Source organism: Pseudomonas sp. IPO3774 (assembly GCF_013386835.1).
Lineage (GTDB): Bacteria > Pseudomonadota > Gammaproteobacteria > Pseudomonadales > Pseudomonadaceae > Aquipseudomonas.
In genome coordinates this window covers 1-42,656 of the sequence record NZ_JACAQY010000011.1, presented here as the reverse complement: position 1 = coordinate 42,656, position 42,656 = coordinate 1, and the positions used below count along the sequence as shown (strand labels likewise).

Below are 42,656 nucleotides of genomic sequence, written 5' to 3'. Positions count from 1 at the left end.
GAGCGGGTTACTCCAGGTTACGGGCCGAATTGCTCAACGCCCTTGAGCACTGCAACAACGCCGGCGCCAACTGCTTCTCTGCATCCGCCCGGCTCCAGCGACTGGTCGGCGCCACCACATGCACCGCCGCCACCGGCCGGCCGTTCGCCCCCAGCACCGGCGCGCCGATGGTCATGTCCCCCAGGAACAGTTCCTGGCCATTCACCGCATAGCCCTGCTCGCGCACCTGCTGCAACGACTCCATGATCCTGTCGACCTCAGTCAACGTCTGGCTGGTGTGCGCCACCCGCTGGCTGTGCTCGATCAATGCCAGCGCCTCATCCTGCGGCAACGCACTCAGATACGCGCGCCCCGACGCCGTGCAATACATCGGCACCCGCGAGCCAATCGGCATGTGTACCGGCACGAAGCCCGAGCTGACAAACCGCGCGATATACGTCATGTCGTAACCCGCAGGCTCGGTCAGGCACGAGGTTTCTCCCGTCAGGCGGGTCAATTCCGAGAGGAACGGGTTGGCCACTTCAATCAGCGAATGCGCATCCAGATAACTGAAGCCCAACTCCAGCACCCGTGGTGTGAGTTGGTAATGACGGGTGCGCGAGTGTTTCCGAAGGTAACCCAGGCTCTCGAGGGTAAACACCATGCGCTGGGCCGAGCTTTTGGTCATGCCGGCGGCCTCGGCCACCTCTGCAAGGCTCATGCTGCGGCGCTGGGCGCTGAATGCCTTGAGCACCGACAGGCCTTTTTCCAGGGATTGGTTGTGCAAGCTGTTGCGTTCTTCGGACATGGCGAACTCGCGGTCAGGTCGATCAAGCGTGGCGATATTTCTACACGAAATCGCGAAATTCGACCACTAAAAATCGCATACCGATACGAACGGTTCATTTTATCTATTTTCTATAGCTTAAAACGATTTTATTTAATCGAAATGGCACAGAGCTTGCGGTTTGCTCGGTAACCGCTCGCGGTACTGACGATCCGTTTTCCTTCTGGAGTAACCCGATGAACAGTCTTTCGCCCTTGTTTCGCCGCCTCGCCTTCGGTCTTTGCGCCACCTTTTGCGTGGCCACCGTGCACGCCGCCGGTGCAGCCTCGTACAAAGTCGGTGCAACGGCCAGCGGTTCGCCGTTCACCTTCCTCGACATCAAGAGCAACAGCATCCAGGGCGTGATGGTCGACGTCGCCAACGCAGTGGGCAAGGCCGGTGGTTTCACCAGCGAAATCGAGCAGACCAACTTTGCCGCGCTGATCCCGTCCCTCACCTCGGGCAAGCTCGACTTCATCGCCGCCGGCATGCTCAAGACCCCGGAGCGTGCCCAGGTGGTGGACTTCAGCGCGCCGGTGTACGCCTACGGTGAAGGGCTGATCGTGAGTGCCGACGACAACGCGACCTATACCGACCTCAGTTCCTTGAAGGACCAGGTAGTGGGCGTACAAGCCGGCACGATCTTCTACGACATGCTCAACAAGCTGGGGATCTTCAAGGAAATCCGCACCTACGACTCCATCGGCGAAATGGTCCGCGACCTGAGCCTGGGCCGCATCAAGGCCGCCGTGGGTGACCAGCCGGTGGTGGCGTACCAGATCCGCCAGAAGCTGTTCAAGGGCGTGAAGCTCGCCGCCGACTACAAGCCGGTGAACGTCGGCGAGGTGTGCCTGGTGGTGCGCAAAGGCGACAGCGAAACCCTCGAACGCCTGAACCAGGCCATCGCCAGCATCAAGGCCGACGGCACCCTGGACGCGATCCTGAAGAAGTGGGGGCTTGATGCCCAGGTGCAGCCATGAACCCGGCTGAATTCCTGCAAAACGCCCAGGACTTCCTGCCGATCCTGCTGCAAGGCGCCTGGGTGACGATCCAGATCACCGTGCTGTCGTTCCTGCTCAGCAGCGCGATCGGCCTGGTGCTGGCGCTGCTCAAACTGTCGCCGATCAAGGCGCTGTCGTGGGCAGCGAGCACCGTGATCAATGTGATTCGCGGCCTGCCGATCATCGTGCAGCTGTTCTACATCTACTTCGTGCTGCCGGACATGGGCGTGCACCTCAGTGCATTCCAGGCGGGTGTGATCGGCATGGGCATCGCCTACTCGGCGTATCAGGCGGAGAACTTCCGTACCGGCATCATCGCCGTCGAACAGGGCCAGCGTGAAGCCGCCGAAGCCCTGGGCATGCGCTCGGTGCTGATGATGCGCCGGGTGATCCTACCCCAGGCGTTTCGCATCGCCTTGCCGCCCTACGGCAACACCCTGGTGATGATGCTCAAGGACTCATCGCTGGTGTCGACCATCACCGTGGCCGAGATGACGCGCCAGGGCCAACTGATCGCCTCGTCCACCTTCCAGAACATGACCGTCTACACCCTGGTCGCCCTGCTCTACCTGCTGATGAGCCTGCCGCTGGTGTATGGCCTGCGCCGCATGGAACAGCACCTGGGCCGGAGGAAAAAAGCATGATCGAGATTCGCCAACTGCAAAAACACTACGGCACCCATCGCGTGCTGCACGGCGTCGACCTGGACGTGGCCAAGGGCGAAGTGGTGTGCCTGATCGGCCCGTCCGGCTCGGGCAAATCCACCCTGCTGCGCTGCATCAACGCCCTGGAAGCCTACGACGGCGGCACCATCAACGTGTTCGGCGAAACCGTGCAACGTGGCAGCAAGACCGTACACGCCCTGCGCAGCCGCATGGGCATGGTGTTCCAGCGCTTCAACCTGTTCCCCCATCGCACCGTGCTGGAAAACGTGATGGAAGGCCCGGTGTACGTCAAGGGCGAACCGCTGCAACAGGCCCGGGAAGAAGCCTTGGCGCTGCTGGATAAAGTCGGCCTGTCGGCCAAGGCCGATGCCTACCCGGAACAACTCTCCGGCGGCCAGCAACAGCGGGTGGCCATCGCCCGCGCACTGGCGATGAAACCCGACGCCATGCTGTTCGACGAACCCACTTCGGCCCTCGACCCGGAACTGGTGGGCGATGTGCTGGAGGTGATGCGCACCCTCGCGGACGAAGGCATGACCATGATCGTGGTGACCCACGAAATGGGCTTTGCCCGGGAAGTGGCCGACCGCGTGTGCTTCCTGCACGGCGGCTACATCGTGGAGAGCGGGCCGGCCGAGCAGGTGCTGGGCAACCCGCAACAACCGCGCACCCAGGACTTCCTGCGCCGCGTGCTGCACCCGACGGCCAACACCCGGAGCCTGCCATGAAGTCACTCTGGGCCGCGACGGCGCCCGCTGCACCGCAAACACCCGCGTTGGCTGAGTCATTGAAGGTGGACGTGGCCATCGTCGGCGCCGGGTATACCGGCTTGTCCACGGCGCTGCACCTGGCGGAGCGCGGCGTCAGCGTGTGCGTGCTGGAGGCCAACGAACCTGGCTGGGGCGCGTCGGGGCGCAATGGCGGGCAGGTCAACCCGACACTCAAATACGACCCGGATCAACTGGTGCAGATGTACGGTGCCGAGCGCGCCGAGCCACTGATCAACACCGTGTCCAACTCTGCCGACCTGGTGTTCAACCTTATCGAGCGCCATGGCATTGACTGTGCGCCCACACGCAAGGGCTGGATGCAGGTTTCCTATTCCGAAAAAGGCGTGGCGGGCCTGCACGCCCGGGCCGAACAGTGGGCACGTCGCGGGGTGCCGGTGCAGCGCCTGGATGCTGGCGCGGTGTCCGCCCGCATGGGCAGCCAGGCGTTTGCCGGTGGGTGGCTGGACGGTCGCGCGGGCGCCATCCAACCCTTGGCCTATGCTCGGGGCCTGGTGCGTGCAGCCCAGGCGGCGGGCGTGCGCATTCATGGGCAGAGCGCAGTGACCGCGATGCAACAGGCGGGCGCGGGCTGGAAGTTGCAGACCGCGAGCGGCGCGCAGGTGTCGGCCGGCCAGGTGGTACTGGCCACCAACGGCTACAGCGGCGACTTGTGGCCCGGCATGGCCCAGAGTGTGCTGGCGGCCAACAGTTTTATCGTCGCCACCCGGCCCTTGACCGGGCCTGGGGCCGAGAGCATTTTGCCGGGGCAGGAAACCGTCTCAACCGCCCAACGGCTGCTGCTGTACTTTCGCAAGGACGCCCACGGTCGCCTGCTGATGGGCGGGCGCGGGTTGTTCGAAGATCCCACCGGGCCCGCAGATTTTGCGCACCTGGAGCGCTCGCTGGCACTGTTGTTTCCCCAGCTGGGCAAGCTGGACTTCGAGTACCGCTGGGCGGGCCGGATCGCGATCACCCGGGACTTTATGCCCCACGTCCACGAGCCTGCACCGGGGCTGACCCTGGCACTGGGCTGCAACGGGCGCGGGATTGCCTTGTGCACCAGCCTCGGCCAGCAACTGGCCGGGCGCTTGTGTGACAGCCGCTCCGACTTCGCTTACCCGGTAACGCCTTTGCAGCGGTTGCCACTGCATGGCTTGCAACGCTTCTACATCGGCGCGGGTGTGGCGTGGTACAGCCTGCTGGATCGCCTCTCCCTGTAAACAATTCGAAGACGCCGCGTTTCGTCAGGAGACCGGCGCCCTCATCTGGGCAACATGGACCGTCTCTGACTGAGGGAGACGTGCTCGGATTTTTCCGACAACCGTTTCAGGTTGTCGGTCGGACTCGGGCTGACTAACCTCCCGCAGTCGCTGCCAATTCAGCGACCGGATTTGACCGTCCGACCAATCGACGACTGCAACGCCCACACCTATTCCAGGCGTTTTTTTAATGCCTGAGGTATCGTGTCGCGGCGGCTGTACGCGGGATACCTTCGGGTATGCCGGGTTCGTTGATAACCGGTCGGTCAACCCGCGTACAGCTGCCACCCTCCTCGTTTGACCGCGAACGGTGGTGGCTCCACTTATCGACGGAGCTACACCATGATTAAAGACAGCCCAAATCCCCCAAATCATGCCGACCGGCTTCAAGAAGCCGCTTACCGCGCCATCCACCACTATCTGAAACCTGACGCCCAACCCCAAACACTGGAACCCGCCGAGCTACCGTTCGATGGATTATTTACCGTGCGTACGGACCTGGACACGGAAACCTTGCTGGCCAATGCCTCGCAGGACCTGGCGTCGATCAACGTCATCGCAGCTCACCTGGCCTTCGAAGTCGACGGAACTCAACGTAACGTGGCGCTGGGCATCTGCCGGATGCTGGAAGGTGCCCAGATGCTGGTCGACAAAGCGCTGGATAGATGCGCGGAAAATAGCCCGCGCTGAGCTCGTTCCCACGCTCCGCGTGGGAATGCAGACTGTGACGCTCCGCGTCACAAAGGCAGACGCAGAGCGTCCAGGGCTGCGCTCCCACGCAGAGCGTGGGAGCGATCAATAGCCGGAGCACCGACTTGGCGGGGCCTGGACGACACGATTGGGCAACATGGACCGTCTCTGACTGAGGGAGACATGCTCGGATTTTTCCGACAACTGTTTCAGGTTGTCGGTCGGACCCGGGCTGACTAACCTCCCGCAGTCGCTGCCAATTCAGCGACCGGATTTGACCGTCCGCAACCATAGAATAACTGCGCCAAAACCGATCTTGGGCGTTTTTTTTACGCCTGATGTATTGTGTCGCGGCAGCTGTACGCGGGATACCTTCGGGTATGCCGGTTTTGTTCTTTGGGCCGGTCGGTCAACCCGCGTATAGCTGCCACCCTAATCGTTTGACCGCGAATCGTGGCAGCTCCATTCACAAAGGAGCTTCACCATGATTAAAGACAGCCCAAATCCCCCACCGCACACCGACCGGCTTCAAGAAGCCGCTTACCGCGCCATTCACCACTATCTGAAACCTGACGCCCAATCCCAACCGCCTGAACCCAGCGAGCTACCGTTCGATGGATTATTTACCGTGCGTACGGACCTGGACACGGAAACCTTGCTGGCCAATGCCTCGCAAGACCTGGCGTCGATCAATGTCATCGCCGCTCACCTGGCCTTCGAAGTCGATGGTACCCAGCGCAACGTGGCGCTGGGCATTTGCCGGATGCTGGAAGGTGTGCAGATGCTGGTCGACAAAGCGCTGGATCGATGCGCGCAAACCAGCCCGCGCTGAGCTCGTTCCCACGCTCCGCGTGGGAATGCAGACCGTGACGCTCCGCGTCACAAAGGCAGACGCAGAGCGTCCAGGGCAGCGCTCCCACGCAGAGCGTGGGAGCGATCAAGTCTCTTCAAAAAACCGACCATCCGATACGCTCGCTCAACAACTCCAACGCCTTCATCCCCGCCAGCGAATTGCCTGCCGCATTCAACTCCGGCGACCACACGCACACCGTAAACTGCCCCGGCACCACCGCGAGAATCCCGCCGCCTACCCCGCTCTTGCCCGGCAACCCGACGCGATACGCAAAATTCCCCGCCTCGTCATACAGCCCGCTGGTGGCCATGATCGAGTTCACTTGCTTGGTCTGGCGCGCCGTCAGAATCTGCTCGCCGCTGTGGGTGCACACCCCCTCATTCGCCAGGAAGCAAAATGCCTTGGCCAGGTCCAGGCAGCTCATCTGCAACGCGCAGTAGTTGAAGTAGCTGTGCAGCACTGCATCCACGTCATTGTGGAAGTTGCCGAAGGACTTCATCAGGTACGCCATGGCCGCATTGCGCGCACCGTGCTGGGCTTCGGATTCGGCCACCACGCTGTTGACCAGGATCTGCGGGTTGCCCGACAGCCGCCGCACAAAATCACGCATGGACAAAATAGGCACGGCAAAGCGCGATTGGTTGATGTCGCAGATCACCAGCGCACCGGCGTTGATAAACGGGTTGCGTGGCCGCCCACGCTCGAACTCCAGCTGCACCATGGAGTTGAACGGCTGCCCCGAAGGTTCGTGGCCCAGGCGTTCCCAGATGCTTTCGCCGCCATGGTCGATGGCCTGCACCAGGCTGAATACCTTGGAGATGCTCTGTACGGAGAACAACGTGTGAGCATCGCCCGCGCAGTAGGACGAGCCGTCATTGCCATACACGGCAATGCCCAGTTGCTGGGCCGGCACGTCGGCGAGCGCGGGGATGTAGTCGGCGACCTTGCCGAGGCCGATCAGTGGACGGACTTCGTCGAGGATCGACTCCAACAGGGCCTGCATGTTGTGTTCTGGCATGGTTTGGAAAATAGTGATTGGCGGGCGCGGAGGATACCTGAAACCCAGGGGGTAGAAACGCGCAGGCGCGCACAACGAGGCCTTCGTTTATTCAGACTTTAACTGTTGGTCGATCCATGAAGAGTCGGGCATTCGGTCGCAGCGTTTCTTATGGTCTCTACTGGCAGTGGCGTCAACGTGTCCACACCACATATTCGTGTGCACGATGCGCCGTAATGCCTCGGCATTGCTCAAACGACAGCGGATGGTTACTCGCGATCAGCGTCACCTTTGGCCGGTTGGCCGGGTCAGTCAGGTTCAGCATGGCGGGGAGCCCACATGTTGCAGGCAGACCCGGGATGTCATTGGCAATCGTCACCGAAAACGGTGGTTCGCTTGATTGCTGCGGGTCATCCCAGAGTTCGTAAACCCGCTCAAAATCCAACTGCTCGATCCTGACCCAAATACCGATGTGAAAAACCTCCTCGCGACCCAGCACCGGCAATGGCAGCAACGCACGAATGAAAAATTGCTTACCGCCGATGATGGCCAGGTCATTGTTCTCCTGGACCCCACTCTCTCTGTCGTCTTGCGATAGCGCCATAACGGCATCAGGACGTCGAAACGCCAGCTCCATCTCGTCAATCCGGTGTTCTTCTTCGCACTGGTTGCACAGCAATTAGCGTCTCCTTCAAACATTCTGGCCGCACAGTCGACTCGCTGCGCCGGGCCATTCTAGCGCGATACCAACGCTGCGCAACGCCGCTTTGCGGGCGCCATGCATCAATCAGCCGGCTCTGCTGCCACCCGCTCCCGCCCGTTGAACGCCAGCGAAAAACAAAAAAAGATCACCAGCGCAAACCCCGCCGGAAACAACCAGATGCTGCGCCAGTCATGGCTGCCACCCGCCGCCACATAGTGGTCGGTCACCTGCCCTGCCACCCAGAACCCAATCAACATGCCCACACCGTACGTAGCCAGGGTAATCAGCCCCTGCGCCGAACTCCTGAAGCGCTCCGGGGCCTTGGCGTCGGTGTAGATCTGCCCCGAGACAAAGAAGAAGTCATAGCAGATGCCATGCAGCGCAATCCCGGTAAACAGCATGAAGGCCAGCTCGCCATTATTGCCGTAGGCGAACAGCGCATAGCGCAGCGCCCACGCCAGCATGCCCACCAACAGCGCGACCTTGATGCCAAAACGCTGGATGAACAGCGGCAATAGCAGCATGAACAGCACCTCGGACACTTGCCCAATGGCCATTTTTGCCGTGGGGTTGGTCACGCCGATTTCCGCGAGAAACGGGTTGGCGTTCTGGTAGTAGAACGCCAGGGGAATGCAGATCAGGATCGAGGCGATGAAGAACACCAGGTAGCTGCGATCCTTGAGCAACCCCAGCGCATCCAGCCCGAGCAGTTGCTTGATATCACCCTTGCCCGCCTCGGCTTTCAAGGGCGCGGTACGCGGCAAGGTGAAGCTGTAGAAACCCAGCACCACTGACGCGATGGCAGACATCAGGAAGGTGTTGCGCAACGCGCCCGTGGTGATCGACTGCTGCGAATCCCAGGCGAACACAAAGCTGATCACCAGCCCCGCAACAATCCAGCCCAGGGTGCCCCACACACGGATGCGCGAAAACTCCTGGGCCGGGTCGCTCATTTGCCGGAAGGCCACCGAGTTCACCAGTGCCAGGGTCGGCATGTAGATGACCATGTATGCCAGCACGTAGGGATAAAAGCCGACGAAGTCCGGCGCGCGGTACAGCTGGTACAGCAGCACCGCGCCGATCAGGTGCAGCACCGCCAGGATGCGCTCGGCGTTGAAGTAGCGGTCGGCGATCAGGCCGATGATAAACGGGGCGATGATCGCCCCCCACGACTGGGTGGAAAACGCCATGCCGATCTGCCCGCCGCTGGCCCCCAGGTTGCTGGCGAGGAAGGTGCCGAGGGTGACGAACCAGCCGCCCCAGATGAAGAATTGCAGGAACATCATGACGCTCAGTCGCGCTTTCATTGTGGTCACCGTTTTATTGTTATTTTGGGGCAGAAGCGCTGTTCAGGCGTCGGGCAGGCCCAGCAGCCGTCGGTTGGATTGCTCGTCGGATGTCACGCCGGCGAAGTCATCGAATGCCTTGCTGGTCTTGCGGATCATGTGCTGGCGGATGAACTCCGCCCCTTCTGCCGCGCCTTGTTGCGCGTCCTTCAGGCAGCACTCCCACTCCAGCACGGCCCAACCGTGGAAGTCGTACTGGGTGAGCTTGCTGAAGATCGATTTGAAGTCGATCTGGCCATCGCCCAATGAGCGAAAACGGCCAGGGCGGTCGACCCATCCTTGGTAGCCGCCATACACGCCGGAGCGCGCGTCGGGGCGAAACTCGGCGTCCTTGACGTGGAACATGCGGATGCGCGCGTGGTAGCGGTCGATGAAGCCCAGGTAATCCATTTGCTGCAGCAGCAGGTGGCTGGGGTCGTAGAGAATGTTGGCCCGGGGATGGTGGTCGACGGCTTCGAGGAAGCGCTCGAAAGAGGCGCCGTCGTGAAGGTCTTCGCCGGGGTGGATTTCGTAGCACAGGTCGACGCCGGCCGCCTCGAAGCAATCGAGAATCGGCAGCCAGCGCTTGGCCAACTCGGCAAAGCCTTGCTCCACCAGGCCGCTGGGGCGTTGTGGCCAGGGGTAGATGTACGGCCAGAGCAGCGCGCCGGAGAAGGTCGCGTGGGCCGTCAAGCCAAGGCGCTGGCTGGCGCGGGCGGCGAGTTTCAATTGGTCGATGGCCCACTCGGTCCGTGCCTGGGGCTGGCCGCGCAGATGGGCCGGGGCGAAGTCGTCGAACAGCGTGTCGAATGCCGGGTGCACGGCCACAAGTTGGCCCTGCAGGTGGGTCGATAGCTCGCTGATTTCGACGCCCGCATGGGCGCAGGTCGCCTTGAGTTCATCGCAGTAGGCCTGGCTTTCTGCAGCGCGGGCCAGGTCAATGTAGCGGGTGCCGAGTGTGGGCAACTGGATCGCCTTGTAGCCCTGGGACGCCGCCCATTGGGCGATGTTGGCCAGGGTGTCGAAAGGCGCTTCGTCCGAGATGAACTGGGCGAGAAAAATGCCTGGGCCGCGCATGTCTGTAGTCTCCTTCATGGGTGGTTCGCCAGGGTGGTCCACTTCGCCTCGCCGCGATGGTTGGCGATCACGGCTTCGATAAAGGCCATGCCGCGCACGCCGACTTCGATGCCGGGTACACCTTCGGCCTCGGTGCCCTGGCGAATGGCCTTGGCGAAATCGCGGTAGAGGTTGGCCATGGCTTCCAGGTAACCCTCGGGATGCCCGGCGGGCAGGCGCATGCGCTGCAATGCCGCGTCGCACAGCCAGGGCTGGCCGACGCCGGAACGCAGGATGCGCAGCGGTTGGTCGAGGGAACGATGGATCAGACTGGCGGGTTCTTCCTGGCGCCATTCCAGGCCGCGCTTGTCGCCATAGAGGCGGATCTTCAGCGGGTTCTCTTCACCGGCACACACTTGGCTGGCGATCAGCACGCCGCTGGCGCCGGAGGCCATCTTGAACAGCATGGCGGCATCGTCATCCAGTTGCCGACCGGGTACATGGATGCCCAGGCTCGCGCAAAGCTGTTTGATCGGTTGGTCGGCGATGAACTCGGCCAGGGAAAAGGCGTGGGTGCCGATGTCGCCGATGCAGCCGCCCAGTCCCGACAGCTCGGGCCGGCTGCGCCAGTCCGCCTGTTTGTTGCCCTGCCCTGCCACGTCCTGGCTGAGCCAGCCTTGTGGGTACTCGACGATCACTTTGCGCAACGCGCCGATCACGCCATTGCGCACCATGTCGCGGGCCTGCCACACCATCGGGTAACCCAGGTAGGTGTGTGCCAGCCCATAAAGCCCGGAACTGTTCTTGACAACGTCTGCCAGCGCCTGCACTTCAGCAAGATTGAGCGCGGCCGGCTTCTCGCTGAACACGTGGAAGCCCGCCTGCAGCGCCTGGGTCGCAATCGGTGCATGCAGATGATTGGGGGTGACGATCACCAGCAGCTGCATGCGCTGCTCGGCCGGGAGTGCCTGTTCGGCGGCGAGCATCTGCTGCCATTCGCTGTAACAGCGGGACGCGGGCAGGCCCAGCGCATTGCCGGTGCTCCGGTTGTTCTCGGGCTCACGGCTGAAGGCACCGCACACCAGTTCATAACACCCATCCAGCCCCGCCGCCTGGCGGTGAGCCTGGCCGATGAAGGCGCCTTCGCCGCCGCCAACAAAGCCCATTCTTATTTTTTGCACAGCAACCGTCATCGCAAGTCTTCTCTTTATGGGCAATTACCGATCATGATGTAACCGGTTACATCGTGCCGGAAATTTAGGCCTGGTTGCTCGCGGTGTCAAACCCCAACTGCGGTAAACTTGCAGGCTGCTGTTCTGATAACGAGGTGGTCTTGTCCAATATTCGTGAAGTCGCCCGGCTGGCCGGGGTCTCGGTGGCTACCGTGTCCAGGACCCTGGCCAGCCCTGAACGCGTGTTGCCCGAGACCCGCGACAAGGTCAACGCCGCCGTGGAACAGACCGGCTACCGGCCGAACCGCATGGCGGTGCAATTCCGTTCGCGGCGCACCGGCAACCTGGTGATCCTGGTGCCGGCGATTGCCAACACGTTTTTCGCTCGGGTCATCAGCGGTGCACAGCAAGCGGCGCAGGCATCGGGTTATCGGTTGCTGTTGTGCGACACCCGGGGCCAGGCAGAAATCGAAAAACAGTTCGCCGAACTGGTCCACGCCCATCAGGCCGACGGTGTGATTCAGTTGCGGGCCTCAGACCCATTCAGCGACTGCAGCGACTCACCGCCACTGGTGAACGCCTGCGAGGTGATCCAGGACGGTCGCCACCCCACCATCAGCCTCGACAACCGTGGCGCCGCCCGGGCCATGACCCAGCACTTGATCGACCTCGGCCACCGCCGCATCGGCTTGATCAAAGGCCCGAAAAGCAGCCCACTGACCCGTGACCGCGTGGCCGGTTATGAAGATGCCTTGCTCGCGGCGGGCATCCCCCGCGACCCGGCGCTTATCTGCCACGGCGACTTCACCCTGCACGCCGGTTTCGAGGGCGCAGGCAACATGCTCGCCCTGCCCAAGCGGCCCACTGCGCTGTTCTGCGAGAACGACGAAATGGCCATCGGCGCCTTGAAGCGCATCAAGCAACAGGGCCTGCGCGTGCCCCAGGATATTTCCCTGGTGGGCTTTGATGACATCCCCTTCGCCGCCTACTGCGACCCGCCGCTGACCACCATTGCCCAGCCTGCCGAAATCTTCGGCCGCAAGGCGGTCGAGATGCTCATCGCACTGATCGAGAAAACGCCGCTGTCGGAGCGTCAGGTTGTAGTGCCGTTCGAACTCACAGTACGCGGCAGCACGGCAGCGCCCCACACTCAATAGTGCGCCACATCCGACACCTGGGTATCCAGCACGTCCCGCGCCAATGCCCAGGCCTGATCCGTGGATTCCACCACCAGCAACGGGTAGCCCCACGCCTTGCCGAACATCACGGCAAACGGCTTGAGCGCCAGGCGCTTGGCTGCGCTGGGCTCCACCTGGATCATGCCTTTGACGAAAGTACGCAGGGCCACCTTGTGCTTCTTCATCCAGATCGAGGCCTGTTTGCGTTCTTCGTGTGAATGCTCGTGAGTGCTTTCATCCACGGCTTTCTCGTGCAGCAGGACGAAGGGTTCCTCGCGCTGCAACAAGGCTTCGAATGCGCCAAAGGTATCTTGCGGGGGAGTGTCGCTGGGGGCGTCAAACACGATTTTCACCACGGGGAATGTTGAACTGTCGAGTTGCATGGGAAGCTCCTTTAACGAGAATGTTTCTCATGATAGCCATGCCATCACTGGACGCCATTGCACAGAATGGCCAGAATGTTTCGCATTCCAGCCAAGACGCCGCGCCGCCATGTACAACCACCGCCTCGAAACCCGTGACCCCTTGCGCCCGGCCCTCGCCGATGCAATTCCCCGTGCGGTGGTTGCAGTGAGCGCTTCAAGCACCTCTGCGAGTTGGGAGCACGCACCGCACCAGCACCGCAAGGGCCAGTTGATGTACACATTGCGCGGGGTGATTCATTGCGTCATCGAAGAAGGTATCTGGATCGTGCCCCCCCAGTGCGCGTTGTGGATTCCGGGCGGCCTTTCCCATGCCGCGCGCGGGTCGGGGGCAGCGGATGTCTACTGTCTGTTGGTCGACCCCGACGCCGCCGGCGCCCTGCCCCGGCAATGCTGCACCCTGGCGGTATCGCCGTTGTTACACGAATTGATCAGCAAGGCCGTCAGCTTCCCACCGCTGTACGACACCGAGGGCGCCCAGGGCCGGTTGGTGGCCACGCTGCTGGACGAACTGGCACTGGCACCGGTGGAGGCCCTGCACCTGCCCATGCCCCGGGACACTCGGCTGCGGCGCCTGGCCGACAGTTTGCTGGCCAACCCCAGCGACAAGGCCACCCTGGGCGAATGGGCCGTACGCATCGGCATGAGCGAACGCAGCATGACGCGCTTGTTGCTGGAGGAGATCGGCCTGAGTTTCGGCCGCTGGCGCAGGCAACTGCATGTGATCCTGTCACTGCAGCGCCTGGCGAAAGGCGAAAGTGTGCAGACGGTGGCGCTGGACCTCGGCTATGAAAACGCCAGCGGCTTTATCACCATGTTCCGCAAGGCCATCGGCCAACCGCCGGCGCGCTACCTGGCCGACCGCGCGAGCATCCCCCAGCACACGACGCCCGCTATCGCCTTGCTGGATTATTATAAATAGTCACGTATAAGCATTTTTAGAGCTAAGGGACTAGAAGGCTTAAATCATTCCAGCCAAAAAAAATCAACCCGCCTAAAATACTTATCGCACACTAAAAAATTTGCACTAGCATATGAGTACTCCGGTCCACAAACCCGCTCTCAACACCCGCCTGAAATCCGCCTTACCCCCCGCAAATAAAGTGCCGAATGTTAAAATTTGTCACGTTTTGGCGTATTCAATTCGATTAACATCTAAACGCCTGCAGCGATTGAATTGACGGCCTCGCATGCCGGAAAAGGGAGCAACGTGATGCATTTTTCCAACGTCCTCGCTATTGCACGGACCCCATCGAAATCCGAGGACTTCAGCGAGCTTATAGTTCGTACTGTACCGAAAAATCTAAAAGTCGATACACGCTCCTACGGCCAACTAATCGGTCCCTATGCAAGCCATGGACATTACCGTGCCATCATCATAGAGATCGACACCCCCTCTGCCAGCACCCAAACGCTGGACATCATTAAAAAAACCAGATCGGAAAATCCTGGCAGCACCATTTTCCTGGTTGTCACCTTCGCCACTACACTAAGCAAAACCAAATATTATCTCGCAGGCGCCGATTACTGCATAAAGGTCGTCGAGAGCTCGCCCGAGAAAAAACTTGCCCTGTTTGCCGCGTTCCTCAGCGAGACATACTGGCTAAGTAATACTGATTTGCTACTCGATCAGGACCGCATGTGCATCTACGGGGGTGGCAAAAAGCTCGAAGTGTCCTTTGTCGAAATGAAAGTACTGGAAGCGCTCATTCATAATCGATTGCTCAGCCATGATGAAATCGCCGTGGTAATGGGGCTGAATCCCCGATTTTATGATTCAAGGGCCCTCGAAAAATCGATTAGCCGGTTACGTGGCAAAATAAAATCACATTACGGAAGCAATATAATTCAGAGCATTCGCGGTTATGGCTACAAACTAAGCAGAGGGCTGGCTTCGGTTAATCATATCCACCCCGTCAGGGAGCGGTCGAACCGTGAATAGCGGAACCTTATTACGTGAGGCGTCAGCCTGCTTCACCTTTTCGCGGCAAGCGATACTTGAACGAAGTTGCACGCTGTGGGGCAGTGAGATCCGCGTCCACGCCGAGCCTGCGCTCGACAGCCCGCGTGATGACGCCTGCCCGTTTTATTCCGAACAACTTAAAGACGCCTACAGCGAAGCCCTGCAACATGCCAGGCCGAGTTCATTTGCCCGCACAAGTAAACGTTTGCGCGCGGACAAAAGCCCGGGCCTCCACAAGTTTTTCCGAGTTGAGCAATCGCTGTTGATGAATGAGGACCTGCTCAAGGAAATTATCGATACTTCACACACGCTGGAAAAAAACAGACAACAACTCATTGTCAGCGTTGAAAACACACTGGACACCCTTCCGGGCCCGCTGGAACGCCGGAGCATGATCCGTCAACTGTATAGCCTGAAAGACCGGAGCAACCTGAAGCTTGCCTATAACAATTACACATTAAATACAAAAGACACCGACCTGCTGATCGACTTGAGTCTTTATGACTATATAAAAATGCCTTTTCCAGACTCGGCCCTCAGGCTCAGTCTGAACACCCGCTCGGGCCTGTTCGACCGGCTTTACGACCAGATGCTGGGGCTGATGAGCACCACCCGGGTCTCCTTCATCGCCGACAACGTCGAGCACGCCGACAGCGCACTTCTCGCCAGACGCTTGCCTTTTGACTATTTTCAGGGCCCCTACTTCTCCCCTGCTGATAGTTTATGAACCCCCGTACTTTCCTGGAATCGGTGAATGCCATGAGTTCTCTCAAGAAACACACATTTACATCGACGTACCCGTCAATCGCACTGCACGATTTCACGCCAAATGTGGCATTTTTACATTACGACGTCGACAGCGGGCCGCTGATCGAAACCGTGGAAAAAACATCGGACGCTTCGACCAGTTCCTACGCCGTTACCAAAGAGCAGAATTTCAATCTGTGGCTCAGTAACTATGTCGCCGCCAAAAGACTTTACGAAGCCAGTAATCGGCTGACCCGACAACTTTACGACGCATCAAAAAAACCTAACATCACGGTTCTAAAATCAGACGTCACACACACGGACCTGAATAACACCACCGCGGAAACAGTTAACTCATCCTCTGCATTACGCGGCCCCGATGTCTGGCTACTTACCCAGCAAGATCGTGCGCTGGTGAAAGGTGGGCTACGCATTTCCTTGACCACTATTGAGTCGGCATTGATCAAGAAAATGTTGAACCATGAAGAACGTGTGGTCAGCAAGGAAGAACTTATCCGCAACATCGGACGTGAGCCCGACCTCTATCGCGGGCTTGAAATGTGCCTTAGCCGATTGCAGGACAAGTTCAAACGCGTGAATGATGGCGAACGCCTGTTCCGCGCGGTGCGTAACCGTGGCTACTGCCTGACACAAAAAATAAAAAGCCCGCTGAGCAGTCGCGCGAACGTCACAGAACAATAATTATTTCATAAAAATTACAATTCACCCTGCCTATTAGAACGCCTTTCTATCTGCCATTTTATAACAACATGACCGCGTTATAAGTCGTCAGCCATTGCTCCCTGCCATTTATTACTATCAATACGCACGCCTACGCGTGCGCCTGCCATTTGATAGTCATTAAAACCACGCCTCGCTTTAACCTGCCAGCACGTGAGTGGATACCACAGGGAGCAGAAGTATGCTTAACAACAGAAGAATGCATCGTAACCTTACACCCAAAGGCCTGACCTTTTGGGGACAGTGGGCAATTGCCCTGAGTGTGGTCGTTGTACTTTTGTTTTCACTGGTACTTTTCAAGACCGGGCAATTGGAATCCCACTACCGGATATTGGCAGCCATTACAATACTGGCCTCTATACCGGCCTACATGTTATGTGACGTCTATAGCAAAAAAGATGACTTTTTTGTTGGGCTGGGACGATTATTCACCGGCTGGTTATTGACCCTGGGCATATTGTTCGCGGTCGGCATAGCCTGTAATGCCAGTTCGCTGTTTCCCTTCGAGATCCTGCTACTGTGGGCCGCTGTCAGCTATCCAATACTAGCCCTTTGCTACATTCCCATTCACAGTCTATCCAGGTACTACCACCGGCAACTACATGAGCGCCAGAAATCGCTGATTATTGGTACGGGAAAACTTGCAACCGACTTGGCCAATACTCTCGCCAGGCAAAAACGCTCCCCTCTGGTCGGTCTCGTAGGTCCCCGCACCACCTCCCCCCAGGCCGGCACCCAGCCTCAGATCCTCGGTGACTTGCCCGATCTTCCCGCGCTGATCCGCCAGCACGGTATCCGCCGCCTGTACATCACTCATTCTCTCCAGGAAGCGACCCACATCGAGGCGCTGTACCTCAACCTGCTGGAGATCAGCGTGGACGTGATCTGGGTGCCCGACCTCAACAACATGCTGCTGCTCAACCACAGCGTGGCCGAGGTGGATGGATTGCCCGCGATCTTCCTCAATGAAAGCCCGCTGACCAGCCGGCCGACCGCAGCACTGAGCAAGTCGCTGCTGGACAAGAGCCTGGCCCTGTTGGCGATCATCCTGCTCAGCCCGTTGCTGCTGCTGTTCGCCCTGCTGATCAAACTTACCTCTCCCGGCCCGGTAATTTTCAAGCAGGATCGTCACGGCTGGAACGGCGAGGTGATCAAGGTCTGGAAGTTCCGCTCGATGCGCGTGCATGACGACCACGAAGTGCGCCAGGCGAGCCGCAACGACTCACGCATTACCCCCGTAGGGCGCTTTATCCGCCGCACCTCCATCGACGAGCTGCCCCAGCTGTTCAACGTGCTGCAAGGGCATATGGCACTGGTCGGCCCACGCCCGCATGCCGTCGCCCACAATGACTACTACTCGGGCAAGATTCGCGCGTACATGGCGCGGCATCGCATCAAGCCCGGCATCACCGGCCTGGCGCAGGTCAATGGCTGCCGGGGTGAAACCGAGACCCTGGAGAAGATGCAGCAACGCGTCGATATCGACCTGCGCTATATCAACAACTGGTCGCTGTGGCTGGACATCAAGATCCTGTTCAAGACGCCGTTTACCCTGCTGTCCAAAGACATCTACTGACCCCGCCCTTCCCCGTGCCGCTGCATCGGCGGCGCGGGGCACCAGGCGCGCTTTGCGCCCTCCCCGCCACCACTCCCCGCAAGGCGCAACGATAGCGCCCACAGCGACGCCCGGGCCCGGGCCATTCGCATAGTCATCAAAGAGGAAAGTCAGGCAAGTGTTGCGCGCCGGCATTGCACCTGGCGCTGTAGCGTTCGGCGTGGCGACTGCCCGGCGCATTCAACGCCGGGCAGTCGACAACCTGGTCGGCAGATGCCGCACCGTCACTCCGTGATCTTCTCGAAGTTGTTGTAGAACAACTCGCTGTCACGCCCGTCGGTCATGGTCTGCAGCGAATAGCCGCGGTTCAGGCGTGCGCCGCCGTCACGGGTCAGTGGCGCCCATACGACGTTGGCCCGACGCATCGTCGAGGTGCTCATCAATTCGTCGAAGGGGACGGAAATATAGATACCCTTGTCGAAGCTGCCTTCGCCATATTCTTCCTTCGAGGCGGTGGTCAGCGTCACCCAGCCACCAAACTTCACGCCGTTCTTGAACTGGCGCGAGATGTCGACGGTGGTGCCCCAGTCCCGCGCCAGGTAACGCCCCACACTGACGGCGGCCAGGGTGTCATAGGGCAGCTCGGTATAGCTGGTGACATGGCCGGTGATGGTCTGGTAATCCCGCAGGCCGAAGCCCTGGTTGAAATCACGCTGGCGCACGAAGTTCAGGTCTGCGCCCACTGACCAGTGCTTGCCCGCCGGCCGGAACAACACCTCGCCGCCCACCCCGGCGTACATGGACTCCAGGTAGCCGCCGTAGACCATGCCATACAGGTCGCGGTCCAGGCGCTGCGCATGGTTGACCTGGAAGTTCGGCATCGTCACATCGGACGTGGTCATGTATTGGCGCAGGTCGGTGCGTACTCGCGGCAACCCGCTGGGTGCGTCGTAGGTGAACTTGTCGTAGTTGTTCAGCAGGTTGGCGCTGAGCAAGCCGCTCCACCAGGTATTGCGGGTAAAACGGTACTCCGCGTCGGCGTCGGCAGTGAACTGATAAAGCAGGCCGTCGGGGCCACCGATGTTCTGTTTGTAACCCAGGCCGAGGCCATAGTTGAACGGCTCGGATTTTCCGCTGTAGAGCGTGGTTTCCCGATGGGCAACCGCCGGATTGACCTCGGTATTACGGTGCAGGTCCGTCAACGGCTGCTGGTTGTTCACCACGGCGCGGAAGGTCGCACGGGGCACGCTGGTTTCTTCGATGGGCATGTCATAGCGCTTGTTCACCAGGGTGAACCAGTCGATATCCTGATTGGCGCTGTTGTCGAGAATCCGGCTGGCGCGTCCCACGGCCTTGGCTGAATAGAAGTAGCGTTGCTGCTCGCCATACACCATCAATTCCGAGCCGCGCCGGGCAATGCGCTCCACCTTGTAGCCGGCATTCTGCTGCAGCCTGTCGGCGACGTTGGCCCAGTTGACCTGGTCGGCCGGGGTGGTGGGCATGCGCGCCGGCAACGGTTCGGCGGGCGGGTCATAGGTCTTGACCGGTGCCTTGCGGCTGACAAAGTTGGTGTGCAGGGTGATGCCGAACATCGCGGTATTCCCGCGCTCCCAGGCCGCACTCAGGTCGACGCTGTCAGCCAGCTTATAGACCACGCCAATGTTTACCGGCGAGTCCTGCTTGATCGGGTTGTCCAACGGCTCGTGCTTGTAGTCATTGCCCTCGTATTCGAGTTTCAGGCTCAGGGGTTCCCAGGGCGTTTGATAGGCGATCCCGCCGAACAACGAAGGGCGGCCCCTGAAATAGGCGTTGGAGTTCACATCCCCTGCCCTGGCGACGACCGCAGTGCTCTTGGGCCGGTCGTTGAATTTGCTGCCGAACACCGACAGCGGGTTGCCGAAGTCGCCTCGGTTTCCCAGGTAGCCCCAGGCGATGCCTAGGCTGAAATCCAGGTTGCCGTGGCGCTTGTTGGCGACAAAGTATTCGCTGGAAAACAGCCCGGTACCGCCGATGTCCCGGGCACCGAAAGCCACCTGCGGTGCCCACCGGCTTTCCTCCCAGAGCCGCGCCTTGAAGTCGATGGCCTTGTCCTTGAAGCTCTGGCTTCCGCTCAACGCCTCGGCGCCGTACCTGCGGTTGCTGATGGCGGTATAACGAAACGAACCCTCCAGCCAATCAAACGGTTGCAGGGAAAAACTGTAGCGCGAGTAGGGATCGGTGCGGTTGGCGTTGGCGCTCAACTCTCCCGCCGGGGCCATGCGTGCGGTGGGGGTCTGTAGCAGGCCCACGCCGCCGAAGTCATTTTGGGTGTAACGGGGGTCACCGTGAGCCAACCCGCAAGGCAACAGCAGTACAGCCGCAAAACGTAAATTCAAGGGTTCACCTCAGCCAACGGTTGAGTGGCGAAAAACTCGGCCAGTTGTTGGTTGAGATCAGGGGTCGGCGTCTCAAGGTCGTCGCTGCGGATCGGCACCAGGATCCTGCTGCCGGGGGCCGCCACCACGCCGTCCTCGCGATTCCACGCCGCCACGCCCACGCGCCGTACCTGGCCGTCGGGCTGGATCAGCCACAGATCATCGCGCTCGGCGTCATCGAGGACCGTGCAGTCGCCAACATAATCCCGCACCTCGCGCATGGCCCGGTACGGCACATCACAGGACTGCGCGACCGCGCCGAGCACGTGCACGGTGGACGGCCTCACGGGGTAGACCAGCCGGTCCCCGTCATCCAGCAATGCGTTGCGCGCGAACCCCGTCTCCACGGCGATCGGGTCCAGCACTTGCACCTGGCGGCCGGTGACCGGCAACTGTTCGACCTGTCGATACAAACGCGCACTCAAGTCCGCCCGGGAGCCACGGTCATCCAGCAAGGCCCCTCGTTGCAGCAGTTTCAGATCGAACAAAACCCCTGCCTTCAAGCGTTCCTGCGTGCTCACCAACGACTGGTGCAGCCATGCGGCGCCCAACCAGTAGCTTTCTGCATTGGGTTGGGCCACACGAATAACGTCCAGCAAACGCGCCCCCGGCTTGACCTCGAAGGCGCCGGGGCTGCGCACATCGCCACTGACTGTAACGGCCGCCTGGCCAGTGCCGGGGCCGATCAGCAACAGGCCCAGCCATAAAAGCTTCGAACACTTCATCGGGCTGCCTCCCGGTCGGGACGCAACTGCAAGATTTTCAGGGCCAACCGGGGCGTCAAATGCTGCTCGCTGCGCCAGATGAAACCATCCTGCGGGTCGACCCAATAATGGTTGGTGGCGCGGAAATTCAAGGTGGGAGCGTCCACCTGCTCGTCGATGCGCAGCAAGGCGTAATCCTTGTCCAGAATGCGGAGGGTCTCGATACCGTGGCTGCTGAAACGGCTGTTGACCGCGATACCGATTCGGTTGCCGTCGTAGAGGTCGATCCAGCGTGTGCCGGTGTAGCCGTCGGGCAGATGCTGGAGGCCGCGCTTGAACGGCGATTCGCCACTGAAACGCGTGCCATCCAGGGAAACACCCAGCCCGACAGTGCGTACCACCAGGCCGTCACGCATCATCACCACTTGCTTGCCGGAAGCGACCCAGAACTGCAGGTCGCCCCGGCGCCGGGCCATGGCCATCACGCCCTCGCTGACGGCGGTGGTCACCAGGATCTGCGGGTATGGCACCGCGTCGACCTGGGCGCGGGTCACGTTGATCGGGGCCGGGCCCGTCACAGAGGTTTCGAGGGTGTACCACGACGCCCTCATCAACGGGTTACACCCGCACAACAAGAGCGCCATCGACAGGCAGGCGCTGGTAGGCAACATTTTCACCACGGGATAACGCCTTATCTGCTGTTGACTTCACTGAGGTCATTGGCCGATCGGGCACCAATCCCAATGGCACTGGCGGTCGGCAGCAACTGGCTGATCAGGCGGTTCCAGCGCGTCACGCCGGCCGGCCCGACGTACACGATGTCCTGGGGTTGCAAGTCGAACCGGGTGGCCAGCACCAGCGCGGACGGTGACTGGGCATCGAGCTGGAACACCTTGGCCGGTTCGGCTTCCAGGTTGTCCACGCCGCGAATCACATAGACCGCATTGCCATTGGAAGTGGTCTGGTTCAAGCCGCCTACGGTACCCAGGGCATCGGTCAGGTTGATCGACTTGCCCTTGAAGCTCAGGGCCCGGGGCTGATTGACTTCGCCCATCAGGTAGACACGTTTCTGGTCGTTATAGGGCAGGTACAACCGGTCGCCGCCCTTGAGGTAGATGCCCTGCAGTTGCGAGCCCTGGCGATTGAGGCTGTCCAGGTCAAGCGTGTACTCACGGCCGTCGCGCGTCAGGGTCAGGCTCGAGAGGTCGGCATTCGTGGGGTCGACACCGGCGGCGCCAATGGCCTCGACGGCGCTCAATGGCGTGGTGGTGATCGGCTGTTGCCCGGCCTTGATCACCGCCCCGGTCACCACCACTGTCTGGCTGGCAAACCGCAGGACACTGACGTCAACCTGTGGGCTTTCAATAAATTGCGACAAGCGCCCGGCGATAAAGGCCCTCAGCTCTTCAATGGTCTTGCCGGCCACCGGGACGTTGCCGATATACGGATAAAACAACGTGCCATCGGGGCGAACCAGGCGCCCGTTGGCGTCGATCTGCTGTTGCGGCCCGGACGGTGCCGTCAACTCGGGATGGTCCCAAACCGTGATAAACAACAGGTCATTGGCACCGACGCGATAGCCACCGGGTATATAAGACAACAGTTCTGCCGGCACCGATTCACGAACATGCGTGGCGGCATCCATGGCAATCAATTTGGGGGTGATGGGAATCAACTCTACCCGAGTACTTTCGGAAGAACCCTCACTGGACATTTGACTGGTGTCCATATGTTGACCAGGCGAAAACATGCAGCCGTGCAAGCTGAAACTTGCCAGCAAAAGAACAGGTAACCTACGAATCATAATGGCACTACGCTAGTCGAGGGCGAGTCTAAAAAAGATCACCCAGAAGTTCCGGGTGATCTTGAACAACACACATTGCGGGTTATTAGTTGGTACCGGTGGTACCGCCTGTACCGGTGGTGCCGCCGGTGCCGGAAGTACCGCCATTGGAACTGCCGCCCGAGTTGGAAGCCGCCGCCGCAGCGCCGACTACCGCGGTACCGACCCCGACGGTTTCACCGAGCGTCACGCCGCCCACGAGCGGGGTGCTCAACGACAGGGGCTCGCTCGCGCCGGCCGCATCGCTCAAGGCCTCGCTCGCGACTTCACCTGCCGCCAATGCCGCAGTACTGCTAAAGGCCAGCACGCCGGCCAACAGTATTTTCCTCATATCAGACTCCTTCTCGATATTTACCCCTTATCAAATAATGCAATAAGGGCGTAGTGATGGAACGGAGATAAACAGGCTATGCAAACTGCGCAAAGATCCTGTTGGATCACGCACTTAACCTCCTCGAAATCATCTCACTTGTGGATAGCTCAAACCACCAATGTTAATAATCGTCAGGATTAAACAACGGGGCGTACCGATAACCCGCGACCAATACCGTAATACTCGAAACCATTGGCTTTCATACGCTGCGGATCAAATATATTGCGGCCGTCAAAGATCACCGGCGTGCTCAGTTTTTCTTTTATCAAGTCCAGGTCCGGGGCCTTGAACTCCCGCCATTCGGTCACGATCACCAGCGCATCGGCACCTTGCAACGCCGCTTCCTTGGTGCCCATCAGCAACAGGTCTTCGTTCATCCCGTAAATGCGCTGGGTCTCGGCCATCGCTTCGGGGTCGAATGCCTGGACCCGGGCACCCACGCTGCGCAGTTGTTCGATCAACACGCGGCTCGAGGCTTCGCGCATGTCATCCGTATTGGGCTTGAAGGCCAGGCCCCAGATGGCGAAGGTCTTGCCCTCCAGCTGGCCGCCGAAGTGGTGGTGAATATGCCCGAACAGGTGCTGCTTCTGGCGCTTGTTGACTTCCTCGACGGCAGACAACAGCGTTGCCTGATAGCCGATCGACGACGCGGTGCGCTCCAGCGCCTGCACATCTTTCGGGAAGCACGAGCCGCCATAACCGCAGCCTGGGTAGATAAAGTCGTAGCCGATCCGTGGATCGGAGCCAATGCCTTTACGAACCGCCTCAATGTCGGCGCCCAAGCGTTCGGCGAAATTGGCCATTTCATTCATGAAGGAAATCTTGGTGGCCAGCAGGCAGTTGGCCGCGTACTTGGTCAGCTCGGCACTCCTGATGTCCATCGTGATGATCTTTTCGTGGTTGCGGTTGAAGGGTTCATACAGCTCCCGCATGCGGTCCACGGCGTAACTGCTGTCGCTGCCGATGATGATCCGGTCGGGCCGGGTGCAGTCGGCGACCGCCGAACCTTCCTTGAGGAACTCGGGGTTCGAGATCACGTGGAACTCCACCTCGAGCCCCCGCGACGTCAACACCTCGGACACCTTCGCCCGGACCTTGTCCGCCGTCCCCACCGGCACCGTGGACTTGTTAACGATAATCTTCGGCTCGGTCATGTTGAGCGCAATAGTCGCGGCAACGGAGAGCACGTACTTGATGTCGGCGCTGCCATCGTCATCAGGCGGGGTGCCCACGGCGATGAACTGCACCTCTCCATGCCGCACGCCTTGCGCGGCGTCGGTGGTGAAGTGCAAGCGTCCGGCATCATGGTTCTTCTGGACGAGCGCACTCAGCCCGGGCTCAAAGATCGGAATAATGCCGGCCTTGAGGTTCTCGACTTTAGTCGCGTCCACGTCGACACAACACACCTCATGCCCCGCGTCGGCCAGCACCGCTGCCTGCACCAGACCCACATAGCCGATTCCAAATACAGTTACATTCATTTCAATCTTCCTTTAAACAAGCTCGAGACGGCCATAGCGGTCTTCAAAGCGGATGATGTCGTCCTCGCCCAGGTACGAACCCGATTGGACTTCAATCAGCTCCAGCGGGATTCGCCCCGGGTTTTCGAGGGAGTGCACAACGCCAATGGGGATGTAGGTGGACTGGTTCTCGGTCAGCAGCACTTGCTTGTCGGCGATTTGCACATTCGCGGTGCCGGACACCACGATCCAGTGCTCGGCCCGGTGGTGGTGCAGTTGCACCGACAGCTTGTGCCCCGGCTTCACCGTGATCCGCTTCACCTGGTACCGATAGCCCTGGTCCACCGAGTCATATTTGCCCCACGGCCGATAGACTTCGCGGTGGCTGGTGCTCTCGATCCGGTGCTTTTCAGTCAGCTGCGCGACTATTTTCTTGACGTCTTGCGCGTGATCCTTGGTGGTCACCAGGATCGCGTCGGCGGTCTCGACGACCACCACATCATTGATCCCTGCAACCGTGACCAGGCGGTGGCTGGCATGCACATAGCTGTTGGTGACGTCCTGCAGCAGCACGTCGCCCTGGGTGCAGTTCTGGTTCTGATCCTTGAGGCCCGCTTCCCACACTGAGTCCCAGGCACCCAGGTCGCTCCACGGCGAATCGAGGATGACCACCGACGCGATGTCGGTCTTTTCCATCACCGCGTAATCGATCGACACGTTGGGTGCGTTCACAAAATCCACCTGGCTGAGCCGGGTGAAATCCTGGTCATGGGCCGCGTTGGAGAGGGACAGTTCCGCGGCCACCATGATCTCCGGGCTCAGGCGCTCCAGCTCGGCCTTCATCACCGAGGCGCGGAACATGAACATGCCGCTGTTCCAGAAGTAGTTGCCTTGTTCCAGGTAGCCTTGCGCGGTCGCCAGGTCGGGCTTTTCCACGAAGGCATCGACATGCGCGGCGCCGTCCACCGCAGCCGCTTGAGTACGGATATAGCCGTAGCCGGTCTCCGGCTTGGTGGGCACAACCCCGAAGGTGACGATCTTGCCTTTGTTGACTTCCACCTTGGCCAGTGTCAAGGCCGCATTAAACGCTTGGGTATCGCCGATCACATGGTCCGCCGCCAGCACCAGCAGGATCGGATCGTCCCCATCCACCAGCGCCGACAGGGTTGCCGCCGCAATCGCCGGGGCGGTGTTGCGGGCGGTCGGCTCAAGGAGGATTTTCTGCGGGATCACGTCCAGTGATCGACTTTGCTCGGCCACGATGAAACGGTGTTCTTCGTTGCACACAATGATCGGCGGGCTGACGGTCTCGCCCTCTATCGACAGGTTCTTGATGCGATCCAAGGTGGCTTGAAACAAACTCAAGTCACCGTGCAAAGCTATAAACTGCTTTGGTTTAAGCGCTCTTGAAAGCGGCCACAGGCGCGTGCCTGAACCGCCAGACAATATAACTGGGATCATAACGATTACTCGATGATTAAAGGCAATAAGAGCGGATTGACAAACAGCCGAAACTTAAGAAGTAAATGACTTCACATAACTGATCAAGCGGTCCCTTTCGGTAAAGTCCAGTGAACTTTCGGCACTGCTGTAGTTAAGCGCCGAATCAATCGCCGAAAAGAACGCATCTTTATCATGGGCGATAAACACAGAGGGAAGGTCTGCAAAGTTTTCGGCGGTGTCGTACTGGTGATTATTGATGTGTTCACCGCGCCGACTGTCGCGCGGGACAATAACAATCGGTTTGCCCAGTTCAAGGGAGCGAATGATATTGCCCATGCCCGCATGGGAAACAATCACCTTTGACGCATTGAAGTTCTTGGAAAACAGCGGCTCGGCGATGGTCTTGTAAGCCGTAATACGCCCCAGGTCATTTTCGTTATTGCCCACCTGGGCAACAATCGGGACCTGCGGGTTTGCATGACTCCACTCATGCAAGTAGCCGAGCATTCTTTCAAAGGGTGCTTGAGTGCCAACGCTGCAAAATATCATTTATACAATCCTCCCTTTATATTGGGCGCGGCTGTTTTGCGACAGCGTGGGCCACTGGGTCAGCAACTCATCGACAAAATACACAGCGATCCTGCCGGACAACGAGAGCTTCTTGGGATTGGCAATGCTGTCGATCCACAGGGTCTTTTTGCCCATGAGTTTTCCCGCGACCAGCCCCAGCAACCCCGGTGCCGCCCCGGTGGAGATCACGTACCTGGCCTTGCTGCGGTAAACGATCGCAAAGATCTGGCAAAAGCCCTTGATGATCTTCAACGGTTCACTGCGATTAAAGTCCGGGACTTGCGCGAAGGCATGGGTTGGATACTGCGAGCCAATGCTGATATCCACGGTGGCGATGGTAACTTTTTGACCGTCGAAGGCAGGCAGCAACTTGCTCATTTGTACCCAGTGCCCACCTCCAGAACAAATCAATAAAACATCACTTGATTGACTCATGACGGTTCCCTTCCTGTCAGGTGTAATAGACATCATTAAATAGTGGCGGCAGTTCTTAACAGTTGGGCCTGGCCTTTCCAGCGGGTTATTCGCTTGGCTTTGAGCAAGGCCGATTTCTCTTTATAGGTTTCTTGATTGGCGATGAGCTGCGCGACGCCGGCCTTGATGGACAGCGGGTCCAGGGTGTCGACAAACACCGCCGCCTCGGAAAACAACGAGCGCAGTACCGTGGTATTCGAAAGCGCCATCGGCCTGCCGGCGCTGACCGCTTCGTTGGCCACGCTCAGCTGAACGTTGTCGCGGGTGGTCAGGCCGAGCACCACATTCGCGTGGCACAGCAGCTGTTCAAAGGTCGCCTTGCTGAGGAAGCCGGTCAGCTTGATGTTCTCGGGGAGTGACGCCACGAGCTCCTCGGAGAGCTTGCCCTGATGCTTGCCGGTGATCAGGAAGTCGACACCGGGCATTTCGCGGGCGGCGTTGATCACGATCTCGATCGGTTCATCGATATCAAACGAGCACGGAAACAGTACATAGGGTGTCTCGCGCTCACTGGCGGGCGCCGCGTGAAAGTCACACGGCAAGTCTTCCAGGATAAAGATATTGGTGTCATTGACGCCCAGGCCGGCCAACTCTTCTTTGACTTTAAAATTATGAACGACGACGGCATCGATTCTATTCAACAGCGCTACCGTGCCCGGAAAGCCTATCCATTGCTTGCGCAACAGGCTGTTGTGGGCATCGGCGATAATCTTCAGCCGCCGGTTGAATATAAACTTGTAGGCCATTGCTATATGCAATACCGGGCTCGGCGGCAACTGCACCCACAGCACGTCAGGCGAACCGGCCAACAGGGTCTTCAGGGTTTTAAACGACTTGATCAAGTAATCCAGCGGCCGCGCGGATTTCTTCTTGAACTGGTTGGGCAGATGCAGAATGTCATACGCCCAGTATTGCTTCATGGTATCGGCGCGTCGTTGATAGCCAATCCATGCAATCATTAATGATTTCACGTCAGAGTCCTGCATAAATAAAGGTGGGGCCAGTGAGATTGCTTACACTGCAAACCAGATCGGAAAGTCGGCGTTGTATCGAATAGTGTTGTTTCTGAAGCGGATATGTTTGGCCGGATTGCCACCCACGATCGAATACGCTGCAACGTTGCGCGTGACCACACTGCCCGGATAAACAACCGCGCCTGTTCCGATGGTGACGCCTGGCATCACCATCACATTGGGAAAGATCCAGGCATTGTCTTCAATCAACACCGGCTTCCCCACCAGGCAACTCATGGGGTCATCAATATCGTGGCCCAGCGTATAAATCCGGGTGTTATGGGAAATATTGACGTTGTCGCCGATGCGGATGCCCGCCCGGTTATCCAGGTAGCAGTCGTAATTGACCGTGCAGTTTTTCCCGACCGAGAAGTTGCCGAAGGAGAAAAACACCACGTTGCGGTGGATCGTGGTCCGGGCGCCCACCCGGCATCCGGTTGCCCGGAGCAACGCGCGTCGCAGATTGAAAAACAACGCCAGGCTGAGCAGCGTATTGAACAGCGCAACAGCGGCCTTCTTGATGTTCAGCTTCAGGTTCTTCATCTACTCGCCCTGCCCTGCAGTATCCGTTACGCGCTGTGAACTCATCACAAAATTCCTGAAGCGGATATTGGTACTCACCGGCGTGGCGAAAGACGGGTTATTGCCACCGAAGAACGTCGAAAACAGCAAGCCGTCGATGGTGATCTCCGGCGTGTCTCTAAACGTCAGCCCGGTTTCCGAGTGCACCAGCTGGTTGTCGTACCAAATGGAAATCACACCGTCGGCCTGCCCCGGCGTATTCAACTTCACCAGTTGCTCCAACCTGTGCCATTGCCCCACCGTAAAGATCCAGGAACCCAACCCGACTGCCGTGCCCCAGGTTTTACTGGTGGGCAAATACGCGTAAATGGCGCCGGCGCCCTTTTCTTTCCAGATGTAGCGCGTGGAAAAGCCGTCATGGCCGTTCGGTATCTTGCCGCCCGTATTGCCGGTGCCACCGTAGAGGCCCGGGAGCTTGCCGCCTTTTACAAAGTCGAAATTCCTGTCGAACTTCAACTCATAGGTCAGTACCAGGCATTCCCTGCCCGGTTGCGGCAGTGGGGATTTGAATTCAATGCCGCCGTAGGGCAACCCGAGGCGCACCATCGAACCCGGGTCATAGGAGCCGGCCGGAAAATGCACGGCAATGTCCTTGATCTTTTGGCTGTAGGCCTTGTTCGTCAGGTTGGCCCTGCCCTTGATGCTGCTTTGCGCCTGGGGCCCGTCGGCCATCTGCGAAATGTCCGGCAGTGACGGGTAGATGTTCTTGATGCCTGGCTCGCAACGGTCGTTCAACTCAGATGCGCCGCTGGCAGCCACCTGCAGGGCGCACGCCACAATGAGTAGCGTCGAGGCTGTCTTTTTCACGTCGGTTGCCCCTCCACTTTATTTTTCATCGACCCATTTCAAAAAGTCGTCGACCGCTTTTTGCGCAAGGGAAGAACGCTGGGCGATCTCCTGCTTGAGGTGCTCGGCCATTTGCGCCTTGGATTGCCGGAATTCGCTGATGGTGGCCTTGATCACCTCAGGGTCTGGGGTGCTGACCAGCCGGGTGCCCTGCGGCAGCATTTCATGGACTTTTTTCAGCTTGTTTTCGATTTCAACCGCGATGGTGGGAAAGCCCAGGGAAGCCGGCAGCAGTACACCGTGTGCACGGGCGCTGATGATCACGTCGGACTCGACGATCAGTTTCGCCATGAAGGTTTCGGGCGTATCGCCCGCCGCGTCCCAGCACAACCATTCGAACGTGTGGTACTTGTCGATCAGGTGCTGGTCACGTTCCTTGTACAGCGAGACCAGGCGTACCTGCTCGCCACGCTTGGCGAGCTCATCCGCGGCCTGGACCATCGCCTTGATGAACTGTTGCCCGTTCGCGTCATGGGGCCAGTCGCGCAGGATGAAGGACAGGTACTTGCCCTTCTTGAGGCTGCCGACCTCCAGGTCTTTGCTGGAGATCCACAGGTCGGAAAGCAGGCTGGGGTCGGTGTACACCTCGACGTCGGACTTTCCGAAGGCTTTGCAATGCTGCTGGCTGGTACCGTCCCGCACGGAAATGTAGTCACAGCGATTGATCACGCTGACGGCGCGGGTCAGCAGCTTGCCGCCGCCATCGAAGGGGCCCAGGCCAATGCAGAACGCTGCCAGGCGCCGGTGGAAATAGATCCTGTCGACACCACCGCGCAACCCGACATACAAACGCAGAAGCGTGGACTTCAGGTCGGTCTGCGCCTTGATGCTCTTGCACAGCTTCGCCACGATGCCTTTGTTGGCAGCCGCCTCTTTGGCCGGTGGGATAAACGAGAAGAACTGGCCCCCACCGCCCAACACCACCAGGTCAGCCTTGACCGGCTCCTTGATGTGCAGCCACTTGATACGCGGGTTGAAGTTCCTGGCGATCTGCGGATGATCGACACCCACCGCTATATCCGATTCCTTAAAGCGTTTTTTCAGAATATTGATCACGCATAGCATTAATACGTCATCACCCAAATTACCAGGACCGTATGCCCCCCGGATATATACTTTGCTGATATTCATGCTGGGCTTCCATTTTCCACGGGGTCATTAAACACGGCATTCAAGGCAAACGTTGTTGCGAGAATGTAGATAAATATCAGCGCCATGATCATTAATCGATACAGCACACTTTCGACATAGGCGCTCGATATGAAACTGATGAAAGGCAATGTCCACAAGATCAGGATCCTGGGAGATACGAGCAACTCCAGAGGTAATATCTTCTTGTAGACGAAATACGGCAGTCCCAGCAGGAAGTGAATAAACTGCGAACCGATAAATGCCTTGGCAATCCCGATTGCACCTTCTTCCCGAAGCCACAGTGCTCCGGCAATGAATAACACTCCCCATAGAATGTTACTCATCACACTGAACCAGGCCAGGTTCATCACGATCATCTTTCTTGAAATACCGGACTTGAATGCACTGAGCAGCGAACCCAGGATTACCAGGACTAATGTCACTTCAAAATCCCGCCCCAGGAAACTGCTGCCATACAGTTTGGCCAGCAACTCGGGGAACATGATCACCGGCTGTATGATCACCAACACCACCAGCCAGCCCGACAGAAAGTTCAAGGCGTCCAACTTGCGGCTTTTACCGCCCAGCGCGGCGGCCAGCATCGGCACCAGCACAGAGCCCAACACCACGGAAACATGGGAAAAGATCGCGTTCCATTGCATCGCGGCGGCGTACATGCCCAATGCGGCAAGGCCGTTAGTTGTTTCCGCCAGCAACTTGTTGGCGAACCAGTTCATCGGGGCGACCATCAACCCCGTCAGCAATACCGGCAGGCCAACCGACAGCACTGCGTGCTTTTCAGTCATTGCACCTTTGAAACTCAGCGTGGTATTTCGGGCCTTCAAAGTCTTCCAGCAGGCCAGTGCGCTGAAGAACACGATCAGCAATTGAGAACCGGCCAAGCCCAGCAGCGCACCATTGAGTCGCAACTGCAGGGTCAGGAAGTACGTCGCCGGGATCGCGACAATCGCAATGATTCCGTTGATGGTCGCGATTGTCCGGTATTGGCCCCAACCGGTCAGGCAGCCCTGGGTCCATCCCGACAGGATAATCAACGTGATGGTGCTCAATACGATCAGCGATGCAGCGCTGAGGCTGTCTGCCCCCAGGATAACGCTGGAGAAAAAGTGCGGGAAAAACAGCGCTGTCCCGATGATCATCCCGCTGAACACAACCGAGAACAGCAGCGTCAGCGCGATGCCCCTGCCGGTCTTCTCGGGACAGGTCTCCTTGAACTGCCCGATATGCTTGGCCGTTGCCGTGGTGGTGGCTTGGGCGGCGACGTTGGCAAGCATCACAATCGCGCTCTGGATCAAGCCATACTCGCCAAACGATTGCGCACCCAATACCCGGGCAACCAGGATGCCGGTGATGACCACCGACACTTTGGTGGCCACGGCAGAAACGAAACTCCATGCCGTACTGGACACGAACTTTTTCAACAGTGTGCTGTTCATCCGGCATTCACCTGCAAGGGTGTGGTTATCAGCGGCTGGCCAGGCTTGAGGATCTTTTTGCGTTGCCTGGCGGTGTGTTCGGAACAGACCCGCAGCACAATCGCGCCATACGCGATACCGATGGCGTACGGCTGATAAGGCGTGGCCGAGACAACGAACATCACCCCCAGAAAGATGGCGATCGAAACCGCCACCCGGCTGTTCATGTGCTGGGTAATCGAGGTAATGAACACGTACAGCAAGTACACGCCGATCAGCCCGTACTTAACGAAGTAGGTTAGGTAGGCACTGTCGATATTCGAGTTCTTGTCATCGAGGCCACGGTACTCGAACCAGGGAATCTCGAACGGCGTGCCCGCGCCCAGTCCCACAAAGTAATGCAGCGGGTTCATGCCGCGGATCAACTCCAGCGCCGGGCTGAAGCGCGTGGCCAATTGGGCGGCCATGCCTTCGGACGACAAACCATCATTGATTCGATCAGCCCCGATCATATTGCTGATGCCAATGAACGCCATCAGCACCACCGCCCCGGCCAGGGCAACGCCTATCATGCGGGCCGGCCGGGTGTATTGGTGGATGATGATCGCCGCAAACACCGAGACAAAGATGAAGCGAGAGTTGGCAATGAACAAACAGATGAATGAAGTGGCCAGGCAAATGCTTGCGAGCTTTTTCCTGTGTTCGAACAGCCGTGGGTCTATGAAGTAATAAATCAGGTAGGCCACGGCGGCGTACGTACCGCCGTCCAGGTAGCGGTAGGCGTTTTCTTCGTAGTAGACGTCTTGAAACTTGTACAAGCCCAAGCGTAACCAGGCAATGTCCAGCACATTGAAGGCGGTCATCGCGATCAATAGCAGGAGCACTGTCTGCAACTTCAGCGTTTTTGCGGCAAGGGTCGCGATGTTCGAGAGCACGATAAATGACAGGATCATTATAAACGGCCGAACATCCTTCAACAGGTATTTGTTCGAGGACTCCAGCAGGCCGCAGGCGAGTAACACCACATACAGCCCGCAACCAAAAAGCAGGCCGCCCGGTACCGTCAATTGTTTCTTCTGTGTAGCCACCTGCCGGATCAGCAGTGCGCCCAGCCCGCCCACGATATAAAAGTCAAAGAAGTAGATACCCTTGAGCGAGATTATTTCGCTGTAGGAGTTACCCGTGGGAATAACAGCCAGCATTATCCCGAACACTACGATTGAGTATTTTGGATTTTTCGCCGCGAGCAAACCCGCTGACAGCGCGATAAGGGATAACAGGTAAAACATGGCTGGGTATTCTTTATGCTGATTTGAATTTGGCACGCTACCGCCCCAGGATTTTTCGTTCATTTCCTGAAAACGTGACCTCTATCCTGCAATTACAGTGGTGAATCAGCTCCGATCAGCCTGGTACTCGTACTGGTAATACCCATAGTTGCCGTAGCCATATTTGGCCGACGCTTTCTTTTCAACGCCGTTGAAGATCGCGCCCCTGAGCACGATGCCGTTCTGGGCAAATCGGCGCATGGTGTGCTCGATCTCTTTTGCCGGGTTCAAGCCATAGCGGGTGACGATCAGGTTGGTCCCCGATTGCCGTCCCACGATGGCTGCGTCGGTCACGGCCAAGAGCGGTGGCGTATCCAGAATCACCAGGTCATACCGTTCGCTGACCTGCGCCAACAGCTCGGTCAGGTTGCGGTGCATCAGCAGCTCGGAAGGATTCGGCGGTATTTGCCCGCGGCTGATGATGTCGAGGTTTTCAATGGCGGTTTTGTGGATGGCGGATTCAAGGGTGCATTGATTGGAGAGGATGTCGGAAAGCCCATCCTTGGCCGGCACACCCAGCACTTTGTGCAGGTAGCCCCGTCGCATATCCACGTCAATCAACAACACGCGCTGCCCGGTTTGCGCGATGACCGCCGCCAGGTTCACCGAGACAAAGGTTTTACCCACCTCGGGGCTGGGGCCGGAAATCATGATCCGGTTATTCGGCGCCTCGAGCATCGCGAAGTGCAAACTGGTGCGCAAACTGCGCAAGGCCTCCACTGCCAGGTCCGTGGGGTGACTGATGGCCAGCAATGAAGAACCGGCATCGGCACGCCCACGCCCGCGGGTGATTTTGTCTTCTTCGACCTTTTGCAGCGTGCTGTACGGAATCGACGCGTACACCGGCAAGCCCAGTTGCTCGATGGCCTCGGGGCTTTCCAGGCCACGGTTCAGCGCCTTGCGCAGCAGCACCAGCGTCACCGCCAGGAAGCCGCCCAGCAGCGTCGCGATCAGCACGATGAGGATCTTTTTCGGCTTGATCGGCTTGAAGAAATTGACGTCTGCGGTGTCGATCAGGCGCACGTTGCCCACGGTGCCCGCGCGCATCACATCGAGTTCCTGGGACTTGTTGAGCAACTGGGTGTAAATGGCCGTGCCGACCTCGACATCCCGGGTGAGGCTCAGCAGTTCCTGTTGGGTGGAAGGCAGGCTCTCGACCCGGCTCGCCAGGCTCTGCTGCTTGCTGGTCAGCTCGCCGATCTGAGTCAGCAATGCGCGATACGCGGGATGCTGGCGGGTGAACTTGCGGTCCATCTCGGCCTGTTGCAGCTTCAGCTCGGAGATGCTGGTATCGAGGCCCACGATCTGGTCGAGAATCGCCTTGGTTTCCAGGGTGATGTCCACCGACTTACTGCGGGTCTGGTATTCATTCAAGGCCTTCCCGGCTTTTTCCAGGTCCTTCTTGACCTCCGGCAGTTGCTCCTTGAGAAACGCCAGGCTTTGCGCCGCCTCAGCCGAGGTGCGCTCCACGTTCTGCCGCACGTAGATCGCCGCGATCTGATTGAGGATTTTGATCGCTTGGTCCGGCTCGGTGCTTTCCAGCGCCAGGCCGATCATGCCCGACTCCTTCCCTCGCTCGACCACATCCAGGTTCTCCTGATAGTCGAGGATGCTGGTCAGTCGCGCATTGCGGATCACCCGGAAACGCGTGCCGGGCTTGGCGCGCAGTTCTTCAATCTGGAATGCCACGCCATTTTGCTCGAACGGCTGCCCGGCCTCGCCGGCCGCCAGCACCTGGTCATCTTCATCCACCAGGGTGTAGTGCGCGTTTTCACCCACGGTCAGGGTCAGCTTCTTGCCCAATTGCCCGTCGGGCAGGTCCAGCTTGAAGATCTTCAGCGACTCGCCGCCCCAGGCGAAGCTGTCCAGGCCCAGCAGCGGCTCGGCGATTGCACCGGGGTTGGCCTTCTGGAAGCGGCGCGCCAGGAACTCACCCACTACCGGGAAGTACATCGGCTGTACGACGATATCGAGTTTCAGGTTGTCGACGGTTTTGCCAATCACGTAGCGGGACTGGATCAGCTCGATCTCGGTGGCCGACGGCGACTCCTTGCCCAGCATCCCGCCGATGTCCGAGAAGCCCAGCAAGTCGTTCTTTTTCGCTTCGACCTGCAGCAGGGCATTCGCCTGGTAGACCGGGGTTGCCAGCACCGCATAGGCGGCGCCAGTGACCATAAAGGCACCGGTCACCGCAGCGATCAGCCATTTATGGTCGATCAGTGTTCCAAACAGACCGAGGAGATCAATCTCCCCGTTATCGTCTTCCTGTACGGTGACTGCTGGCGTTTGCTGCATAAGTCGGATTCTTAGCCTTTATTTCGATTCAAAAAGTAGTGGCGATCAGCGTGCAAGACGCTGCGCCCATGCGTTTACAGCCTCTTCGATCAACGCATAAGCGTGCACAAACGCGGCCTTGCCTTGACGGTACGGGTCGCTGATCTCTCGCTCGTTTTGCCATTTGCCCAGCAGCAAGACCTTGCCTCGTGCCTCGGGCGCCATGCTGAGTACGGCATTGATGTGCTGTCGTTCCATGACCAGGATCAGGTCGGCTTCACTGATCGCCTGTGGCGCCAACTGGGTGGCCTGGTGCTTGTCGGCCGGATGACCGTGGGCTTCGAGTACCGCACGGGCGGTGGTTTCAATCGGCTTGCCGACCAACGCGGCAATACCTGCAGAACTGATCTTGATATCGGAGCACGGGAGTGCGCCACGCAAAAGACTTTCCGCGGTGGGACTACGGCAAATATTGCCAATACAGACAATCAACACTCTTTTAAACAAGGCACTATCCCCGGGCCATCCATTACCCCATGAAGCAACCTCTTCAACTTCATTACTTCACGGCAGTATTTATTAACACGTAACCCTTACTTCCCCCAAAATTATCTCCGGACGAAAAATAACAACCACCGCCTTCAAACCGACAATTTATAACATTCATTACTTCGTCACTCCCATCGGCTTTAAATTACAGCCTTGTCACGTATCGCCCTATATAGGAAGAGGAACGCCCATGAGCGCAAATGCCAACAAAGCCTGGTACCTGGTCCAGTGCAAATCCCGGCAGGACGAGCGCGCCGAGGAGCACCTCCAGCGCCAGGGCTATACCTGCTTCCGGTCTACCTATAAACGCGAACGGCTGTTGAAGGGCCAGCGCAGGACCACCCGTGAATCGTTGTTTCCAGGCTATCTGTTTATTCAAATGAGCCAGCAGGACAGCTGGAGCTCACTGCGCTCGACCCGCGGTGTGTCGCGGGTGGTGGCATTCGGCGCGCACCCGTTGCCCATCAGCGACACGCTGGTGGACGAACTCCAGGAGCGCGACCACCAGGCCGTGGTGAGCGCCCTGTTGCAGCCCGGCGAAAGCGTGCGCATCAATGAAGGGCCGTTTGCCGAACTTGAAGCGGTCTTCCTGGCCATGGACGGTGAGGAACGTGTGGTGTTGCTGATGAACTTCCTGCAACGGGAACAACGCATCAACTTGCCATTGGCAGAAATCAGCCGAGTGCAAAGAAGTGACTGATAGCGGCGCTGAACAGACAAGAAATAACATTCAACTTAATAACAGACTAAAAATAACATCCGCTTACTTTTTCACCTCTTGAGAATAAAGTAATACGTGAATTAACAGCGAGGGACGGCCATGAAAAGTTCAAAGCTATTGGTAGAGCGTATCGGCCTGTTTCCTTCTTCGGGAAACATTCACGTCAAGGTTAATAGTTCAACCACCGTTGTAGAACGCATGCAGGTGTTATACGCCGGCCATTCCCTGGACAGTGACGAATCCTGTACCGGGCTTTCAATGGTGTTTGCCGACTGGCGCTTCAAGTTGCAGGTGAGCAATCCCCTGTCCATCTGCCTGTGCGTGGAGAGCCGCGGCGACAGCCACCTGATGCAAATGAAGACGGCCGAACTATTGGCGAATATTTCCTGCACCGAGGAGCGGCCATGAGCATTTATGAGGATCTGAAACGGGCCTACGCCTTGAAAAGGCTGACGAACACGTTTGAAGGTTTCGTGGGCCTGGCACCGCACGAACAACTGCCGGCGGAGCAATATGCGCGCAACACCCGGATCATGTCCCACTGGCTGGATCAGTTGCGCGGCATCTCACCGCAGGACATAACCGACACGCTGTTCAAGCAGATGAAGCGTTCGCAGCGCCGTGGCGATGCCCGACGCTTCAATTGCCAGACGGTGCTGCTGGAGCTGCTGGTGGAAAGTAACCTGGCCCTGGACCTGGCCACTTACTCGGCGTTCAACTGCATGGAAGAGGCCCGCCAGGAAGGCTCCTGATGGGCCTGGTCGGCACCTGATACGGCCACTGCCACATGGTTGAGCAGCTTCTCGGCGTTGTACTTGGGTGCCATCGCACTTAACAACAGGATCACCATTCCCCCCCCGATCAACGATGGGGAAACCCGCACTTCAACCACCTCAAGGCGCCACAGAAACGCCAGTGCCGCCATGCCGCCCAAAAAGCCACCGGCCAGAGCTTCGTTGAGTGGATGAATATAGGGTGCCACGCAATAGGCACTGAACCAGCCGGCGATCAACATCCCGGCGATAGCTGCGGGCCAGCGCCACTCGGGGTTGACCCGGCGCGCCACCAGGCTCATCGCCACGGGCACCATCAACGACGTATTCATGGCGTGACCGCTGAGCACCGCAATATCCAGCTGCTGGAGCGCCACGCCCCAGCCCTTGAACAGCAACTTGCTGAACGCCACGATGGAATAGGTGCAGGCGATGGTCATCAGCCACCACTTGACCGCCTGGGGCCGGGAATACCAGAGCCAGACGGCGATCACCACTGCGGCCGGAATCATGACGGTGATACCGCCATATTGCGCCAGTTCTTCCCGTATCAAGTGCTGTTCCCTACCCGCAAGTTTTCCCCGGACCCATGAGACCTCAGGTCCGGGCAAAACACAACGACTTCAGGGCGTGCCAGCCAGCGATTGCGGCGAAAACACCTCGGTATCCGTCAGTTTCCGTACCTCTACCCGGTGCGGGAAAATCTTCTTTTCCACAAACAAATCATCCACCTGCTGCAACGCCTGCACATCCCGCTCCTCTACCGGCAGCAGCGACTCATCACCCCATGTGCGCAGCAACTGTGAAACCTTGAGCGGGATATCGTTGACCGTGGCAAACACCCGTGCGTATTCCTCGGGGTTATGCTGCGCCCATTCAAAAGCCTTGGCGAACCGCTGCAAAACGTCACGCAACGCCTGGCGCTTGAGCGGGTCGCTGAGCACTTCATCGGACGCGGTAATAAACGTCAGGCCGGTATTGATGCCCTCCCCGCTGATCAGCACCCGCGCGCCCTGCTGTTCGGCGAACGCCTGGTACACCCCGAAGGTCGCCCAGGCTTCGATCTTGCCGGCGTTGAACGCAGGTAATGCATCGGTGGGCAGCACGAAGCCGACGTTGACGTCCTTTTCATCCACGCCGGCATTCGCCAGGGCGCGGATCAGCAGGTACTGGGAAATGCTCCCACGGGCCGACGACACCACCACATTGCGTCCTTTCAGATCGGCCACGCTGTGGATCGGTGAGTCGGGCGGCACCAGGATCGCAATGCTGCGCGCCTGACTGCGGCGCACCGCAACGATACGCAGCGGCGTGCCTCCGGTGGCAGCCGCCAGCACCGGCGTATCCCCGGCCGGGCCGAGGTCCACGGCGCCGGCGCGCAAGGCTTCGAACAGCGGCGCGGCGCCCTGGAAGTTGGCCCACTGGACCTTGTAGTCGATGCCATCTAGGGCGTGGGCGGCCTCCACCACCGTGCGCAAGCCCTTGGCCTGGTCACCGAGGATCAAGGTCACACCCGACAGATCCGATGCAGACTTCGGCGCTTCAGCGGCTTTGTCGCAGCCGCCCATCAGCAGTGCAGCCGCCAACAGGCAAAGGGTTCTGAATTCAACCATGGGCAAACCGCCTGACGCTGGCGTTCGCAGGCTGGGCGGCGGGGGCGTCCACTTCAACCCCCAACAGGCTCAGCAAGCGCGCGCGAATCGCCTGGAAACCGTCCTGGCCGGTATCCCGTGCACGGGGCAGGTCGATGCGCAGTTGCTCGGCAATCTTGCCCTCCGCCAGCACGATCACGCGGTCGGCCAGCAGGATCGCTTCGTCGACGTCGTGGGTCACCAGCAACACGGCCGGCGTGTGTTTGCGCCAGAGCTCGATGATCAGGCGATGCATCTTGATGCGGGTCAGCGCATCCAGCGCGGCGAAGGGTTCGTCGAGCAACAGCAGCTTGGGCTCGCGCACCAGGCCGCGGGCCAATGCCACGCGCTGGGCCTCGCCGCCGGAGAGGGTCGCCGGGTACGCCTCCAGCCGATGGGCCAGCCCGACTTCCGTCAACGCCTGCACCGCACGGGCCTTGGCGTCGGGAACCCGCAGGCCGAGAATCACGTTTTTCCAGGCGCGCTTCCACGGCATCAGGCGCGGCTCCTGGAACACCGCCGCCCGGGCCTTGGGCACGCGCAACTGGCCGCTGTCGATGCTGTCCAGGCCCGCGAGGCTGCGCAGCAAAGTGGTCTTGCCGGACCCGCTGGCGCCCAGCAACGCAACGAACTCCCCCGGGGCGATATCCAGGTCCAGGCCGTCGATGACCCGCTGCTGGCCGAACTGGCGCACCACATTGCGCAACTGCACCGGTGCTGTTGAAGCTTCGAGAATCGACATGTCAGTTCCTCACAAACGATGGGCGCCAGGCCAGGGCAAAACGTTCCAGGGTGCGGATCAAGCCGTCGATCAGCAGGCCCAGCACGCTATAGATCAACAGGCAGATCACGATCACGTCGGTGCGCATGAAGTCCCGCGCATCACTGGCCAGGTAGCCGATACCGGCGGTGGTGTTGATTTGCTCGACAAACACCAGGGCCAGCCAGGAGATGCCCAGGGAATAGCGCAGGCCGACAAAAAACGAAGGCAACGAGCCCGGCAGGATCACGTGCCAGATCAGCTCGCGACGGTTGAGGCCGAGGGTGTTGGCGGCCTCGATCAGTTTGGGGTCGATGTTGCGGATGCCGGCGAACAGGTTGAGGTACACCGGAAAGGTGGTACCGGTAACGATAAGTGCGATCTTGGTGAACTCGCCGATGCCGAACCAGAGGATGAACAACGGCACCAGTGCCAGGGAAGGAATGGTGCGCAGCATCTGCATCGGTGAGTCGAGGATTACCTCGCCGCGCTTCGACAGGCCGGTGATCAACGCGGCCACCACCCCGATACTCACGCCGATGCTCAAGCCCAGCAGCGCCCGTTGCAGGGACACCAGCAGGTGCTTGCCCAGCTCTCCGGAGACGATCATTGCCCACAGGGTGCCGCCAATCTGAGACGGCGCGGCGATGATCCGTGCCGGGATCAAGCCCAGCTCGGAGGCCAGTTCCCACAGCAACAGCAACACAATCGGGCTGACCAGCCGCAGCAACACATCGGGGGTGCGCCAGTTGCGCAGCCAGCGCGGAATCAAGCGGGATGCAACGCCGGCTTGACCCTCGGCCTTGTCGACGGAAAACGAACTGGCGTTAAGGGACTTTTCAGTCATCGGGCTTCCTTCCTCATCAAGAACACGGCCAGGAGCGCCGCTGCGGTTTCATGCTATTCGCATAAAAAACCTCAGTGAAATTCTATTTGGGAATAACCTAATGCGATTAAAATGCGCATTACTGATAACAATCTAAAACTATGATTCTGTATTTTTATAATTAGGATAGAACCAATCGGCATTTTACAGGCTCGGGTACGGCCTCTATTTTCGATAGCAGCTTTATTCCTGCCCTCAACAAGGACTGACCATGAGCATCGAATTTATCGGCTATATCGGCGGCCACCACGCCTCCGAGATCCACCCTCGCAGCGGCCCGACCTTGCAGCCCGACTACGTGGAGACCGTGGCCCGCGCCCACGAAGAGGCCGGCTTCGACCGCGCGCTGGTGGCCTTCCATTCCAACAGCCCGGACAGTACGTTGATCGCTGCCCATGCGGCCAGCGTGACGAAAAAGCTGCAGTTCCTGATTGCCCACCGGCCCGGCTTCGTCCAACCCACCCTCGCTGCGCGGCAGTTCGCCACGCTGGATGTGTTCAACGGCGGGCGCACCGCGGTGCACATCATCACCGGCGGCGACGACCGTGAACTGCGGGCCGATGGCAGTCATATCGACAAGGATGAGCGTTATGCGCGCACCGACGAGTACTTGAGCGTGGTGCGGCAGGAATGGACCAGTGAAAAGCCCTTCGACCATCACGGCACTTACTACCGGTACGAGGGTGCGTTTTCGACGGTGAAGTCGCCGCAGCAGCCGCATATACCGTTGTATTTTGGCGGGTCTTCAGCGGCGGCCATTGCGGTGGCGGGCAAGCATGCGGATGTGTATGCGCTGTGGGGTGAGACCTACGAGCAGGTGAAGGGAGTGGTCACCCAGGTGCGGGCTGAGGCGGCCAGGCATGGGCGTACGGTTCGCTTCAGTTTGTCGTTGCGGCCGATTCTGGCAGAGACTGAAGCGCTGGCTTGGGAGCGTGCGGATCGCATCTTGGAGCAGGCGACGGCGCTGGCTGAGGAGAATGGGTTTGTGAGGCGTGAACCGCCGAATGAGGGGTCGCGGCGGCTGTTGGCGGCGGCGGCCCAGGGGTCGCGGTTGGATAAGCGGTTGTGGACCGGGATTGCGGGGTTGCTGGGGGCCCAGGGTAACTCTACATCGCTGGTGGGTACGGCCGATCAAGTGGCCGAGGCGTTGCTGGATTATTACGACCTGGGTATCACGACGTTTTTGATTCGTGGGTTTGATCCGCTGAATGATGCTATTGATTACGGGAAGAGGCTGATTCCGCTGACTCGGCAGTTGGTGGCTGAGCGGGAGCGCCAGGCGGCTGGAAAAGTGGCCTGAGGGAGGGGGACCGAGTACATATCCGTTTCTTCGGTAACGGCCACTTATGGTTCCGCTCTTACAGCGGGTCACTTTTGGCAAACGCCCCAAAAGTAACCAAAAGGTCTTTGCCCCACCACTCGGTGCCTCGCCTAGGCTCGGCATGCCCGCACTCCGGCCCGGTTCCGCGGGCCGCCGCGACGGGCCATCCATGGCCCGGCGCGGCTAAATCGGCATCCTTGCCGATTTACCCGCTCCACCGTC

General features: G+C 59.2%; 44 protein-coding genes. 16 read left to right on the top strand and 28 right to left on the bottom strand.

Annotated features, from left to right (window positions below):
- Positions 1-7 precede the first annotated feature (7 nt).
- Positions 8-787 (bottom strand): IclR family transcriptional regulator, encoded by a 780-nt coding sequence (locus HYE77_RS05435; RefSeq protein ID WP_008435411.1) that lies wholly within the window; start codon positions 785-787, stop codon positions 8-10.
- A gap of 215 nt (positions 788-1,002) precedes the next feature.
- On the opposite strand from HYE77_RS05435, the gene HYE77_RS05430 reads away from it, so the two are divergent.
- From HYE77_RS05430 to HYE77_RS05405, 6 genes are all read left to right on the top strand, one after another.
- On the top strand, positions 1,003-1,785 hold the full coding sequence (locus HYE77_RS05430; RefSeq protein WP_102605802.1) for an ABC transporter substrate-binding protein: 783 nt from the start codon (positions 1,003-1,005) through the stop codon (positions 1,783-1,785).
- Positions 1,782-2,450, top strand: coding sequence for an ectoine/hydroxyectoine ABC transporter permease subunit EhuD (ehuD, locus tag HYE77_RS05425; RefSeq protein WP_008435412.1), 669 nt, complete (start codon positions 1,782-1,784; stop codon positions 2,448-2,450). The genes HYE77_RS05430 and ehuD overlap by 4 nt, the downstream gene beginning before the upstream one ends.
- Complete coding sequence (locus HYE77_RS05420) at positions 2,447-3,199, top strand: amino acid ABC transporter ATP-binding protein (RefSeq protein ID WP_087694235.1); 753 nt, start codon at positions 2,447-2,449, stop codon at positions 3,197-3,199. The genes ehuD and HYE77_RS05420 overlap by 4 nt, the downstream gene beginning before the upstream one ends.
- On the top strand, positions 3,196-4,461 hold the full coding sequence (locus tag HYE77_RS05415; protein WP_177068521.1) for an FAD-binding oxidoreductase: 1,266 nt from the start codon (positions 3,196-3,198) through the stop codon (positions 4,459-4,461). The genes HYE77_RS05420 and HYE77_RS05415 overlap by 4 nt, the downstream gene beginning before the upstream one ends.
- 381 nt (positions 4,462-4,842) lie before the next feature.
- Positions 4,843-5,190 (top strand): DUF6124 family protein, encoded by a 348-nt coding sequence (locus tag HYE77_RS05410; RefSeq protein ID WP_177068520.1) that lies wholly within the window; start codon positions 4,843-4,845, stop codon positions 5,188-5,190.
- 484 nt (positions 5,191-5,674) lie between these two features.
- On the top strand, positions 5,675-6,022 hold the full coding sequence (locus HYE77_RS05405) for a DUF6124 family protein (protein WP_177068519.1): 348 nt from the start codon (positions 5,675-5,677) through the stop codon (positions 6,020-6,022).
- A gap of 115 nt (positions 6,023-6,137) precedes the next feature.
- On the opposite strand, the gene glsB is transcribed toward HYE77_RS05405, so the two are convergent.
- The 5 genes from glsB to HYE77_RS05380 form a co-directional block, all read right to left on the bottom strand.
- On the bottom strand, positions 6,138-7,046 hold the full coding sequence (gene glsB, locus HYE77_RS05400; protein ID WP_003211397.1) for a glutaminase B: 909 nt from the start codon (positions 7,044-7,046) through the stop codon (positions 6,138-6,140).
- A gap of 187 nt (positions 7,047-7,233) precedes the next feature.
- Positions 7,234-7,719, bottom strand: a complete 486-nt coding sequence (locus tag HYE77_RS05395; protein ID WP_003211394.1) for a DUF2199 domain-containing protein — start codon at positions 7,717-7,719, stop codon at positions 7,234-7,236.
- Positions 7,720-7,823: 104 nt separating this feature from the next.
- Positions 7,824-9,050: a nucleoside permease gene (locus tag HYE77_RS05390; protein WP_177068518.1), complete on the bottom strand. Its 1,227-nt coding sequence runs from the start codon at positions 9,048-9,050 to the stop codon at positions 7,824-7,826.
- A gap of 42 nt (positions 9,051-9,092) precedes the next feature.
- On the bottom strand, positions 9,093-10,145 hold the full coding sequence (locus HYE77_RS05385) for a sugar phosphate isomerase/epimerase (RefSeq protein WP_087694231.1): 1,053 nt from the start codon (positions 10,143-10,145) through the stop codon (positions 9,093-9,095).
- A gap of 14 nt (positions 10,146-10,159) precedes the next feature.
- Positions 10,160-11,290 (bottom strand): Gfo/Idh/MocA family protein, encoded by a 1,131-nt coding sequence (locus HYE77_RS05380; protein WP_177068556.1) that lies wholly within the window; start codon positions 11,288-11,290, stop codon positions 10,160-10,162.
- Positions 11,291-11,457: 167 nt separating this feature from the next.
- Between HYE77_RS05380 and HYE77_RS05375 the strand changes: the two genes are divergently transcribed.
- Positions 11,458-12,453: a LacI family DNA-binding transcriptional regulator gene (locus HYE77_RS05375; RefSeq protein WP_008435422.1), complete on the top strand. Its 996-nt coding sequence runs from the start codon at positions 11,458-11,460 to the stop codon at positions 12,451-12,453.
- Here HYE77_RS05375 and HYE77_RS05370 read toward each other — a convergent pair.
- Complete coding sequence (locus HYE77_RS05370) at positions 12,447-12,857, bottom strand: hypothetical protein (RefSeq protein ID WP_003211385.1); 411 nt, start codon at positions 12,855-12,857, stop codon at positions 12,447-12,449. The genes HYE77_RS05375 and HYE77_RS05370 overlap by 7 nt on opposite strands.
- Positions 12,858-12,966: 109 nt before the next feature.
- Here HYE77_RS05370 and HYE77_RS05365 point away from each other — a divergent pair, with 109 nt between their 5' ends.
- From HYE77_RS05365 to HYE77_RS05345, 5 genes are all read left to right on the top strand, one after another.
- Entirely contained in the window at positions 12,967-13,818 is an 852-nt protein-coding gene (locus tag HYE77_RS05365) for a helix-turn-helix domain-containing protein (RefSeq protein WP_008435424.1), read from the top strand.
- 291 nt (positions 13,819-14,109) lie between these two features.
- Positions 14,110-14,838 (top strand): winged helix-turn-helix domain-containing protein, encoded by a 729-nt coding sequence (locus HYE77_RS05360; protein ID WP_003211381.1) that lies wholly within the window; start codon positions 14,110-14,112, stop codon positions 14,836-14,838.
- Positions 14,831-15,586, top strand: coding sequence for an EAL domain-containing protein (locus HYE77_RS32460; RefSeq protein ID WP_087694228.1), 756 nt, complete (start codon positions 14,831-14,833; stop codon positions 15,584-15,586). The genes HYE77_RS05360 and HYE77_RS32460 overlap by 8 nt, the downstream gene beginning before the upstream one ends.
- Positions 15,587-15,618: 32 nt before the next feature.
- Positions 15,619-16,308, top strand: coding sequence for a winged helix-turn-helix domain-containing protein (locus tag HYE77_RS05350; protein ID WP_177068517.1), 690 nt, complete (start codon positions 15,619-15,621; stop codon positions 16,306-16,308).
- A 220-nt stretch (positions 16,309-16,528) separates the two neighbouring features.
- A complete protein-coding gene (locus HYE77_RS05345) occupies positions 16,529-17,923 on the top strand; it encodes an undecaprenyl-phosphate glucose phosphotransferase (protein ID WP_087694227.1) in 1,395 nt (464 codons plus the stop codon).
- 263 nt (positions 17,924-18,186) lie between these two features.
- Here the strand turns inward: HYE77_RS05345 and HYE77_RS05340 are convergent, their stop codons facing one another.
- The 17 genes from HYE77_RS05340 to HYE77_RS05260 all read right to left on the bottom strand — a co-directional run bounded on the left by HYE77_RS05340 (position 18,187) and on the right by HYE77_RS05260 (position 36,300).
- A complete protein-coding gene (locus HYE77_RS05340) occupies positions 18,187-20,277 on the bottom strand; it encodes a YjbH domain-containing protein (protein WP_177068516.1) in 2,091 nt (696 codons plus the stop codon).
- Entirely contained in the window at positions 20,274-21,041 is a 768-nt protein-coding gene (locus tag HYE77_RS05335) for a capsule biosynthesis GfcC family protein (protein WP_008435436.1), read from the bottom strand. Before HYE77_RS05335 ends, HYE77_RS05340 begins: the two co-directional genes overlap by 4 nt.
- Positions 21,038-21,697, bottom strand: coding sequence for a YjbF family lipoprotein (locus tag HYE77_RS05330; RefSeq protein ID WP_301051261.1), 660 nt, complete (start codon positions 21,695-21,697; stop codon positions 21,038-21,040). Before HYE77_RS05330 ends, HYE77_RS05335 begins: the two co-directional genes overlap by 4 nt.
- 14 nt (positions 21,698-21,711) lie before the next feature.
- Positions 21,712-22,824 (bottom strand): polysaccharide export protein, encoded by a 1,113-nt coding sequence (locus tag HYE77_RS05325; protein WP_177068515.1) that lies wholly within the window; start codon positions 22,822-22,824, stop codon positions 21,712-21,714.
- A gap of 85 nt (positions 22,825-22,909) precedes the next feature.
- On the bottom strand, positions 22,910-23,194 hold the full coding sequence (locus HYE77_RS05320) for a hypothetical protein (protein ID WP_003211359.1): 285 nt from the start codon (positions 23,192-23,194) through the stop codon (positions 22,910-22,912).
- Between the two features lie 179 nt (positions 23,195-23,373).
- Positions 23,374-24,717, bottom strand: coding sequence for a UDP-glucose/GDP-mannose dehydrogenase family protein (locus HYE77_RS05315; protein ID WP_003211357.1), 1,344 nt, complete (start codon positions 24,715-24,717; stop codon positions 23,374-23,376).
- A 12-nt stretch (positions 24,718-24,729) separates the two neighbouring features.
- Positions 24,730-26,157 carry a mannose-1-phosphate guanylyltransferase/mannose-6-phosphate isomerase gene (locus HYE77_RS05310; protein ID WP_177068514.1) on the bottom strand — a complete coding sequence of 476 codons (1,428 nt, stop codon included), beginning with the start codon at positions 26,155-26,157 and terminating at the stop codon, positions 24,730-24,732.
- Between the two features lie 54 nt (positions 26,158-26,211).
- Complete coding sequence (locus tag HYE77_RS05305; protein ID WP_177035422.1) at positions 26,212-26,688, bottom strand: glycosyltransferase; 477 nt, start codon at positions 26,686-26,688, stop codon at positions 26,212-26,214.
- On the bottom strand, positions 26,689-27,144 hold the full coding sequence (locus tag HYE77_RS05300) for a hypothetical protein (protein ID WP_023658755.1): 456 nt from the start codon (positions 27,142-27,144) through the stop codon (positions 26,689-26,691). It lies immediately after the preceding gene.
- A 35-nt stretch (positions 27,145-27,179) separates the two neighbouring features.
- A complete protein-coding gene (locus HYE77_RS05295) occupies positions 27,180-28,142 on the bottom strand; it encodes a glycosyltransferase family 1 protein (RefSeq protein ID WP_177049737.1) in 963 nt (320 codons plus the stop codon).
- 54 nt (positions 28,143-28,196) lie between these two features.
- A complete protein-coding gene (locus HYE77_RS05290; RefSeq protein ID WP_102368815.1) occupies positions 28,197-28,739 on the bottom strand; it encodes a DapH/DapD/GlmU-related protein in 543 nt (180 codons plus the stop codon).
- On the bottom strand, positions 28,740-29,585 hold the full coding sequence (locus tag HYE77_RS05285; RefSeq protein ID WP_371321555.1) for a polysaccharide lyase: 846 nt from the start codon (positions 29,583-29,585) through the stop codon (positions 28,740-28,742).
- 18 nt (positions 29,586-29,603) lie between these two features.
- Complete coding sequence (locus HYE77_RS05280) at positions 29,604-30,755, bottom strand: polysaccharide pyruvyl transferase family protein (protein ID WP_177068513.1); 1,152 nt, start codon at positions 30,753-30,755, stop codon at positions 29,604-29,606.
- Positions 30,752-32,212, bottom strand: coding sequence for an oligosaccharide flippase family protein (locus HYE77_RS05275; protein ID WP_134326348.1), 1,461 nt, complete (start codon positions 32,210-32,212; stop codon positions 30,752-30,754). Before HYE77_RS05275 ends, HYE77_RS05280 begins: the two co-directional genes overlap by 4 nt.
- The gene (locus tag HYE77_RS05270) at positions 32,209-33,480 is read right to left on the bottom strand and encodes a DUF6369 family protein (RefSeq protein ID WP_008435476.1); all 1,272 of its coding nucleotides are present in this window, start codon (positions 33,478-33,480) and stop codon (positions 32,209-32,211) included. The genes HYE77_RS05275 and HYE77_RS05270 overlap by 4 nt, the downstream gene beginning before the upstream one ends.
- Positions 33,481-33,585: 105 nt before the next feature.
- Entirely contained in the window at positions 33,586-35,814 is a 2,229-nt protein-coding gene (locus HYE77_RS05265; protein ID WP_177022022.1) for a polysaccharide biosynthesis tyrosine autokinase, read from the bottom strand.
- 45 nt (positions 35,815-35,859) lie between these two features.
- Complete coding sequence (locus HYE77_RS05260) at positions 35,860-36,300, bottom strand: low molecular weight protein-tyrosine-phosphatase (RefSeq protein ID WP_032899408.1); 441 nt, start codon at positions 36,298-36,300, stop codon at positions 35,860-35,862.
- A gap of 232 nt (positions 36,301-36,532) precedes the next feature.
- Here HYE77_RS05260 and rfaH point away from each other — a divergent pair, with 232 nt between their 5' ends.
- From rfaH to HYE77_RS05245, 3 genes are all read left to right on the top strand, one after another.
- Complete coding sequence (gene rfaH, locus HYE77_RS05255; protein WP_003211330.1) at positions 36,533-37,042, top strand: transcription/translation regulatory transformer protein RfaH; 510 nt, start codon at positions 36,533-36,535, stop codon at positions 37,040-37,042.
- Positions 37,043-37,162: 120 nt separating this feature from the next.
- On the top strand, positions 37,163-37,471 hold the full coding sequence (locus HYE77_RS05250; RefSeq protein ID WP_023658750.1) for a hypothetical protein: 309 nt from the start codon (positions 37,163-37,165) through the stop codon (positions 37,469-37,471).
- On the top strand, positions 37,468-37,815 hold the full coding sequence (locus tag HYE77_RS05245; protein WP_087694217.1) for a hypothetical protein: 348 nt from the start codon (positions 37,468-37,470) through the stop codon (positions 37,813-37,815). Before HYE77_RS05250 ends, HYE77_RS05245 begins: the two co-directional genes overlap by 4 nt.
- Here the strand turns inward: HYE77_RS05245 and HYE77_RS05240 are convergent.
- From HYE77_RS05240 to HYE77_RS05225, 4 genes are all read right to left on the bottom strand, one after another.
- On the bottom strand, positions 37,767-38,390 hold the full coding sequence (locus HYE77_RS05240; RefSeq protein WP_087694216.1) for a hypothetical protein: 624 nt from the start codon (positions 38,388-38,390) through the stop codon (positions 37,767-37,769). The two genes, HYE77_RS05245 and HYE77_RS05240, sit on opposite strands and share 49 nt — an antisense overlap.
- Positions 38,391-38,459: 69 nt before the next feature.
- Positions 38,460-39,449, bottom strand: a complete 990-nt coding sequence (locus tag HYE77_RS05235; RefSeq protein WP_177068512.1) for an ABC transporter substrate-binding protein — start codon at positions 39,447-39,449, stop codon at positions 38,460-38,462.
- Complete coding sequence (locus HYE77_RS05230) at positions 39,442-40,209, bottom strand: ABC transporter ATP-binding protein (protein ID WP_008435484.1); 768 nt, start codon at positions 40,207-40,209, stop codon at positions 39,442-39,444. The genes HYE77_RS05235 and HYE77_RS05230 overlap by 8 nt, the downstream gene beginning before the upstream one ends.
- Position 40,210: 1 nt before the next feature.
- A complete protein-coding gene (locus HYE77_RS05225; RefSeq protein ID WP_003211316.1) occupies positions 40,211-41,074 on the bottom strand; it encodes an ABC transporter permease in 864 nt (287 codons plus the stop codon).
- A 250-nt stretch (positions 41,075-41,324) separates the two neighbouring features.
- Here HYE77_RS05225 and HYE77_RS05220 point away from each other — a divergent pair, with 250 nt between their 5' ends.
- Positions 41,325-42,413, top strand: a complete 1,089-nt coding sequence (locus tag HYE77_RS05220) for an LLM class flavin-dependent oxidoreductase (protein WP_177068511.1) — start codon at positions 41,325-41,327, stop codon at positions 42,411-42,413.
- Positions 42,414-42,656: the final 243 nt, after the last annotated feature.

What these genes read in the sequence shown, in the direction of transcription:
- HYE77_RS05435 (WP_008435411.1), bottom strand. Translation starts at nt 787, where the DNA reads ATGTCCGAAGAACGCAACAGCTTGCACAACCAATCCCTGGAAAAAGGC.
- HYE77_RS05430 (WP_102605802.1), top strand. Translation starts at nt 1,003, where the DNA reads ATGAACAGTCTTTCGCCCTTGTTTCGCCGCCTCGCCTTCGGTCTTTGC.
- ehuD (WP_008435412.1), top strand. Translation starts at nt 1,782, where the DNA reads ATGAACCCGGCTGAATTCCTGCAAAACGCCCAGGACTTCCTGCCGATC.
- HYE77_RS05420 (WP_087694235.1), top strand. Translation starts at nt 2,447, where the DNA reads ATGATCGAGATTCGCCAACTGCAAAAACACTACGGCACCCATCGCGTG.
- HYE77_RS05415 (WP_177068521.1), top strand. Translation starts at nt 3,196, where the DNA reads ATGAAGTCACTCTGGGCCGCGACGGCGCCCGCTGCACCGCAAACACCC.
- HYE77_RS05410 (WP_177068520.1), top strand. Translation starts at nt 4,843, where the DNA reads ATGATTAAAGACAGCCCAAATCCCCCAAATCATGCCGACCGGCTTCAA.
- HYE77_RS05405 (WP_177068519.1), top strand. Translation starts at nt 5,675, where the DNA reads ATGATTAAAGACAGCCCAAATCCCCCACCGCACACCGACCGGCTTCAA.
- glsB (WP_003211397.1), bottom strand. Translation starts at nt 7,046, where the DNA reads ATGCAGGCCCTGTTGGAGTCGATCCTCGACGAAGTCCGTCCACTGATC.
- HYE77_RS05390 (WP_177068518.1), bottom strand. Translation starts at nt 9,050, where the DNA reads ATGAAAGCGCGACTGAGCGTCATGATGTTCCTGCAATTCTTCATCTGG.
- HYE77_RS05385 (WP_087694231.1), bottom strand. Translation starts at nt 10,145, where the DNA reads ATGCGCGGCCCAGGCATTTTTCTCGCCCAGTTCATCTCGGACGAAGCG.
- HYE77_RS05380 (WP_177068556.1), bottom strand. Translation starts at nt 11,290, where the DNA reads ATGGGCTTTGTTGGCGGCGGCGAAGGCGCCTTCATCGGCCAGGCTCAC.
- HYE77_RS05370 (WP_003211385.1), bottom strand. Translation starts at nt 12,857, where the DNA reads ATGCAACTCGACAGTTCAACATTCCCCGTGGTGAAAATCGTGTTTGAC.
- HYE77_RS05365 (WP_008435424.1), top strand. Translation starts at nt 12,967, where the DNA reads ATGTACAACCACCGCCTCGAAACCCGTGACCCCTTGCGCCCGGCCCTC.
- HYE77_RS05360 (WP_003211381.1), top strand. Translation starts at nt 14,110, where the DNA reads ATGCATTTTTCCAACGTCCTCGCTATTGCACGGACCCCATCGAAATCC.
- HYE77_RS05350 (WP_177068517.1), top strand. Translation starts at nt 15,619, where the DNA reads ATGAGTTCTCTCAAGAAACACACATTTACATCGACGTACCCGTCAATC.
- HYE77_RS05345 (WP_087694227.1), top strand. Translation starts at nt 16,529, where the DNA reads ATGCTTAACAACAGAAGAATGCATCGTAACCTTACACCCAAAGGCCTG.
- HYE77_RS05335 (WP_008435436.1), bottom strand. Translation starts at nt 21,041, where the DNA reads ATGAAGTGTTCGAAGCTTTTATGGCTGGGCCTGTTGCTGATCGGCCCC.
- HYE77_RS05325 (WP_177068515.1), bottom strand. Translation starts at nt 22,824, where the DNA reads ATGATTCGTAGGTTACCTGTTCTTTTGCTGGCAAGTTTCAGCTTGCAC.
- HYE77_RS05320 (WP_003211359.1), bottom strand. Translation starts at nt 23,194, where the DNA reads ATGAGGAAAATACTGTTGGCCGGCGTGCTGGCCTTTAGCAGTACTGCG.
- HYE77_RS05315 (WP_003211357.1), bottom strand. Translation starts at nt 24,717, where the DNA reads ATGAATGTAACTGTATTTGGAATCGGCTATGTGGGTCTGGTGCAGGCA.
- HYE77_RS05310 (WP_177068514.1), bottom strand. Translation starts at nt 26,157, where the DNA reads ATGATCCCAGTTATATTGTCTGGCGGTTCAGGCACGCGCCTGTGGCCG.
- HYE77_RS05305 (WP_177035422.1), bottom strand. Translation starts at nt 26,688, where the DNA reads ATGATATTTTGCAGCGTTGGCACTCAAGCACCCTTTGAAAGAATGCTC.
- HYE77_RS05300 (WP_023658755.1), bottom strand. Translation starts at nt 27,144, where the DNA reads ATGAGTCAATCAAGTGATGTTTTATTGATTTGTTCTGGAGGTGGGCAC.
- HYE77_RS05295 (WP_177049737.1), bottom strand. Translation starts at nt 28,142, where the DNA reads ATGATTGCATGGATTGGCTATCAACGACGCGCCGATACCATGAAGCAA.
- HYE77_RS05290 (WP_102368815.1), bottom strand. Translation starts at nt 28,739, where the DNA reads ATGAAGAACCTGAAGCTGAACATCAAGAAGGCCGCTGTTGCGCTGTTC.
- HYE77_RS05280 (WP_177068513.1), bottom strand. Translation starts at nt 30,755, where the DNA reads ATGAATATCAGCAAAGTATATATCCGGGGGGCATACGGTCCTGGTAAT.
- HYE77_RS05275 (WP_134326348.1), bottom strand. Translation starts at nt 32,212, where the DNA reads ATGAACAGCACACTGTTGAAAAAGTTCGTGTCCAGTACGGCATGGAGT.
- HYE77_RS05270 (WP_008435476.1), bottom strand. Translation starts at nt 33,480, where the DNA reads ATGTTTTACCTGTTATCCCTTATCGCGCTGTCAGCGGGTTTGCTCGCG.
- HYE77_RS05265 (WP_177022022.1), bottom strand. Translation starts at nt 35,814, where the DNA reads ATGCAGCAAACGCCAGCAGTCACCGTACAGGAAGACGATAACGGGGAG.
- rfaH (WP_003211330.1), top strand. Translation starts at nt 36,533, where the DNA reads ATGAGCGCAAATGCCAACAAAGCCTGGTACCTGGTCCAGTGCAAATCC.
- HYE77_RS05250 (WP_023658750.1), top strand. Translation starts at nt 37,163, where the DNA reads ATGAAAAGTTCAAAGCTATTGGTAGAGCGTATCGGCCTGTTTCCTTCT.
- HYE77_RS05245 (WP_087694217.1), top strand. Translation starts at nt 37,468, where the DNA reads ATGAGCATTTATGAGGATCTGAAACGGGCCTACGCCTTGAAAAGGCTG.
- HYE77_RS05235 (WP_177068512.1), bottom strand. Translation starts at nt 39,449, where the DNA reads ATGGTTGAATTCAGAACCCTTTGCCTGTTGGCGGCTGCACTGCTGATG.
- HYE77_RS05230 (WP_008435484.1), bottom strand. Translation starts at nt 40,209, where the DNA reads ATGTCGATTCTCGAAGCTTCAACAGCACCGGTGCAGTTGCGCAATGTG.
- HYE77_RS05225 (WP_003211316.1), bottom strand. Translation starts at nt 41,074, where the DNA reads ATGACTGAAAAGTCCCTTAACGCCAGTTCGTTTTCCGTCGACAAGGCC.
- HYE77_RS05220 (WP_177068511.1), top strand. Translation starts at nt 41,325, where the DNA reads ATGAGCATCGAATTTATCGGCTATATCGGCGGCCACCACGCCTCCGAG.